Genomic DNA, 56,423 nt, shown 5'->3' on the forward strand with positions numbered 1-56,423 from the left:
TGAAGCTCTTCGTCTTCGGAACGGAAGGCGGTGGTCAGGCGCGGCTCGTCGCCCTGCTCGACAATCTCGGCAAGGGTGCATCGGGCGCGGCGGTGCAGAACCTCAATCTCGCCCTCGGCCTCGATGAGGCCGCCAGCCTGACCTAGCAGGGATGGCACCGGCTCCCGGCGCTTGGCCGGGAGCATTTCCCTTCGTGCGCGTTGAGCGTACCGTTCATGACCCCGGCCAAAACGGGGACGAACGATAAGGGAGCCAGAAATGCCTAATACGGTTCTTCTCCACCCCGCCATCGATCACGGGATCAAGCGCGGCGCCGCGGATTTCGCCGGTGGGACGCTTGTCTGCCACTGCATCGAGGACCCGGTCAAAGTCGAGATCAAGGGGCAGGTCGTGCACAACCATGCGTGCGGCTGCACCAAATGCTGGAAGCCGACCGGCGCGATCTTCTCGGTCGTGGCAGTCGCGCCGACCTCCAATGTCTCGGTCGTCGCCAACGGGCAGAAGCTCGCGATCGTCGATCCCGGCGCCACGATCCTGCGTCATGCCTGCACCGTCTGTGGCGTTCACATGCACGGACCCGTCGAGAAGGATCATGCCTTCAAGGGCCTGACCTTCGTGCATACGGAGCTCTCGCGGGAGGAGGGGTGGCAGGAGCCGCAATTCGCGGCCTTCGTGTCCTCGGTGATCGAGGGTGGCGTTCACCCGGACAGGATGGGCAGCATCCGCGACAGGATCCGCGAACTCGGTCTCGTGCCGTATGATTGTCTCTCGCCACCGCTGATGGACGCTCTCTCGACATTCGCCGCGAAGAAGTCCGGCGTTCTGCCGAGCTGACCGGACGGTTCCGCCGGCCGCCTGCCCTGCCCGCCTGGGCGGGCGGCACACATGGCCTCAGGCCGCCTTGCCCTCAAGCCGCCTGCCCCGCGGCCCAGCCCGACGACCACGCCCACTGGAAATTATAGCCGCCGAGCCAGCCGGTCACGTCGACCACCTCGCCGATGAAATAGAGGCCCGGTACCGCCTTGGCCTGCATCGTACGCGAGTCCAGCGCGTCGGTATCGACGCCACCCAGGGTCACCTCAGCGGTTCGGTAGCCCTCCGATCCCACGGGCTTGATCGACCAATGATTCACGGCGTCGGATAGTGCGCGCAACTGCCGGTCGGGGAGATCAGCGATCCGTTTCGCCGCCGTCGCCTCGTCGACGACGAGATGAACCACGCGCTTGGGCAGGAGGCCGGACAGGATGGTCCCCACCTGCTGCTTGCCGCGCTCGGTCCTTGCGCTCCGAAGTATCTCGAAGAGATCGATGCCGGGGAGCATGGAGATGACGATCTCCCTGCCCTCGCGCCAATAGGATGAAATCTGCAGGATGGCCGGGCCGCTCAGCCCTCTATGGGTGAAGAGCATCGATTCCGCGAAGCGGACCTTGCCGCACTGGACGACAGCGTCGACCGCGACCCCGGCCAGCGGCTCGATGCGCTGCAGCGCGGCGGGATCGAATGTGAGGGGCACCAGCGCCGGACGCGTCTCGACGACCGACAGACCGAACTGGCCGGCGATCTCGTAACCGAGCCCGGTGGCGCCCATCTTGGGGATCGACTTGCCGCCCGTCGCGACGACGAGGGAATGGCAGCTGACGGCAGCCGTCGACAGTTGCACCGCGAAGCCGTCGCCTGACCGCGCGACAGACTGGACCTGTGTCTCCAGCGTCAGCTCGACCCCGCCGGCGTGCATCTCGGCCACCAGCATGTCGATGATCTGCCGCGCCGAGCCGTCACAGAAGAGCTGGCCGAGCGTCTTCTCGTGATAGGCGATGCCGTGCCTCTCCACGAGAGTGATAAAGTTCTTCTGGCCGTAGCGGCTCAACGCCGAGATCGCGAAGCGCGGATTGTTGGAAATGAAATTGGCCGGCGTCGTGCCGAGATTGGTGAAATTGCAACGCCCGCCGCCGGAGATCCGGATCTTCTCGCCCGGCGCCTTGGCATGATCCACGACCAGAACGGAGCGGCCGCGCTTGCCGGCCTCGATGGCGCACATCATGCCGGCCGCGCCCGCGCCGAGGATCACGACATCATAGGCGCGCGACGGCATTGTTTTCACGCCGATGCGCCGAAGACGGCGGCGATGCCGGCTGCGTCGAGGATGCGATAGCCCCCGGGCGGCAGATCGTCTGGCAGATCGAGGCCGCCGACCCGGTCGCGGTGGAGTGCGACGACGTGATTGCCGAGCGCGGCAAACATCCGCCGAACCTGATGGTACCGGCCCTCATGCAGGATGACGGTCGCGTGCGTCGGCGAAACGGTCGTCATCTCGACGGGAAGCAGCGGCTTTTCCTCGCCTTCGAGCATCAGCGTTCCCGAAGCGAGAACCTCGGCTTCGTTGCCCGCGAGCGGCCGCGCGAGCGTCGCCTGATAGCGCTTGGGCACATGGCTCTTCGGCGAAATGATCCGATGCAGCAGGGCGCCATCATCGGTCATGAGCAGCAGCCCGGAGGTATCCTTGTCGAGCCGGCCCACCGTCGAGATCGCCGGATCGCGCCGGCGCCAGCGCTCGGGCAACAGCGAATAGACGAGCGCACCCGTCTCCTTGTGCGAGCAGGTGACGCCGACGGGCTTGTTGAGCATCAGCACCATGCCCGGCGCGGGGTCGAGCGGCTCGCCATTCACAGTCATGCGGAGGGCGAGATCGGCCTTCACATAGATGCGCTGGTCAGGGTCTGTCTCGGCCTCGCCGTCGAGCACGACGCGGCCCGACTGGATCAGGCCCTGAACCTCGCGGCGCGAGCCGTAGCCCAGATTGGCAAGGAGGCGATCGAGACGCGCCGTTGGCGGAGCCTTGTTCATGGCCTGCTCACTTCCTGGCCTCATAGACCTTGTAGCCGCCCTCATCGACGACCAATGCGACATGCTTGAAGAGCGTGCGCAGGCCTTCCTCATAGGGCAGGTGGCGGTTAGCCGTCAGCCAGAGCGTGCCGCCCTTGGCGAGGCTTTCCGATGCGCGACGGATGAACGCCTGTCCGAGCGTCCGATCCTCGGCGCCACCATCGTGAAATGGCGGGTTCATGACAATGAAATCGAGGCCGGAAGGCAGCGTATCGGCCTTGCGGACATCGGCCCAGGCGAAGCGCGCGCGGCTATCGTCGACATTGCGGCGCGCGACATCGATGGCGCGGCGGTCGATATCTACCAGCGTCAGTTCGCTCACTGCCGGCGACGCGAGCACCGTATGGGCGAGATAGCCGATGCCGGCGCCGAGATCCGCGCCCCGGCCTGACAATGCCGGCAGCACGCGTGTCAGCAAGGCGCTGCCCGGATCGATCCGGTTCCACGAAAAGACGCCCGGCTGCGACCAGAGGCCGAGTTCGGCGACGAGCCGTGGCGCGCCATCGGCGATCGCATCGGCGAGCCGAACCGGATCAGCGGGCCGCTCGGTCCAGCAGATCCGGAAATGACGCTTCGGCGCTTCCTGAACCGCGCAGCCGAACGCTTCGAGTTCCTTGACCAGCCGAGAGCCGCCCTTGTCGCGTGGCGCCAATACGGTGAAGGCGCCGCCTGCGCGCAAGGCCAGCAGGGCACGCGCCATTTCATGGCGCCGTTCGATCGTGCCCGGCGGCGCCAGCATGACGATCGAATCGAGGCGACCGTCATATTCATCCAGCCGTGCGGCGCCCGGCATCAGCGGCGAAAACTGGATCGCGCCGCGCGCGACATCCACGATCTCGACCGGTGGCGTTCCATAGACGCCGTCTGCACCCGTCTTCGTCATCAACTCTCTTGCTCTCAGGACGAGGCTGTTCCTATAGCGGCGGGCGCGATGGCGAAAGGGTGGGATCGCGTTCTAAGCTCGCGACCCGAGGAGAATCACGACGCGATGCGCCCCGAGATCCTGAATTCACTGTTCCGGCCGGTCACGAGCCTTTCAGGCGTCGGTCCGAAGATCGGCGAGGCCATGGGGCGACTTCTCGGCAGCGGTGAGCCGGGCGAGCCGCCGCGCGTCGTCGATCTCCTGCTGCATCTGCCCGTTGGATTGATCGACCGCCGCAATCAGCCGGGCATCGCTCTGTCACCGGAAGGAGCGATCGTGACGCTCGAGGTGCGGATCGATCGGCACCAGCCGGCACCGGCCGGAAACCGCAAGGTGCCCTATCGCGTCTTAGCGCATGACGAGACCGGCGAAATCGCCCTCGTCTTCTTCCACGCCGACCGCGCTTTTCTCGAACGCGCCATGCCGGTGGGTGAAACGCGTTTCGTCAGCGGCCGCGTCGAATGGTTCAGCGGCCGGCCGCAAATGGTCCATCCCGACCACGTCGTCGATCGCGAGGCCTTCGAAAAACTCCCCATGGTCGAGCCGGTCTACCCGATGACGGCCGGCCTGGCGCGGAAGACGCTCGCACGCGCCGTTCGCGGCGCGCTGGACGACCTCCCCGACCTGCCCGAATGGCTGGACGGCCCGCTCGCGGCCCAGAGACGATGGCCCCGTTTCAAGGCGGCGCTCGAAACGGTTCATGCGCCAGCCACGCCAGCCGATCTCGAGCCGACGGGCCCAGCGATCGCCCGGCTCGCCTATGACGAATTCCTCGCCAACCAGCTGGCGCTGATGTTGACCCGCGCCAATCTGCGCCGGGCGACCGGCAAGGTGCGGACGGGCCATGGGCGCATGCGGGAGGCCATCTTGGCCGCCCTACCCTTCAGCCTGACCGCCAGCCAGCAGGCGGCGATCAAGGATATCGAGCACGATCTCGGCTCGAACGAGCGCATGCTGCGGCTGCTGCAGGGCGATGTCGGCTCGGGCAAGACGCTGGTGGGGCTGATGGCCGCGGCAATTGTGATCGAATCGGGTGCGCAGGCCGCGCTGATGGCGCCGACGGAGCTTCTGGCCCGCCAGCACGCCAAGACGCTGCAGCCATTGGCCGATGCCGCCGGCATCCGCATGGCTATCCTGACGGGCCGGGAGAAGGGCCGCGAGCGAAGCGCGATCCTGGAAGGCCTCGACGCAGGATCGATCGACCTCGTCGTCGGCACGCATGCCGTCTTCCAGGAGGGCGTAGCGTTCCGCGATCTGGCGCTTGCGATCGTGGACGAGCAGCATCGCTTCGGCGTGCATCAGCGCCTCGCGCTGGCGGGCAAGGGGGTCGCCACCGACATTCTCGTCATGACGGCCACCCCGATCCCGCGCACGCTGGTGCTGACGGCCTTCGGCGACATGGACGTCTCGCGCCTCACCGAAAAGCCGGCGGGTCGACGGCCGATCGAGACGCGGGCCATCCCGCTCGAACGGCTCGATGAGGTGATCGCGCGCATCGGCAGCGCGGTTGCCGAGGGCGCCAAGGCCTATTGGGTTTGTCCGCTCGTGGAAGAATCCGAAGAAGTCGACGCGGCAGCCGCCGAGGACCGTTTCGTAGCGCTCCAGAAGGCGCTCGGGCCTATTGTCGGCCTCGTGCACGGCCGCATGAAGGCGGCGGAAAAAGACGACGCCATGCGGCGCTTCCAGGGCGGCGAGACGCGCATCCTCGTCGCGACGACCGTGATCGAGGTTGGGGTCGACGTTCCCGATGCGACGATCATGGTCATCGAGCATGCCGAGCGCTTTGGCCTCGCCCAGCTTCACCAGCTTCGTGGCCGTGTCGGTCGCGGCTCGAAGGCCTCGACCTGCCTGCTGCTCTATCGGGGACCGCTCGGCGCCATCGCACATGACCGCCTCGCCATCATGCGCGATACGGAAGACGGCTTCCGCATCGCAGAGGAAGATCTGAGGCTGCGCGGCGAAGGCGAACTGCTCGGCACCCGGCAATCCGGCGCTCCCGGCTTCAAGGTCGCCCGATTCGAGCATCACGCCGCGTTGCTCGAGGTCGCGCGCGACGATGCGCGGCTGATCGTGGAAAAAGACCCTGCGCTCCGGACCGAGCGCGGCGAGGCGCTTCGGCTGTTGCTCTATCTGTTCGGCCGCGACGAGGCGATTCGTCTGCTGCGGGCCGGCTAGCGACGATTCACCCCTCGCCTCGCGCCGGCCGAGCCGCTAACAGATGCGCTCCGGTGCCTCCCCGAGCGAAGCCATGCCCCTTGCCGAGCCGATCGACCGAATCGCCGTTCGCCTCCGTACGCTCATCCGCTCGCGCGAGCCTTCATTGCTCGTCGTGGCCGCGTTCATCGGTGCCATATCCGGGACCGTCGTCACGCTGGTGAGTTGGGCGGCGCAGGCGCTGCATGTGCTCCTCTTCGCGATCCAGCCCGATGTGCGGTTGAGCGCGGCCTCGGTCATCGAGCCGGCCTGGCGCTGCGCCGCGCCGGTGCTCGGCGGCGTGGTCCTAGGGCTGGTGCTGCTGGCCTTTGCCCGCCGTTCTCGGCCGATCGTCGATCCGATCGAGGCCAACGCGCTGCATGGTGGCCGCATGTCGTTGCCGGACAGCCTGCGCGTCGGACTCGAAAACGTCATCTCGAACGGCTTCGGAGCCTCGGTCGGTCTCGAGGCCGGCTACACCCAGGTCGCGAGCGGCATCGCGTCTGCGATCGGCGAGCGGCTTCGCCTGCGCCGCGCGGACCTCAGGCTGGCCGTTGGCTGCGGCTCGGCGGCCGCGATCGCCGCCGCCTTCGCAGCACCGCTGACCGGCGCCTTCTACGGCTTCGAGCTGATCATTGGCGTCTATTCGGTGGCGACGGTCGCGCCCGTCATGATCGCGGCCATCACCGGCTTCCTCGTGGCGCAGGCGCTGGGAGCCGCCGCCTATCCGATCGAGATCGCCAAGACGGCCGAATTCCTGCCTTCGGATTATCCGCCCTATTTGCTCATCGGCCTGCTGCTCGGCTTCGCGGCGATCGGCATCATGCGTCTCGTGACTCTGGTCGAATTGGCGTTTCAGAAGAGCCGGCTTCCGCGCTATGTCCGCCCCACCATTGGCGGCGTCGCGGTCGGGCTCATGGCGCTGATCACGCCACAGGTGCTGGCGGCCGGCCACGGCGCGCTGCATCTGAGCCTCAACGAGACACTGCCGGCCCGCATGCTCGTCATGCTGCTGGTCCTCAAGATCGCCGCCACGTCGATCTCGATCGGCTCCGGCTTTCGCGGCGGCATGTTCTTCGCCTCGCTCTTCCTGGGCGTGCTCTTCGGCAAGCTGATCGGACTGACCATCGCCATCGCATTGCCCGACTGGTCGATCGACCCGCAGGCGGCGGCGATCGTCGGCATGAGCGCGCTCAGCGTGGGCATTGTCGGCGGCCCCCTGACGATGACCTTCCTCGCCCTGGAATCGACCGGGAACCTCGGACTGACCGGTGTCGTACTCGCCGCGTCGATCCTGTCCGCGCTGACCGTGCGCCAGTTCTTCGGCTACTCATTCTCGACCTGGCGGCTGCATCTGCGTGGGGAAACCATCCGGGGCGCGCAGGACATAGGCTGGCAGCGCGACCTGACCGTTGGGCGCATGATGCGGACCGACGTGCGCTCAATCCTGACCACCATGCCCGTCGACGCGTTCCGCAACCTCTTTCCGCTCGGTTCGACGCAGCGCGTCATCGCGACGGATACGTCGGGGCGCTACGCCGGCATCGTCCTGGTCGCCGATGTCCATGCGAAGGCACAGGCCGACGACGGTGACGGCACGATCGCCCCGTTCTGCCAGCACAGCGACCGCGTATTGCTGGCGCAGATGAGCGCGCGCGAGGCGGCAGCCGCCTTTGACGAGGCCGAGAGCGAAGAACTCGCCGTTGTCGACGACGATGACCACCGTCATGTCATCGGCCTCCTCACGGAGACGCATCTGCTGCGCCGCTACGCCGAAGAAGTCGACAAGGCGCGCCGCAACCTGGCAGGCGAAAACTAGGGCGCGTTGCCCAGGGGCTTGGGTTCGTCGACGGGTGCGATGCGCGCGGGTGGCTTCGGATATTCCGGGGCGACCAGACCGGCCGATATAACCATCTTGGCGGCCTCCTCGACGCTCATGTCGAGCTCGACCAATTCGCTGCGCCGCACGAACATCATGAAGCCGGCCGTCGGTGCCGGCGTGGGCGGCAGGAACACCGTCACCCATTCCTCGCCAGTCTGATCCAGTCGATGCCGGATCTCGCCCTTGGTCTCGGTCGCGATGAACACGATCGACCAGACGCCCTTGCGCGGGAACTCGATCAGGGCGGCCTTGTGGAACGACTTGCCCTTGCTGGAAAGCACAGTCTCGAACAATTGCTTCAGCGCGCTGTAGAGATTTCGAACCAATGGCGTCCGCGCGACCAGCCCCTCGCCGAGCCCGACAAGCGTACGCCCGACGAAATTGGCGGTGAGAAAACCGAGCAGCGTCAGCGCCAGGACGGCGACCACGACGCCGAAACCCGGGACAGAGAATGGAAGATAGCTGTCCGGGCTGTATTCGCGCGGAATGACCGGCTTGACCCAGCTATCGATCCACTTGATCAGCGACCAGGTCAGGTAGATCGTGATCGAGATCGGCGCCGCGATCACGAGCCCCGTCAAGAAGTAGTTCCTGAGGCGCTTCGCGATCTTGCCGATTGGCGAATCCACCATCGGTGGAAGCTGAGGTTCGTCAAGGCTCATAATGCGTCCCTTCGCCCGATTCACCCAGTCTACCAAGCCATTATGACGGCTTGGGGAAAGATGGCCAGACGCCTTTGGGACGAAACCTCGATCGCGACCTATTCGACCGTCACGGACTTTGCGAGATTGCGCGGCTGGTCGACATCCGTGCCCATGAAAACCGCCGTGTGATAGGCGAGAAGCTGCACGGGAATGGCGTAAACGAGCGGCGTCACGATCGCAGGCATTTCGGGAAGTATGATCGTCGCCAGCGTATCGATCGCTGCAGCCTCCTGCCCCTTGCGGTCCGTGATCAGGATGATCCGCCCGCCGCGGGCCGCCACTTCCTGCATGTTGGATACGGTCTTCTCGAACACCCTGTCATAGGGCGCAATCACGACCACGGGCATGTCCTCGTCGATCAGCGCGATCGGCCCGTGCTTCAACTCCCCCGCCGCATAGCCTTCGGCATGGATATAGGAGATCTCCTTGAGCTTCAGCGCGCCTTCGAGCGCGATCGGATAGCTGGTGCCGCGGCCGAGATAGAGGCAGTGCTTGACCTTGGCGAGCTCACGGGCGAGCGCCTCGATCTGCTCGTCGAGCTTCAGCACCTGATGCATGAGGCGCGGCACCTCGCTCAGCGCCCGCACGAGCTTGCCCTCGTCCTCCGCGCTCAGGACACCGCGCGCCTTGCCCGCCGCGACGGCGGTGGCGGCCAGAACGGAGAGCTGGGCCGTGAAGGCCTTTGTCGAGGCGACGCCGATCTCGGCACCGGCGAGTGTCGGCAGACGGATGTCCGCCTCACGCGCGATCGTCGATTCCTGAACATTGACGACAGCGGCGATCTTCTGCCCCTCGCCCTTGGCATAGCGCAGCGATGCGAGCGTGTCGGCGGTCTCGCCAGATTGCGAAATGACGATGGAGAGGCCGTTTCGGGAGAGCGGCTGTTCGCGGTACCGGAATTCGGATGCGATATCGATGTCGACGGGCAGGCGCGCCAACCGCTCGAACCAGTATTTGGCGACGAAGCCGGCATAATAGGCGGTGCCGCAGGCCGTGATCGAGAGCCGATCGATGGCGGCGAAATCGATGCCCGACGGGACCTTCGCGATCCCGTTGGCGAGGTCCAGATAATGCGCCAGCGTGTGACCGACGACTTCGGGCTGCTCATGGATTTCCTTGACCATGAAATGCCGATGATTGCCCTTGTCCACGACATAGGTGGCGCCCTGCGTGCGGGTCACGACGCGGCCGACCTCTTGTCCGGCCGCGTCGTAGATGGTGGCGCCGGCGCGCGTCAGGACCACCCAGTCGCCATCATCGAGATAGGTCACTTCGTCAGTGAACGGTCCGAGCGCGATCGCGTCGGAGCCGAGAAACATCTCGTTCGATCCCCAGCCGATCGCCAGCGGGCTGCCACGACGCGCTCCGATCAGGAGATCGTCCTCGCCCTCGAACAGGAAGGCGAGCGCGAACGCGCCCTCGAGCGCACCGAGCGATGCCTGCACCGCGTCCCTGGGGCTCATGCCTTCATCGAGCCGTGCCGTCACCAGATGGGCGACGACCTCCGTATCGGTATCCGAAACGAAGACGCGACCAGCGGCCTCAAGGTCGCGGCGAAGCTCACGGAAATTCTCGATGATGCCGTTATGGACGACGGCGAGCCGGTCGGTCGCATGCGGATGCGCATTGCGCTCGGTCGGCGCGCCATGGGTCGCCCAGCGCGTATGGCCGATGCCGCTTCGCCCCATGCGACCAACCGTGGCGAGTTTCGCCTCGAGATTGCGCAATTTGCCTTCGGCGCGCAGGCGCTCGACATGGCCGTCTTCCAGCGTCGCGATACCGGCCGAGTCATAGCCGCGATATTCGAGCCGCTTCAGCGCATCGACCAGGAGCGGCGCCACGGGCGTCTGGCCCAGAATGCCGATGATTCCACACATGACGCCTCTCCTCCGACCGGCGGCGAAAAGGGCCAGTCATTTTCACGACACCGTCGCGATCGTCTTAGCTTTCGACCGGAAGTGCTGGAAATCAAATCGCGTTTCGGATTTTCACAGATCGGCTAGACGCGGGTGCGTTTGGTCAGCGCCTTCATCGCCCGAAACCGCGCCGCCCAGCCGGGCTTTTCGACCTGGCGGCCGCGACCGATCGCCAGCGCGTCGGGCGCCACATCCTCGGTAATGACGCTCCCCGACCCCACATAGGCGCCGTCGCCTATCGTGACCGGCGCCACGAGCGCACTGTTGGAGCCGATGAACGCGCCCTCGCCGATAACCGTCAGCGCCTTGTCGAAGCCGTCATAATTGCAGGTGATCGTGCCGGCGCCGATATTGGCCTCCGCGCCCACCTTCGCGTCGCCGATATAGGTCAGGTGGCTGACCTTGGCGCCGGCACCGATCTCGGCGTTCTTCACCTCGACGAAATTGCCGACCTTCGCCTGTGGTCCGAGCGCGGCACCGGGACGGAGCCGGGCGAACGGCCCCACGGTGGCGCCACGCTCGATCCGCGCGCCCTCGACATGCGAGAAGGCATGGATGATCGCGCCTTCCTCGATCCGGACGCCGGGCCCGAATACGACGTTCTGTTCAATCGTCACATCGCGCTCGATCAGCGTGTCGTGCGAGAGATAGACGGTGTGGGGCGCCAGCATGGTCACGCCGGAGAGCATCGCCGCCTGGCGGGCGCGCGTCTGCCAGATGGCTTCGACGGCGGCGAGTTCGGCCCGCGTGTTCACACCCAGGACTTCGTCGGCTTCGGCCTCGATCGCGACGACGGGCAGCGCCTGTGCGTTGGCGATCTCGACCGCATCGGTCAGATAATATTCGCCCTTGGCGTTGTGGTTGCCGATGGCGTCGAGCAAGGGAAGGACGCTTTCGCCCCTGAAGGCCATCAGCCCCGCATTGCAGAAACCGATCTGCCGTTCGGCTTCCGACGCATCCCGCTCCTCGCGGATCGCGACGAGCCGGCCGTCCTGCTCGATCAGCCGGCCATAGCCCGTCGGCACGGCCGGACGAAAGCCGAGCACGACGACGGCCGCACCCTTGGCGAGCTCGGCGCGCATCCGCTCCAGTGTTTCAGGCGTCACCAGAGGCGTGTCGCCATAAAGAACGAGGACATCGTCGGCCTGCTCCGCCAAGGCGCTGCGGGCGGCCAGAACCGCATGCGCCGTGCCCAGGCGCTCGCGCTGCTCGAAGATATCGGCGCCGGGCGCGCTCTTCCTGGCAAAGCCGCCAACGGCCTCGGCACCGCTGCCGGTCACCAGGGCAAAGCGGCCGATGCCCGCCCGTGTCGCAGCCGCCAGAACATGACCCAGCATCGGCAATCCGCCGACGGGGTGCATGACCTTGGGTCGCTGCGAGCGCATGCGCGTGCCCTCGCCTGCAGCCAGGATCACGGCGAGTGAAGAACGGTCCGACATGGTGCCTCCATCAATGCGGGCGGCGCCAGCATTGCGCGATCGCGCCCCGGCCGGTCAAGACGGCATTGGAGGCGAACGGTCAGCCGATCGTCTGCAGCCCAGGGAAAGCCTCGAGCAGCCAGAAGGAAATCCGCGTCATCTGGCCGGTCAGGAACATGAAACCGGCGAATACGAGAAAGACCCCCATTGCCTTTTCGACCAGCGGCATGTGCCGGCGGAAGCGCTTCAGCATCAGCACGAAGCCCTCGGCGAAGCCGGCGGCGATCATGAAGGGAATGCCGAGGCCGAGCGAATAGATCGCGAGCAGGCCCGCGCCGCGTCCGACGGTGTCTGTCGAGCCGGCGACGGCGAGAATCGCCGCCAGGACCGGGCCGATGCACGGGGTCCAGCCGAAGGCGAAGGCGAGGCCGAGGACATAGGCGCCCACAATGCCAGCCGGCTGCCGCTCGACGCGGAGCCGCGCCTCGCGCTGCATGAAGCCGATCCGGAACACGCCGAGGAAGTGCAGGCCCATCACGATGATGACGAGGCCGGCGAAGATCGAAAGCACATCCTGATGGCGCGCGACGAGGCGGCCGAGGACAGATGCCGTTGCGCCGAGCAGGACGAACACCGTGGAGAAGCCGAGCACGAAGGCGAGCGAGGACTGCAGCACGATCCGCCGAATGCGGCGATCCGACTGATCCCCGACGACCTCGTCGAGGCTGAGCCCGGTCACATAGCAAAGGTAGGGCGGAACCAGAGGCAGGACACAGGGCGATACGAAAGAGAGCAATCCGGCGAGGAGCGCGCCCCACAGCGTGACGTCAGACGGCATGATTCCTCGATGCTCGATGGGCCCGGCCCGGAACGGCTAAGCCTCCGGCGTGACCCGTTCTATAGGAAAAGCGTGGACACAGACTAGTCACGGAAATGCGACCGGGAACCGCACGACACCCGTGCGATCGATCACGACGCGACGACAAAGTGCGGCTGCCGCAGGTGGCGGCGCGCAACGCCTCTTGGCGACGCCCATCGCTTCCGATAGATGGCTGCAATGCGCCGCGAAATGGCGCCAGCGGAGGATGGACGGCATGATCGTGAGTTGCGGTGAGGCCCTGATCGACTTCCTGCCCGTCAAGGACGTCGATGGACGCGACTCCTACCATCCCAAGGTCGGCGGCTCGCCCTACAACGTCGCCATGACCATCGGCCGCCTCGACATTGCGGCCGGCTTTCTCGGTGGCATCTCGACCGACTTCTTCGGCGAGGCGCTGGCGGAAGAACTGGTGCGCAGCAAGGTCAGCCTGAAATATGCGGGCCGCAGCAACCGCCCGTCGACGCTCGCCTTCGTCAGCCTCGTGCATGACGAGCCGCAATATGCCTTTTTCGACGAGAATTCGGCCGGCCGGCTGCATGACCCGGCCGCGCATGCACCCATCGGCGACGAGGTCGAGGCGCTGCATTTCGGCTCGATCTCCCTCATTCCCGAGCCGAGCGTCAGCCGTCTTGCGGCCGTCATGGATCAGAATCGCGGCAAGCGGGTGATCTGCTACGATCCCAATGTCCGCCCCACCCTGATCACGGACCGCGAAGTGTTCTGCAAACAGGTCGAGCGCTTTGCCCATGGCGCCGATATCGTGAAGATCTCCGGCGCCGATCTCGACTGGCTGCATCCGGGCGAGGCGCCTGAAACGATCGCGGCCGGCTGGCTGGCCGGCGGCACCGGCCTGGTCGTCGTGACCCGCGGCGGCGCGGGTGTGACCGCCTATACGCGAACCGGCTCGGTGTTCAGCCCCGTCGTTCCCGTCAAGATCGCCGACACGGTCGGCGCCGGTGACAGCTTCACCGGCGGATTTCTCTCGCGTCTCTCGGAGAAGGGCCTGCTCAGGATCGACACGATTCGCGGAATCGATCACGCCGCGCTCAAGGACGCGCTCGATTTCGCCAACCGTGTCGCCGCCATCACCTGCTCCCGCCCGGGCGCCGACCCGCCCTGGCGGAAGGAATTGGCGTGAGCTGGCGAACGATCACCAGGACAGGTTGAACCCGACGCGACCGCCGACCGTGCCCTGCTGGGCGCCGACGGCGACGCTGCCGTTGAAGGTCAGGTTCGAGTTGACGCGCATGGCGCCGCCGAGGCCGAACGCTCCGCTGCTTTCGAACTGGGCGAAATTGCCGGCCAGCGCGAAATTATGCCCCTGCTCGATGTAGGGCATCGGCAAGGCTCCCATCACGGCCGAGCCTTCATTAGCCTTGTCGATCGCATCGAAGACCTGGTCGATACGCGCGTTGAGGACAGCATTGCTGACGGCGAGAGCATTGACCTGCTGCGACAGGTTGTCGGTCGTGGTCGAGACGGTGTTGACCTGGCCCTGCAAGGCTGCATTCGCCGTGTTCAGATCATCTACGCTCGCGGCGAGCGGAGTCTTGCTGTAGACAACTCCGTCCTCTGTATTCCGCGCCGTATCGCCGGTAGCAGTCTTAACGCAAGTATCGGTGCCGGGAATATACTCCCAGCCCGCACCGAAACTGCTGCAGACCTTGACATACTCCACGGCCGCATGGCCGTGACCAGGCACAAATGCCCCAATCGCCGCAGCAGCAGCCGCACCAATTGCCCAAAATTTCATGATTCTTCGCCCCGAAATAAAACGGCAGCCCGTCACCCCGATGAACTGCCGGTTAACTGAATATTAAGTCTTCTGCCGCGCCGCAATCCGGTCTCTGCCGCGACAATGAATGTCTTGCCTGTGTTGCCGGAATGTCATGTCCGACCACCGCGCCGCACGCCGAACGCCTATTCGCGGCGGAGCGCTTCGATCGGGTCGAGGCTGGCGGCCCGGCGCGCCGGGAAATAGCCGAAGACCATGCCGATCATGGCCGAGAAGCCGAAGGCGAGCGCGATGATCGGCAGGCTGGTGACGAAGGGTACGTTGAGATAGGAGACGGCGCTGTAGGCGAGCCCCAGTCCGAGCAGCACGCCGACAATGCCGCCGAAGACGGAGAGCACGACGGCCTCGACCAGGAACTGGAGCAGCACCTGGCTTTCGAGTGCGCCGATGGCGAGGCGGATGCCGATCTCGCGGGTGCGCTCTGTGACGGACACCAGCATGATGTTCATGATCCCGATGCCGCCCACGAGGAGGCTCACCGCTGCCACGGCGCCGAGCAGCCCGGTCAGCAGCGTAGTGGTGGTGGTCATGGCCTGAAGCATCTGCGTCATGTCGTTGACGGAGAAATCGTCTTCCTTGCCGTTCGCGATGTTGCGCCGCTCGCGCATGAGCCGCTGGACATTGGCCTGGATCTTCGATGTCGAGACGCCATTCTGGGCGGACAGCACGATTGTCCCGATATCGGTATTGCCGGCGATGCGCCGCTGGAAGGTCCGAAGCGGCATCAGCACGATGTCGTCCTGGTCGGTCCCCATGCCGGATTGTCCCTTCTTTTCCAGGACACCGATGATGGAACACGAAATCTTGCCGACGCGCAGCGACTGGCCGATCGCGTCGGTGGAGCCGAAGAGCTTGGAGCGGACCGTCTCGCCGATGATGCACGCCGCACGGCCGCGCTCCTCCGATTCGAGGAAGCTGCGGCCTGATGCCAGTCCCCAATCCAGCGCCGTCAGATAGTCGCCTGTCGTGCCGACGACGCTCGACGACCGGCTTTCTCCGCCGAAGATCACGGTTTCCGATGCTTGCGATATCGGCGCGATGGCCCGCAACCCCGCGATCTGGGTTTCGATCGCGGCCACATCGCGCGCGTTGAAGGATTTCGCAGTCGTGCTGGCACGGCCTGGACCGAACTGGCCCGGACGCATGAACAGCATGTTGCTGCCGAGTTTCGATATCTCCGACGTTACCTTTGCCGTTGTTCCGTTGCCGATCGTTACCATCGCGATGACGGCGGCGACCCCGATGACAATGCCGAGCACGGTCAGGAACGAGCGCAGCGGATTGCGGCGGATCGCCTTCAGCGCGAGCTTGAGGGTTTCCTGCAGCATCAGGCGACCTCCGTCCTGGCGACGTCGGATTCGACCTTGCCGTCGACGAAGCGGATGACCCGGCTCGCATAGGCCGCGATGTCGGGCTCGTGCGTCACCATGATCACCGTGATGCGCTGGTCACGATTGAGCGCCGTCACGAGATCCATGATCTCCTGGCTCGCCTTGGTGTCGAGATTGCCGGTCGGCTCGTCGGCGAGCAGCACGGCCGGGTCGGTGACGATCGCCCGGGCGATCGCGACGCGCTGCTGCTGGCCGCCGGAGAGTTCGCTCGGCGTGTGGCTGGCGCGGCCTTCCAGCCCGACGCGGGCGAGCGCCTTCAGCGCCCGGTCGCGCCGCTCGCCCGCCGCCATGCCACGATAGACGAGCGGCAGCTCGACATTCTCGACCGCCGAGGTCCGCGGCAGGAGATTGAAGCCCTGGAAGACGAAGCCGATCATGTGCCGGCGCAGCAATGTGTGCTGGGCGCGGCTCAAATGGCTGGTCGGGATGCCCTGGAACAGATATTCGCCCGAACTCGGCGTATCGAGGCAGCCTATGATGTTCATCGCCGTCGACTTGCCCGACCCGGACGGCCCCATGATCGCGACGAATTCCGATTCCGCGATCGAGAGGTCCACGCCGGCGAGCGCATGGACCAGCGCCTCACCCATGCCATAGACCTTGGTCACGGCGCGAAATTCGATCAAGGGCTGCGGCGCGGTCACGCGGAATGCCTCAGCTGGACCGGGCGGTGGCGTCGACGATGAGCTCATCGCCCTCGGCGAGATCGCCCGAGACCAGCGCCGTGTGCTGCCCGTCCGTAGAGCCGATTTCGACCGAGATCGGAGTCGGCACCTTGTTGCGCATCACCCAGACCGTGCGGGCGCGGCCCTTGGGCTCGGGCGTGGTGCCGGCACCCGAATTCGGAGGTCGGAACAGGCTGAACAGACCAGTGGATGCCTTGGCCTCCACAGGCGGAGAATAGCGTAACGCGGCATTGGGGATCAGTAGCGCAGACTTGACCTGCTCGACGGTGATATCGGCCGTGGCGGTCATGCCGGGGCGCAGCAGCAGCTTCGCATTGTCGACCGAGAGCAGCGCCTTGTAGGTGACGACATTGTCCGTCGTCTCGGACACGAAACGGATATCCTTGATGGCCGCGGGAAATGTCTGTTCCGGATAGGCGTCGACGGTGAAGCTCGCCTTCTGCCCGATCGCGACCTGACCGACATCCGCCTCGTCGACATCGACCTGCAACTCCATCTGGCGCAGGTCGCCGGCGATCTTGAACAGGACCGGCGCGGAGAGCGAGGCGGCCACCGTCGAGCCGGGATCGACATCACGCGTCAGCACGATGCCGTCGATCGGAGAGAGGATCTTGGCCTTGGACAGATTGGTCTCGGCGAGCTGAAGGTCCGCCTGCGCCGCGAGCACATCCGCATTGGCCGCCTGCTCGGCCGCGACGGCGCTGTCATAGGCCGCCTGCGCATCGAGCAGTTCCTGCGAGGAGGACACGTTGCGGCCGACGAGAACCTTCTTGCTCTCGACCGTGCTGTTGGCGGCGGCGATCGCCGCATGGGCCTTGGCGACGTTGGCCTGCGCCGAGGCGAGCTTGGCGCGGGCGCTCTGAACCGTCACTTCCAGCGAGTCGGTGACGAGTTCGGCCAGCACATCACCGGTCTTGACGGCGCTGTTATAGTCGACATTGACTGTCTTGACCCGACCCGAGAGCTCGCTCGAGACGTCAACCTGCTCGATCGGCTGCACCGATCCGGTCGCGGTAACGGTCACCGTCAGGTCGCCGCGCGTCACCTTCTCGGTCGTGTAGTTATAGCCACCGCTCGTGCTGGAGGCGTAGAACCACCATCCTACCAATCCGGCCAGCACGACGGCCGCCAGCGCGATCCACAGCGCCTTGCCACCACGCCGCGAGCGCTTGGTGGTCGCCACATCGCCCAGTATCGCCTGGAGCTTTTGCGCCGTCTGGGACGCGCCGCCATTTGGCATCTCGTCCGTCACGCGACTCATCCATGGTCCTCGTCTGTAGCCCCATCGTGCATTTTCGCTCTTTTACCAGTGTGGGTGCGTGACATGCATCAATAGCAATGACGCTATCCGCTCTTGGCTCCCCATATTCGCCCGGGCGGAACTCTGCCGTTCACGCAAGCATGATCAGATCACGGGTAACCGACGCCATCGCTGGTCCGTATAGATCGATATGTCCCGATACAGGTTGAACCGATGACCGAACGCGCCGCTCGCCCCACCCGTCTCTATCCCTGGCAGGATCGCCGTGGCGAGTTCTCCGCGCTGAAGACGATCGTCTTCGTCGGCGTGTTCCTGCCCGGCCTCTGGCTGCTCGCGCGGCTCGCCCTCGGCACGCTCGGCCCTCGTCCGATGATCGAGATCAACCATCAGGCCGGCCTCTGGGCGATCCGCTTCCTGCTCGCGACGCTGGCGGTCACGCCGCTGCGCTATGTCTGGCGCTGGCCGGAACTCGTCTTCGTGCGGCGCACGCTCGGCCTCGCGGTGTTCTTCTATGCCGTGATCCACCTGGTCGCCTATGCCGGTGATCTGGCCTGGGACATCCCGAAGGTCGCCTCGGAGATCATTGCGCGCATCTATCTCGCGATCGGTTTCATCGCGCTGATCATGCTGGTCCCGCTCGCCATCACCTCGACGAACGGCATGATGAAGCGGATGGGCGGCATCCAGTGGCGGGCCCTGCATGTGCTGATCTATCCGATCATGGCGCTCGCCGCCGTCCATTTCTTCCTGCAGTCGAAGCTCGGCGTGACGGAACCGATCGTCGTGGCCGCCTCGGCCATCTGGCTGGGGCTCTGGCGCCTGATCGCGGCGCGGCTGGGTGAAAACCGCATCGCCTCGTTGGCGGGAGCGACGACGCTCGCCGTCGCCGTCGTGATCGGAACGGCGTTTGGCGAAGCGCTCTACTATCACTGGAAAGTCGGTGTCGCGATCGGCCGGGTCCTGCCGAGCAATTTCATGCTCAAGGCGGGCACGCGTCCCGCCTGGATCATGCTCGGCATCGCCGTGCTGGTCATTGCCGTCGCAGCCTGTCGCGCCTATCTGGCCGCCAAGGCGCCGAAGCGCCCCCGCGCATCAGGCCGGCGCGTCGGCAACGAAGCCTGACGCGGCAGGCCCGCAGCCACAGGGAAAGGCGGCGTAGCGCTCGACGCGATAGGACTGCATGGAGAGGCCGCGGCAGAAATCCATCACTGCCTCTTCCAGCTTGCCGACCCGCTCGATATCGGCCGCATTGACCTCGAGGAGCGTATCGCGTGCCGCTTCGGCCTGCACGGACAGCGCGGCGAGATCGGCCTTCACATGCCTTCCGTCGCGGACGATGAAATCGCCATCGACCATGACGTGGCGGACCGCCGTCGCGTCCTCGGCGAAGACGAGCTGGTTGGCCGGATCATTGATCGGCATCCAGTTCGGATGATCGAGCGCGAGAAAGACGATATCGGCGCGTTTTCCCACTTCGATCGCGCCCACATGATGGAAACCGGCCATCTGCGCGCCGCCCCGCGTCGCCGCATCGACGATCTCGGGCGCCGTCAGCCAGAGACGGTGATCGGGCTGGCGCACATAGGAGACCTGCGCTGCCGCCCGCATCGCCTCATACATGTTCTGATTGTCAGAGGAGGTGGCGCCATCCGTGCCGATCGCGACATTGACGCCCAGTTGCAGCATGCGGCGCGAATCCGCGATGCCGGAACCGAGCCGCATATTGCTGCCGGCATTATGCGAGATCGAGGCGCCCTTGTCGGCGAGGCGGCGCATGTCGTCATCGTCCAGCCAGATGCCGTGGGCGACGGAGAAATGCGGGCCGAGCAGGCCGAGATCGTCGACATGGGCGAGCATCGTCTTGCCGTAGCGCTCCAGTGCCGCGACCGACTGCATCTTCGATTCGCCGATATGGCTCTGCATCACCGTGTCGTATTCGCGCACGAGCCGGTCCGAACCCTGCATCAGCTCATCGGTGCAGTGGAGCGGAATGGTCGGGGCGATACCGAGCTTCACATGATCCCGGTCATGCGGCCATTTCTGCAGCGCCTCGGCCATCAGCGCCAGAATGCGTTCGGTCGAGGGACCGCCATCCGTCCCTACGAGCGGCTGCAGATGGGCCGGCAGGCTTTCGATCAGCCCGGGGAAGCCGCGATAGAAGCTGATATCGGCCAGCATCGGCGCCATGACGGCGCGAATGCCGGCATCGCGATAGGCTTGGCCCATGACCTCGAGTTCCTCGATCGAGGCGACCGGCAGGCCGAAGGTGAGATCATAAGCGACCGTGCAGCCCTTCATCGCCATCTCGACCGCGCCGAGATAGGTGTTGAGGTACTTCATCTCCAGCGTCTGGTTGGCGAAGCGGGCCGGCGTCGCGATCAGCAGCAGTTCGAGATTGAACCGGTCGCGAAAGCCGCGCGTCAGCGCGCCGCTGCCATGGGTGTGGCCGTTGACGAGCCCCGGATGGAGCAGATGGCGGCTCGCATCGACGAGTTGGGCCTCCGGCGGCGCCGCGAGACCGGGCGCGCCGATCTCCAGGATCGCGCCATCCTTGACCAGTATATCGCGGAACGGGGCGGAACGGTTCGCCGCGTCGAGCAGCCGGCCACCACGGATGATCAGATATTCGCTCATGAGGATCCTGTTGGTTCGATCGGGCGCCAGCTTGCAACAAGCGAGGCGCTTGCGCCATGCAGGATCGCCATCGTCCGGACCAAAACCGCTTGCGCTCCATTTAAGTCAGTATTACTGTCCTAAATAGGTTCGGTCCGCTGCTCGGAGATGGCACTTGGACGAAGAACGGTCGCTCGCCCATTCTCTCTCTGACGATGCCCTCGCCTTCCTGATCGGAACGCTGTTCATCGCGCTCGGCCTCGCCGTGCTGAAGGCCGCCGGTCTCGGCATCGGCGGCACGGCCGGCATCGCCTTCCTGACCAATGTCGCGACCGGCCTCGATTTCGGCACGGTGTTCTTCCTGATCAACGTGCCGTTCTTCATCTTCGCCTATCTCGCCTTCGGCCCGGTCTATCTGCTGCGCTCCGTGATCGCGACGGCCATGCTGTCGGCCGAGAGCAGCCTCCTGCCCTCGCTGATATCGTTCGGCCATGTGGCGCCGATCTTCGCCGCGATCATGGGCGGGCTGCTTTGCGGCATGGGCATGCTGTCGCTGATCCGCCATCAGGCCGGCGTCGGCGGCTTTGCTACCGCCGCCGTCTATCTGCAGGATCGTCTCGGCTGGCGGGCCGGCAAGCTGCTGATGATCGCAGACCTCTGCGTCCTCGCCGCCGCATTCCTGCTGATCGATCCACATCAGGTGGTGCTGTCGATCCTGGCGGTCGTCTGCCTCAACATCGTGCTGGCGCTCTACCACAAGCCCGGCCGCTATGCCGGCTTTGCCCGCTTTGCGCGGGCGCGCGCCGCGGCCGCCGCCAGCCGCACGTCGCGCATGGGTATCCCTCAGAAGCCGTAATCGTGGACGAGGCCGTTCGGGTCCTCGACGGTGCCCTCGCCGACATAATCGGGCCCGATCGGGACCTTGCCGTGACCGCCGGGAATATCGAGCACATAGGTCGGCTGCGCCAGGCCCGACAGGCGGCCGCGCAAGGCCCGCATCAGCGCCCGCCCCTCCTCGATCGTCGTGCGGAAATGGCTGGTGCCCGGCGCGAGGTCGCCATGGTGCAGATAATAGGGCTTCACGCGCGCCTCGACGAAGCCACGCATCAGCGCCGCCATCGTCTCGACATCGTCATTGACGCCCTTGAGCAGCACGGTTTGGCTGACGAGCGGAATGCCGGCATCGGCGAGCCGGCCCAGCGCCGCCCGCGCCTCGCCCGACAGCTCGCGCGGATGATTGGCATGGATCGCCACATAGCAGGTCTTGCCCGTCTGGCGCAGAGCCGAGACGAGCTCGGCCGTGATCCGCGCGGGATCGACGACCGGAACGCGCGTGTGAAAACGCAGGATCTTCACATGCTCGATATCGCGGAAACGCGCCAATAGTTCGTTCAGCCGACGCGGCGCGATCACCAGCGGATCTCCGCCCGTGAACACGATCTCCCAGATCGCCGGACGCGCCCGGATGTAGTCGAGCGCCGCGGCCAGCTCCTGCTCGCCCAGCAGCGTCGGCCCGCCCGGCCCGACCGTCTCGCGGCGGAAGCAGAAACGGCAATAGACCGCGCAGACATGGACCAGCTTCAGCAGCACGCGGTCGGGATAGCGATGGACGAGGCCCTTGACCGGGCTGTGGACGTCGTCGCCGATCGGGTCGGGCAGCTCTTCCGGCAAGGTGCGCAGTTCGGCTGCGCTCGGAATGAACTGCGCCGCAATCGGATCGTTCGGATCGTCCGGGTCGATCAGGCCGGCGATCGCGGGCGTGACCGCGACGGCATAGCGCTCAGTAACCGCCTGGAGGGTGGCTAGGTCGCGCTCCGGCACCAGCCCGGCCGCGACGAGCGCTTCCGGGCTGCGGAGCGTGAGGCTCTTTTCGAGCGGTATGACGGGAGAGCGCGACATGGCCGCACTCTTTCGGTCATTCCGTCGCCGGTGTCCAGACCACCATGTCGAGCCGCGGCGCGCCGGTCGCCAGCATCACGAGGCGGTCGAAGCCGAGCGCGATGCCCGAGGCTTCCGGCATGATCGCGAGCGCGGCGATGAAGTCCTCGTCGATCGGATAACGCTCGCCATAGACGCGCTCCTTCTCGTCCATTTCTGCGATGAAGCGGCGTCGTTGCTCCTGCGGGTCGGTCAGTTCGCCGAAGCCATTGGCGAGTTCCACGCCGCAGACATAAAGCTCGAACCGCTCGGTGACGCGCGGATCCTCGGGCTTCGGACGGGCCAAGGCGGCCTCGACGACGGGATATTCGCAGAGAATGGTGGCGCGGCCGATGCCTAGATGCGGCTCGACCTTCTCGACGATGATGCGACTGAAAATATCGCTCCAGCTATCGTCGAAGGCGACACGGATTGCCGCGGCCTCCGCCTGGGTGGCGAGGCCGTCGCGGTCGACCGAGCCGTCCGGCGCGATGGTTGCGAGCAGATCGATGCCCGCATGGTGCGCGAAGGCTTCCGCAACGCTCACCCGGCGCGGCACGGCGAACGGGTCGGCCTCGAGCCCGCGATGGCGGAACAGGTTCGTATTGGCGGCGGTTGCGGCGAGGGCGACCAGTTCGGCGCAATCCTCCATCAGCCGGTGATAGGGCTCGCCGGCGCGATACCATTCCAGCATGGTGAATTCGCAGGCATGGCGCGGCCCGAGCTCGCGATTGCGGAACACCGGCCCGAGCGAATAGATGCGCTCTTCCCCCGCCGCGAGCAGCTTCTTGGCCGAGAATTCCGGCGAGGTATGAAGATAGAGCGTCTCGTGCCGGCCATCCGGAAAGACGCGCTCGGTGGCGAAGGCGTGAAGATGCGCCTCATTGCCGGGCGAGCGTTGCAGCACGCCGCATTCGACCTCGACAAAGTCCGCCTCCCCGAACCACGCGCCGATCGCGGCCTTGATACGATTGCGCGTCATCAGGAGCGGACGCCGGTCGGCATGGACATGGGGCGTCCACCAGGGATTGGCGCGGGGCGTCGTCGTCATGTCCATCACTCTCCGGAATCGGTGCCGCTTCTGGCATGCCGATTGCGCGTTATAGCCCTGTTCGGACCGTCTTCCACGAGATTGGACTGGCGCGGCGCCGCGGAATCGCTATGGTGCGCGCCATTCTCGCGCCGGTCATTTCGGTGTGGACGCCAATCGAGGGTTATTTCGTGAAGGTTATCGCCAGCCAGATCCGCAAGGGCAATATCGTCGAAGTCGACGGCAAGCTCCATACGGTGCTCACCGCTGAGAGCTTCCATCCCGGCAAGGGTACGCCGACGACTCAGATCGACATGCGCCGCCTTTCTGACGGTGTGAAGGTTTCGAACCGCTACAAGACGACCGAGCAGGTCGAGCGCGCTTTCGTCGAGGATCGCGACTTCTCGTTCCTGTTCCATGATGGTGAAGGCTTCACCTTCATGAACACCGAGAATTACGAGCAGCTGATCGTCTCGCCCGACGTGGTGGGCGACGCCGCGCCGTATCTCCAGGAAGGGATGGTCGTCCGCCTCGCCATCTTCGAGGAGCAGGCTGTCGGCATCGTGCTGCCGCAGCGCGTCACGCTCGAAGTCGTCGAGACCGAGCCGACCACCAAGGGCCAGACGGCCTCGTCCTCCTACAAGCCCGCCATCCTGTCGAACGGCGTGCGCGCGATGGTTCCCCCCCATATCGGACCGGGCACCCGCATCGTCGTGCTGACCGAAGACGGCTCCTATGTCGAGCGCGCCAAGGACTGAAGTCCATCTGACGAATCGGGCCGGCTAAGGTCGGTGCCGACACGGCATTCAAGCGACGGTCCGGCCATCCGGGCCGTCGTTTTTGTTTGGGCCGGGCATGCGGACGGCAATCGCGCCTCCCTTCGCCCGGCTGACGGCAGGAGGACGACGATCGTGAGCGACTTGTTCACCCTGCTCGGCTGATTGGGTATAGTTACGCGCGGCTAGGGGGCTGGCCGCGTGATTCATCGTCATCATTTTTGGGATTCCGGCCCCGGTTGGCAGGAGATGGGGTTCGTGCGCCAGCTTTCGACGGCTAGGCTTGCCATGCTGCTTTGCGTGCTGGGTGCGCTTTTCCTGCTCGCCATCGCAGCCGATGTCATTCCGGACAAATACAGGGTCTTCGACACGATCGCCGCCATCCTCGCCCTGGCGACGCTTGGTCTCGCATTGGTATCGATGGGCCGTTGCCAACGCCCGGGCGGCTGCCCGCACGCTCCTCGATCGAGGCCCGATGGCCCCGACCCCGCCCGCGTCGACGCGCTGACGGGCCTGCAGAACCGCGCCGCCTTCCTCGAGGCGCTCGATGCGGCGCTCGACCGGCACTACACCGACGGACGGCACATCGGCGTCTTCATCGTCGACATCGACCGTTTCAAGCAGATCAATGCCGTCCATGGCCATGTTACGGCCGATTCGGTGCTGGTCGAAGTCGCGCGGCGGCTGAAGTCGCTCGATACCGACCAGCTCACGGTCGCTCGGCTCGGCACGGACGAATTCGTCCTGCTCGTCAGCAACGATATGATCGGCACCACCGTCGAGCGGCTGGCCGATCGCATCATCGACGCCCTGCAGACGCCGATCGGCACCCAGCACGGCTCGCTGCGCGTCAGTGCCACGATCGGCATCGCGACATCCGAATATCAGCATCTGAGCGGCGACGGATTGCTGCGCGCCGCCGATATCGCTCTCGGCGCCGCCAAGCGCGAGGCGCGCGGGAATTACCGCCAGTTCGAAGCGAACATGGCCGAGGCGCTCCGCATGCGCTCGACGCTGGAGCGGGACCTGCGCCGCGCTCTGACGGCTGGCGAGATCGTGCCCTATTACCAGCCGCTGATCGCCCTCGACACGGGCCGGCTTTCTGGTTTCGAGGTGCTGGCGCGCTGGAACCATCCACGCTACGGCCTGATGGCGCCGGCGGCCTTCATTCCGCTCGCCGAGGAGATCGGTCGCATCGGCGATCTGTTCCGGCAATTGCTGGCGGCGGCCTGCGCCGATGCGCGCCAATGGCCATCCGAGATGGGCATTTCCATGAATGTCTCGCCGACCCAGTTCGCCGATCCGGAACTGGCGTCGCAGATCCTGATGACCCTGCACGACACGGGAATTGCGCCGAAGCGGCTGGAACTCGAAATCACGGAAAGCGCGCTGGTCGACAAAGTCTCGTCCGCCCATCTGACGCTGACGACACTGCGCGAAGTCGGTGTCACCGTGGCGCTCGACGATTTCGGCACCGGCTATTCCAACCTTCGCCATCTGAGCGATCTTCCCGTCGATCGGGTCAAGATCGACAGGCTGTTCGTCGAACGGGCCCGCCAGGACATCGAGAACTGGAAGATCGTGCGCGCGATCGTCCAGTTCGCGCATGCGCTGAACCTGGAGACGACGGCGGAGGGGATCGAGATCGCGGAAGCGGCCGATATCTTGCGCGACGTCGGCTGCGATGTCGGCCAGGGTTACTTCTTCGGCCGACCGCAATCGGCCGCCGTCACCTCGGCGTGGCTGACGGAACTGGTCCGCAATCCCATAGGCGTCCTGCCCCGGCTCGCGCTCTAGTTCAACCGCTTCCACCTAACCATGTCTTCGGCGTCGTCGCTGGCCATCCTTGACGCTTGGGGACCGCCGTGATGAAGCTCGAATCCGGCCATTGTCGCGGATCTGTCCGTCGAACGGGCCAGAACCGCGCGCAGCCAACGGTGAGCGGTCGAGATCATGGGGGAGCATTCCGTGCGAAATCGAATTGCAGTCATGAGTCTCTGCGTCATCGGCCTGTTCCTGGCTGCCGGCCGTCCGGCCTCGGCAGACGTTGCCGTGCCGCCATTCTACCAGGCTGTGGGCGCGCTCAAGCCGGACGGTGTTCTGGGCACGGTGCTCAAGAGCGAACCCGTCGAGACCAGCATCCCCGGCGCCAAGGCCTGGCGGATCGCTTATGTCTCGTCGGATGTCGCAGGCGCCAAGACGATCTCGACCGGGCTGGTCGTCGCCCCGACCGGCGCGGCGCCCGAGGGAGGCCGCCCGGTGGTCGCCTGGGCCCATGGCACGACCGGCACGGCGCAGAATTGCGGTCCCTCCCAGGTGTTCGATCCGGCGCGGGAGCTGAACCAGTATTTCCTCGTCGGCGGCAATTCCTGGACCGATTACGGCCTGCCCAGCGTCGCGGAGTTCATCGCGAAGGGATATGTCGTCGTCGGAACCGACTATCAGGGCCTCGGGGGCGGCGGAAAGCACCAATATGCGGTTGCTTCGACCAATGGCCGCGACGTGATCAATTCGATCCGCGCGGTTGCTTCGATGCAGCAGACGGGTGCCGGTAAGAAGGCCGCGATCTATGGCTGGTCGCAGGGCGGCGGCGCGACGCTGGCCGCCGCAAGCCTCGGCGACTATATCGCCGCCAAGGGAACGGCAGCCGACGGCATCGACATCGTCGGCCTGGTCGCCCTGGCGCCGGACGATGTCGCCGCGGCGGCAACCTCCGTCCCGACCGACGAGGCGACGGCAGAGGCGTTGATGGGCGGTCTCGCGACGACCTTCTCCGACAACATCTTCAACTTTTCCCACTTCGTCATGCTGATGTGGGGCAGCCAGGCGGCCTTCCCCGGCCTTGAGCTGACCGACCTCTTCACCGATGAAGGCGCCAAGCTGATCGATGCGGTCGTCTCGCAGAAATGCATGCACGCGACGTCGGATACGCTGAGCTTCAATATCGGCAGCGACTACAAGACGCTGCTGCGCGCCAAGCCGGCCAATGCGCTCGCCTGGTCGCAATCCCTGCTCAAGGGCAGCGTCGACCCGGTCAAGCCGGTGGCGCCGGTCATCATTTATTGGGGCACGGCCGACACCGTGGTGCCGCCGGTGATGGGCGAGCTCTATCGCAAGCAGATGTGTGGCCTCGGCGGCAACGTCACGCGCGTGCAGCTCGACGGCGCGCAGACGCACTTCTCGACGCCGGGTGCCTCGGCGTCGCTCTATGTGCCGTGGATCGAGGATCGCATGGCGGGCAAGCCGATCGCAGACGGTTGCAAGACCGGCGGCTGAAGCGAGATCATATAGAGCGTCGCGCGCCTCTCAGACGAGGCGCGCCTGCTCCACCGCTGCCGCGATGAACGACGCGAACAGCGGATGCGGCTCGAGCGGCCGCGATTTCAGCTCGGGATGGTACTGCACGCCGATGAACCAGGGATGGTCGAGAAACTCGACCGTCTCCGGCAGGACGCCATCCGGCGACATGCCGGCGAAATGCATGCCGCAGGCCTCGAGCCGATCCTTGTAGTCGATATTAACTTCATAGCGGTGGCGATGGCGCTCGGAAATGTCCGTGGAGCCATAGATCTTGGCGATCCGCGAGCCGGGCTCCAGCTTCGCCGCATAGGCGCCGAGGCGCATCGTGCCGCCGAGATCGCCGGCCGAATGGCGCTTTTCGAGCATGTTACCCTTCAGCCATTCGGTCATCAGGCCGACGACCGGCTCGTCGGTCGGGCCGAATTCGGTCGAGCTCGCATGCTCGATGCCGGCAAGGCTGCGCGAAGCTTCGATCACGGCCATCTGCATGCCGAAGCAGATGCCGAAATAGGGCACCTTGCGACGACGCGCGAAGCCCGCTGCCATGATCTTGCCTTCCGACCCGCGCTCGCCGAAACCGCCGGGCACCAGAATGCCGTTGACGCGCTCCAGATAGGGCGCCGGATCTTCCTTCTCGAAGATCTCGCTCTCGATCCAGTCGATATTGACCTTCACGGTGTTGGCGATGCCGCCATGCTGCAGCGCCTCGATCAGCGACTTATACGCGTCCTTGAGGCCGGTATATTTGCCGACGACGGCGATCGTGACCTCGCCCTCCGGATTGCGGATCTTGCTGGTCAGCGCCTTCCACTTGTCGAGATTCGGCGCCGGCGAGCCGGTGATGCCGAACGCGGCCAGAACCTCGGTATCGAGCCCCTCGGCGTGATAGGCGGTCGGCACATCATAGATATGCGCAACGTCGAGCGCCTGGATCACGGCCGATTCGCGGACATTGCAGAAGAGCGAGAGCTTGCGCCGCTCCTCCTTGGGGATCGGGCGATCGCTGCGGCAGAGCAGGATATCGGGCTGGATGCCGATCGAGCGCAATTCCTTGACGGAATGCTGCGTCGGCTTGGTCTTCAGTTCGCCTGCGCTCGGAATATAGGGCAGCAGCGTCAGGTGGATATAGACGACGTGATCGCGCGGGAGGTCGTTACCGATCTGGCGGATCGCTTCCAGGAACGGCATCGCCTCGATATCGCCGACGGTGCCACCGATCTCGCAGAGCACGAAATCGACATCGTCATTGCCCGAGAGGACGAAGGACTTGATCGCGTCGGTGACGTGCGGGATGACCTGCACCGTGCCGCCGAGATAGTCACCGCGGCGCTCCTTGGTGATGATCTCCTGGTAGATCTTGCCGGTCGTGACCGAGTCGGCCTTCGAGGCTGGGCGACCCGTAAAGCGCTCGTAATGGCCGAGGTCGAGATCGGTCTCGGCGCCGTCATCGGTGACGAAAACCTCGCCATGCTGATACGGGCTCATCGTGCCCGGATCGACATTGAGATAGGGATCGAGTTTCCTCAGGCGGACCTTGTAACCTCGTGACTGGAGCATTGCTCCAAGGGCTGCCGAAGCAATGCCCTTGCCGAGGGAGGAAACCACGCCGCCGGTGATGAATACGTACCGCGCCATGGGCTTTGACCTTAGCCTCCGATCCAACGATTCGCTTCGACAAAAGCAAGCCGTCGTCGGAGTTCGACAGACTTGCGCACATTACTATTCAAATGGGCTCAAATAAAACGTCGCCGCACGAGATCGCACGGCGACGTTCAATCTGAACCGATGAGCGCGCTTACTGCGTGCTCGGAACCACAGGCGCCGCAGGAGCAGCGGGTGCCGGGGCAGGCGTCGCCGGAGCGGCGGGCGTTGCCGGTGTCGTGGCCGCCGGAGCCGGCGCGGTGCCCGTTGCCGGCACACCATTCGTCGGCACGGCCGTGCCGCTGGCAGGCGCCGCGGCCCCGTCTGCCGGCGCCGTGGTCTTGCGACCGGGAAGCTGGTCGAGAATGCCCTGGCCCGAATTTGCCGGCACCGAGGTCGACTGGCCCTGAATCCGATCGAGGATCGAAGCCGGACGGTCACCGAAGCGCGTCAGCAATGTCAGCGCGATCGACGTCACGAAGAACGCCGCCGCCAGAATCGCCGTCGTTCTGGTGAGAATATTGGCCGAGCCACGCGCGGTCATGAAACCGCCGCCCCCGCCGATGCCGAGCGCACCGCCCTCCGAGCGCTGCAACAAAACAACGGCAACGAGCGCGACGACCACCATGAGGTGGATCACGATGATAACTGTCTGCATCGATGACTCTGATCAGGAACCTGAATTTGGCGCCTTGTACACGATCGATCCGATCGTTTCCAGTGCCGCAAGGTCCTCATATGGGAATGCCGGACGCGCACGCAACGGTGGCGCCCGGCCGGGACGTCAGGCGTAGGCGGCGGCGATGGCCAGAAAGTCGTCGGCCTTGAGGCTCGCGCCACCGACGAGAGCGCCGTTCACATCGCCAATCTTCAGGATTTCGGCCGCATTGCTCGGCTTGACCGAGCCACCATAGAGGATGCGGACGCCCTCCCCCTCTGCGCCAAAACGCGCAGCGAGACGCTTGCGGATATGGGCGTGGACCTCGGCAATATCGTCATTCGACGGCGTAAGACCGGTGCCGATGGCCCAGACGGGCTCATAGGCGATGACGAGATTGGCGGCGGTCGAGCCCTCCGGCACCGAGCCCGCGAGCTGATGATCGATCACATCGAGCGTCGTGCCGCCGCGCCGCTCTGATTCTGTCTCGCCGATGCAGAGAATCGCGACGAGGCCGGCCCGCCAGGCGGCTTCAGCCTTGGCGCGGACCTGGGCGTCGGTCTCCGCATGATCGGTGCGCCGCTCGGAATGGCCGACAATGACATGGGTCGCGCCCGTGTCGGCGATCATCTCGGCCGAAAGGTCGCCTGTATGGGCACCGCTCGCCTTGGCATGGCAATCCTGCGCGCCGATCGCGAGTTTCGAACCGAGCGCCACGACCGCGAAGGTCGACAGCAGCGTCGCGGGCGGGCAGATGGCGAGCTCGACCTTGCCTTTGAGGTCCGTGCCATAGCCGGACATGATCTTGCCGAGCTCCGCGGCGGAGGCCTTGAGGCCGTTCATTTTCCAATTGCCGGCGACGAGCGGCTTCAGGCTGGGCATGAGGGAGGTTCCGATTCAGATGTACATGACGAGGTCGCTATAGCCCGCCAGATGTCGATCGTGTGTCAAGAGATGCACCTGCTCCGAAATCGCCTGCGCGACAATGAGACGATCGAACGGGTCCCCATGGAGAAGCGGCAAAGTCTCGACGGACAATGCGTGTTGCGCGGCGACAGGCAGTATCGCGACGTTGATGGCTGCGCATTCCTCGAGAAAGGTCTGCGTCGAGGCGGCAGGAGCGCTCGCCCGCCCCAGCCGTCGCTTGATCGCCACCTCCCACAGGCTGACGACCGAAACGATGACGTCATTCGATTCGTCCTCGATGATCGCCTTTGCCGCCGGCGGCAGGAGATGTGGCGAGAGGATCATCCAGATCAGGATATGCGTATCGACGATCAGCCTCACTCGGCGTCTCCGTTGAACATCCGGGCGATGAGTTCGTCGTCGGCGTTGAACTGTTCGAGCGTCATATCCGGATACTTGCCCGCAAGCGCGCCGAGGCGCCGCTTGCCCCGGGTAGGCTGAGCCTCGATCGGCACCAGCCGCGCGACCGGCTTGCCGTTGCGCGCGATGATCACTTCCTTCTCGCTGCCGTTCTCGATCGCCTCCACAAGGCGCGACAGGTGGGTCTTGGCTTCGAGCATATTGACCTTGGTCACGGCAGCTCTCCTTAGTCTGGTCTGACTAGACTAAGCTCAACATGACATGTTTTCAATGTTTGCCGCTTTGCCTTGCTCCGCGCGGGGCACCTTTCTATGATCGCGCGCTCGAAGCGGGGCCGGTACGATCCCGCGCGTTAGAGGACCCCTATGCTCAATACGATGCGCAAATATGCCTCCGGCTGGGTGGCACAGATTTTCATAGTCCTGCTCATCGTGAGTTTTGGCGTGTGGGGTGTCGCCGGCGCGCTGACCGGCATTGGCGGCAATTACGTCGCCCAGGTCGGCAGCACCGAGATATCGGCCGTCAGCTTCGACCGGGCCTATCGCCGCGAACTGCAGAACCTGAGCCGCCAGCTCGGACAGCAGGTCACGCCGGACCAGGCGCGTGCCTTCGGCCTGCCGAACCAGGTTCTCGGCCGGCTCGTGACCGAAGCCGCCCTGGATGATCAGGCCAACACGCTGTCGCTCGGCGTCTCGCAGGATACGCTGGTGCGCGAGATCGCGCATGACCCGGCCTTCAACGGCCCCTCTGGCACGTTCGACCGCGCCTATTTCGTCGAGCTGCTGCGCTCGAACGGACTGAACGAGGACGATTACGTGCTCGAGCGGCAGGCCGTCGAGAAGCGCAAGCAGATCGCCGACAGCATTTCCGGCGGCGCGACCGTGCCGGTGGCGCTGTCGCAGGCGCTGCACACCTATCAGACGCAGGCCCGCACCATCCGCTACATCGTCATGCCGACGACGCTCGTCACCGATGTCGCGGCGCCGAACCAGGACGAGTTGACGGCCTATTACAACGACAACAAGGCCAACTGGCGCGCGCCTGAACTGCGCACGATCTCGATCCTCAAGATGACGCCGGCCGATGTCTCCCGCCCGGAGGACATCACCGACGCCGACGCGCAGAAATATTACGACGCCAACGCCGCCCAGTTCACGACGCCCGAAACGCGCCACGTGTTCCAGTTCGTCTTCACCGATGCGAGCACCGCGAAGGCGACGGCCGACCAGATCAAGGGCGGCGAGACCTTCGAGGCCGCCCTCACTGCGGCCGGCAAGCAGATTTCCGATGCTGATCTCGGCGTCGTGACGAAGGACAAGCTGATCGACCCGGCCGTGGCCGACGCGGCCTTCGCGCTCGCGCCGAACGCGACCAGCGACGTGATCGCGGGTAGCTTCGGTCCGGTCATCGTCCATGTGACCGATGTCTCGCCCGCCAGCGTCAAGCCGTTCGACAGCGTCAAGGACGAGATCAAGAAGACGCTCGCCCTGACGGCCGCGCGCAACGACATGGCCAACCTGCGCGATTCGATCGAGGATGCCCGCGCCGGTGGCGCGACGCTCGACGAGATCGCCAAGAACAACAAGCTGACCGTGCAGACGATCAGCGTCGACCAGTCCGGCAAGGATGCGTCGGGCAATGCCGTCGCCGACATTCCGGTGCAGGCGGCCCTGCTCAAGGCGGCGTTCGAGAGCGATGTCGGCATCGACAATGCCGCGTTGCAGACCGATGACGGCGGCACCGTCTGGTTCAACGTGACCGACATTTCGCCCGCCCATGACCGTCCACTGGACGAGGTCAAGGACAAGGTCGCGGCCGCCTGGACCAAGGCGACCATCGCCGACCGCCTGGCCGCCAAGGCCAAGGAGGCGAAGGAACGGCTTGCCAAGGGCGAGACGCTCGACGCCGTCGCCGCTTCGTTCAACCTGCCCGTCGTGACCGCGCAGAAGCTGACGCGCGGCACCAAGCCGCCGGCAGACCTCTCCGTCGACGCGCTCAAGGCGGCGTTTGCCGGCCCCGTCGGCACGGCGGCGGCCGTTCCGGGCCCCAATGATGGCGACCAGATCGTTCTCCAGGTTGAAGCGATCGACGATACGCCATATCTGGCGAATGACGCTTCGCGTGCGGCATTGACGCAGCAGCTCGCGGATGCGATGCAGAATGATCTTTTGCAGCAATATGTGACCGAGCTGCAGAACGAGCTTGGCGCCACGGTGAACCAGACCAAGCTGCAGCAGGTCATTGGCGCGTCCTAAGGGATCGATTGGAAACGATGTCGCTCCGCCATCCTCTCAACGGCTCTCTCGCGGCAACTTGCCTTCGGCAAGTGCGCGGCTGGCCGCTTGGCGTGGATTGGCGGGGGGCTTGGCGATGGCGTTGATCGCCCTTCCCGCTCAAACGGGAATGACGAAACTGCCTCACCGAGATTACCTCGTATTTCCAATCAGGCTCGCCGAGCCTGCCAATCAAATGGACTGACATCATGTTGATCGAGCCGTCGCCGGAGACGATTGCGCGCACCTATGACGATGGACGCGCCCAGGTCGTCTGGACGCGGATGGTCGCGGATCTGGAGACACCGGTCTCCGCCATGCTCAAGCTCTCCGCGGGCCGCATCAACAGCTTCCTGCTGGAATCGGTCGAGGGCGGCGCCGTGCGCGGCCGCTATTCGATGATCGGCATCGAGCCGGACCTGCTCTTCCGCGCCTTCGCCGATCGCGCCGAGATCAACCGCTCGCCATCGACGGACCGCGATCGTTTCGAGCCGATCGAGGGCAAGTCGCTCGATGCGCTGCGGACGCTGATCGCGCAATCGCATATCGAGCTGCCGGAGAGCCTGCCGCCGATGTCGGCCGGCATTTTCGGCTATCTCGGCTATGACATGGTCCGCCAGATGGAGGATCTGGGTCCGCCCAATCCGGCGGCACTCGATGTACCCGACGCCATCATGATGCGGCCGACGGTCATGGTCGTGTTCGACGCGATCAAGGACGAAATCACCATCGTGACACCGATCCGCCCCGAGCCGGGCGTGACGGCTAGCCAGGCGCATGCGCGCGCCGTCGAGCGGCTAACCGGCGTCGTCGACACGCTGGAAGGCCCGTTGCATCGCTCGGCCGATCCCACGGATGTCGATCTCGACGTGCCCGTCGTCTCGAACACGCCGCATGAGCGCTATCTGGAGATGGTGGCAAAGGCGAAGGAGTACATCGCGGCCGGCGACATCTTCCAGGTCGTGCTGTCGCAGCGCTTCGAGGCACCTTTCACGCTGCCGCCCTTCGCGCTCTATCGCGCGCTCCGACGAACCAACCCCTCGCCTTTCCTCTATTTCCTCGATTTCGGCGACTTTGCCGTGGCCGGATCGAGCCCGGAAATTCTGGTCCGTGTTCGGGACGGCGAAGTGACGATCCGCCCGATCGCCGGCACGCGCCGTCGCGGCGCAACGCCGGAGCAGGACAAGGCGCTCGCCGCCGAGCTGCTGGCCGATCCGAAGGAACTGGCCGAGCACCTGATGCTGCTGGACCTCGGCCGCAATGATGTCGGCCGCGTCTCGGAGATCGGGACGGTCAAGGTCACGGATAAGTTCTTCCTCGAATATTACAGCCAGGTCATGCACATCGTCTCGAATGTGATCGGCCGGCTCTCCTCCGAATACGACATGCTGGACGCGCTGGCCGCCGGCTTCCCGGCCGGCACGGTTTCCGGCGCGCCGAAGGTTCGGGCGATGGAGATTATCGACGAGCTCGAAGTCGAGAAGCGCGGCATCTATGCCGGCTGCGTCGGCTATTTCTCGGCCGATGGCGCCATGGACACCTGCATCGTGCTCAGGACCTCGATCGTGAAGGACGGCAAGATGTATGCGCAGGCCGGTGCCGGCGTGGTCGCCGACTCGGTGCCCGAAAGCGAGCATCAGGAATGCATCGCCAAGGCCCGCGCGCTCTTCCGTGCGGCCGAGGAAGCTGTAAAGTTCGCGTCCCAGGCCGGGCGCGGTCAATAATCGAACGGAGGAAGCATAAGAAAATGGCCTTTCTCGTCATCGATAATTACGACAGCTTCACCTACAACCTCGTCCACTATCTGGGTGAACTCGGCGCGAAGCTGATCGTCCGCCGCAACGACAAGATCACCGTCGACGAAGTCATGGCGCTCGATCCGGAGGGCATCGTGCTTTCGCCGGGCCCCTGCACGCCGAACGAGGCGGGCATCTGCCTCGACCTGATCGAACGCGCCGGTTCCACCATTCCGATCTTCGGCGTCTGCCTCGGCCATCAGGCGATCGGCCAGGCCATGGGCGGCGACGTGATCCGCGCCCCCTCGCAGATGCACGGCAAGATCTCGACCATCACCCATACCGGCAAGAGCGTCTTCCGCGGCATCAACGGGCCGTTCCAAGCGACGCGCTATCATTCGCTGACGGTGAAGCGCGAAACCATGCCCGAGGTGCTGGAGATCACGGCCGAATCCGAGGACGGCGTCGTCATGGGCGCGATGCACAAGTCGCTGCCGATGCATGGCGTGCAGTTCCACCCGGAGAGCATAGCCTCCGAGCATGGCCATCTCATGCTGAAGAACTTCCTCGATCTCGCCTCGGAGTGGAATGCGCGCCATCGCGCAGCCCGCTCGGTCGCTTGAGCGAGGGCAGCATGAGCGATTTTAAGTCTCATATCGCCAAGGTTGCTGCGGGCAAGGCGCTGAGCCGGCCCGAGGCCGAAGACGCCTTTGACGTGATCATGTCCGGCGAAGCGACACCGGCGCAGATCGGCGGCTTCCTGATGGCGCTTCGCGTGCGCGGCGAAACCGTGGACGAGATCACTGGCGCGGTCGCGACCATGCGCGCCAAGATGACGACCGTGGAGGCGCCGGAAGGTGCCATCGACGTCGTCGGCACCGGCGGCGACGGCTCGCACACCTACAATATCTCCACCGCTTCGGCCTTTGTCGTGGCCGGCGCGGGTGTGCCCGTCGCCAAGCATGGCAATCGAGCGCTCTCCTCCAGATCGGGCGCCGCCGACGTGCTGATGGCGCTCGGCGTCAATGTCGACATTCCGCCGGCCACGATCTCGCGCGCTATCCGGGAGGCCGGTATCGGCTTCATGTTCGCGCCGGCGCATCATTCCGCGATGAAGCATGTCGGCCCCGCGCGTGTGGAACTCGGGACGCGGACGATCTTCAACCTGCTCGGCCCGCTCTCCAATCCCGCCGGCGTCAAGCGCCAGCTGGTCGGCGTCTATGCGGCCGAATGGGTCGAACCCCTCGCCCATGTGCTGGCAGCGCTCGGCTCGGAATCGGCCTGGATCGTGCACGGCGCCGGCGGCGTCGACGAGATCACCACCGCCGGACCGACGAAGGTGGCGGCGCTCACCGAAGGCAAGATCGAGACCTTCACGATCGAGCCCGGCGAAGTCGGCCTGCCCGTCTCGCCCATCGAGGCGATCAAGGGCGGCGATGCGGTCTATAATGCGGCGGCGCTCCGCGGTGTGCTCAATGGCGCGCGCGGCGCCTATCGCGATACCGTCCTCCTCAACGCGGCGGCGACCCTCATCGTAGCCGGCCGCGCCTCCTCGCTGGCGCAGGGCGTCGCCATGGCGGCGCTCTCGATCGATGAAGGGCGTGCGCATGAACGGCTCGACCGTCTCGTCGCCGTCACCAACGGATAGGCTCATGACCGATATTCTGGCGCAGATCGAGACGACCAAGCGCGGCGAAATCGCGCTCGCGATGGAGCGCGTTCGCCCGACCGAGATCGTCGCCCGCGCCCGCGATGCGGCGCCGGCACGCGGCTTTGCCGCCGCGCTTCGCCGCAGGATCGCCGCCGGCGAACCGGCCCTGATCGCCGAGATCAAGAAGGCCAGTCCGTCCAAGGGCCTGATCCGCCCCGATTTCGATCCGCCAGCGCTGGCGAGCGCCTATGAGCAGGGCGGCGCCGCCTGCCTCTCGGTGCTGACGGATGCGCCCTATTTCCAGGGCGCGCCGGAATATCTCGTCGCCGCGCGCGAGGCGGTGACCCTGCCGGCGCTGCGCAAGGACTTCCTGTTCGAGGACTATCAGGTCTATGAGGCGCGCGCTTGGGGCGCCGATTGCATCCTGATCATCATGGCCGCCGTTTCGGACGATGTCGCCCGCTCGCTGGAAGACGTTGCTTTGAATCTCGGCATGGATGTGCTGGTTGAGGTGCATGACGAGGCCGAACTCGAGCGCGCGCTGAAGCTTTCCTCGCCGCTGATCGGCATCAATAACCGCAATCTGCGCACCTTCGAGACGACGCTGGAGACCTCGGAGCGGCTGGCGCCGATGGTGCCGGATGACCGCATCATCATCGGCGAGAGCGGCATCTTCACGCCCGCCGACATTGCCCGGCTCGCGGCGATCCGCATCAACACCTATCTCGTCGGCGAGAGCCTGATGCGGCAGAGCGATGTCGTGGCGGCGACGGCCCACCTTCTCGGCCGCGCCACGGCCTGATGCCGTGACCTATGCGATCCGCCCGGCCCGCGCGGACGATCTCGAGCGGCTGCGGACGATCGAATATCGCGCGGCGGCGCTGTTCCGTCTGGTGGGGCTCGACGATATCGCCGATGGCGAGCCGAGCGATCCGCACTTCCTCCGCGCTGTGCTTCGACATGGCCGGATCGCAGTAGCCGTCGACGCGGCCGACCAGCCCGTCGGGCTCGCGCTAGCGGGCATTCTCGACGACGCGCTCCATCTCTACGAGCTGTCCGTCGATCCACATCACGGCCGGCGCGGGCTCGGTCGCCAATTGGTGACGAGCATCGAGGCTCATGCGATCGAATGCGGCCTCCCGGCACTGACGCTCTCGACCTTTCGCCATGTGCCCTGGAACGGCCCGTTCTATGCCCGGCTCGGCTTTGCCGAAGTCGCCCGGGCGGACTGGACGCCCGCCTTTCATCTGCTGCACGCCCGCGAGCGGGATATGAGCCTTCCGGTCGAACAGCGCATGTTCATGCGAAAGGCGCTGGGCTGAGACATCGTCCCGGCCCAGCGCCTTCAACTGGCTCAGGCTGGCTGGGCGATCGGCTCCGGCCGGCGGTCGAGCGCACCGCTGCGCCAGGTCAGCAGCAGCGCGGCGGCCACGAGGACTGCGCCGACAGCCGGCGTCGCTCCAAGGCCGAGCGGCGAGGCCACGACCAATCCGCCAACCCACGCGCCGAGCGCAATACCGAGGTTGAAGGCCGCGATGTTGAGCGCCGAGGCGACGTCGACCGCATTCGGCCGATGAACCTTGGCGAGCTGGACGACATAGAGCTGCAGGCCGGGCACATTGGCGAAGGAGAGAAAGCCGAGAGCGGCCAGCGTCACGACTGCCAGCACCGGCGATGTCGCGGTGAAGGTGAAGAGCAGCAGCACCGCAGCCTGAAGGGCAAAGAGCACGGTCAGGGCCTTCACCGGATTGTGGTCCGCCACGCGGCCACCGACGATGTTGCCGATCGCGATCGCGATGCCGTAGAGGACTAGGATGAGGCTGACGCTCTCCGACGAGAAGCCGGTGATCTGCTCGATGATCGAGGCGAGATAGGTGAAGGCGACGAAGGTTCCGCCATAGCCGAGCGCGGTCATGGCGTAGACCAGAAGCAGGCGGCCGCTGCCGAGAACGCGCACCTGCTGGAGCAGGCTGACGGCCGGCGCCCTGGCGAGGTTGGAGGGCAGCAGCAGGGCGATACCAGCAAAGGCGACGAGGCCGAGCCCCGAGACAGCCCAGAAGGTGGCGCGCCAACCGAAGGTCTGGCCGATCAACGTACCGAGCGGAACGCCGGTGACGATGGCGACCGTCAGCCCCATGAACATCATCGCGATCGCGGAGGCACGGCGGTTTTCCGGCACCAGATCGGCGGCGATGGTCGAGCCGACGGAGAAGAAGACGCCATGGGCGAAGGCCGAGATGACGCGCGCGACCAGCAGCATTTCGTAGTTGGGCGCGAGCGCCGCGGCGGCGTTGCCGATGATGAAGAGCGTCATCAGCCCGAGCAGCAGGGGCTTGCGGCCGAGCCCACCGGTCAGGGCGGTCAATATGGGCGCGCCGAATGTGACGCCGAGCGCATAGACGCTGACGATCAGCCCGGCGAGCGGGAGCGTTATGCCGAGATCGTTGGCGACGGTCGGCAGCAATCCGACGATGACGAATTCCGTCGTGCCGATCGCATAGGCTGCGATCGTCAGGGCAAAGAGGGCGAGAGGCATGATGGCACCGGGGCCGCCCGACCGCGACACGCGCGGTCCGGGCGTTCTCTTTCGATGGGTTGATGTTGGAGCGGAATATCGGCGAGGGCACCCTGCGCGATAATCCCGGCGTCCGGACGAACGCTTGTGAGTTGAATTCATCAATTGTGCACGGAAAGGCTCGTCGAGCTCTCCGGCATCCTCGATTCCGGGCTTCGCCCGCGCGCTGAATTGATTGGTATCGGCCGAGGCGAAAGCGTAGTGTTCGTTGGCTTCGGGCCAGAGCCCGACGACGGGGAACCCCAGTTCCCTGCCTGCCTGAGACGCGGATGCTCCATCCCTTACATGCAATGACAATCAAGACCGGGGCGGCTTGAACCTTTTGCCGGCACGGACGTTTGCGTCCGCGCTACGGCGATCCTCAAACATGGCGATGGGCACGCCTGGCCCGTTGCCGCTGGAGATACGGTTGTTCAAATCCTGGCTCAATCTCACCATGCTCACCGTTGAATCCCAACAGGTGATCTGGCTCAGAACGATGAAGATGGCCCTCGGTGGCCAAGGTGCTGAAAAAGAAGCCATGCTGATGGTGACGGAAAAGGTGGAGGCCGCCATCCATTCCGGCAATCGCCTGCTCGCAGGTCATTCGTCCGACGCGATCGTCAAGAGCTACCGCAGCAAGGTCAGGGCGAACATCCGCCGCCTCTCCAAGGACTGATATCGCCGGGCAGGACCGCGCCAAGGCGCCGGCTGCCCGCTCGGCCCCGAATAGAAAACCCGCCCATCCTGAGACATACTCGCCAGCAGTGAGTCCCGCACCGGGACGCGCGCAAGTTGATGTGCGCGCCGTTGCGGGAACATGGAGAATGGCGAGCGGCGCCGCGAAGGCCTGGCAACGCCATCCAGCGAGGGGAAGCGATGTCGGGTTCGGCGGAACAGAAGCTCTCGCTGCCGGCGCTGAGCGCCATGGTGGTCGGTTCCATGGTCGGGGCCGGCATATTCTCCCTGCCGCAGACATTCGGCCACGCCACGGGCGGGCTCGGAGCCCTGGTCGCGTGGACGATCGCCGGCTTCGGCACGCTGATGCTGGCCCTGGTTTTCCAGACCCTATCGATGCGCAAACCGGATCTCGATTCCGGCATCTATGCCTATGCGAAGGCCGGCTTCGGCAATTATCCCGGCTTCGCATCGGCGCTCGGCTACTGGACCGTGGGATGCCTCGGCAATGTCTCCTATTTCGTGCTGATCAAGTCGACGCTCGGCGCGATCTTCCCGATCTTCGGCGACGGCAACACGGTTCCGGCCGTCGCGGTCTCCTCCGTCATCCTGTGGACCGTGCATTTCATGATCCTGCGCGGCGTCCGGCAGGCCGCCTCGCTCAACACGATCGTGACCGTGGCGAAGATCATCCCGATCCTGATCTTCCTCGTTTTCGTCGCTGTCGGCTTCAAGGCCGATATCTTCGCCGCCAATTTCTGGGGCGGCGAGACGGCCTCGTTCGGCAGCATCTTCGCGCAGGTGCGCGGCACCATGCTCGTGACCGTCTTCGTCTTCGTCGGTATCGAGGGCGCCAGCGTCTATTCGCGCTATGCCCGCGACCGCCGCGATGTCGGCCTCGCCACCGTGCTCGGCTTTCTCGGCGTGCTCTGCCTGCTCGTGCTGGTGACGATGCTCTCTTATGGCGTGCTGCTGCGGCCGGAGCTCGCCAATCTGCGCAACCCGTCCATGGCTGGCGTGCTGCAGGCGGTGGTCGGGCGCTGGGGCGCCGTCTTCGTCAGCGTCGGCCTGATCATTTCGGTGCTCGGCGCCTACCTCTCCTGGTCACTGCTCGCAGCCGAGGTGCTATTCTCGGCTGCGCGGATGAAGAGCATGCCCTCCTTCCTGGCGCGCGAGAACGACAATCATGTACCGGCGGCGGCGCTGTGGCTCACCAACAGCCTCGTCCAGATATTCCTGATCCTGACGCTCTTTGCCGAGCAGGCTTTCCTGCTGGCATTGAAGCTCACCAGTTCGATGATCCTGATCCCCTATCTGCTGGTCGGCGCCTACGCGGTGAAGCTCGCATGGACGGGCGAGACCTATGCGGGCGAGGCCAAGGCGCGCTCGGTCGACCTCACCCGCGCGATCATCGCCGCTATCTATGCCGCGGGGCTCATCTATGCCGGCGGCCTCAAATATCTGCTGCTCTCTGCGATCATCTACGCGCCCGGCACGACGCTGTTCTTCATCGCGCGTCGCGAACAGGGGCAGCCGGTTTTCACCGCCGTCGAGCGCGGGCTTTTCGCGCTCGCGCTGATCGGCGCGCTCGCCGCGATCTACGGCCTCGCGATTGGCGCGATCACGATCTGAGGCGGGATGAGCGGATGGCGGGCCTCAGACCCCATAGCCAAACGGCATGACGGAAGGCATAGTCCCGCCCATGTCCGAACCGATCCAAACCGCCCCGTCCGCCCCCGACCAGGCCGTGCCGACACGGCCCGTCCGGCAGGGTGACCACGTTTTCCTCGTCGATGGCTCGTCCTACATCTTCCGCGCCTACCACGCCTTGCCGCCGCTGACGCGCAAGTCCGACGGGCTGCCCGTCGGCGCGGTTGCGGGTTTCTGCAACATGCTGTGGAAGCTGCTCAAGGAAGCCAATGAGGTCGGCGTCAAGCCGACCCATCTCGCCGTGGTGCTGGACCATTCGGCGGCGACCTTCCGCAACCAGATCTATGATCTGTACAAGGCGCAGCGTCCCGAGCCGCCGGAGGATCTGCGGCCGCAATTCGGCATGATCCGCAAGGCCGTGCACGCCTTCAACGTCGCCTGCATCGAGCAGAAGGGCTTCGAAGCGGACGACCTGATCGCGACCTATGCGCGCCTCGCGGTCGAGGCAGGCGCCGACGTCACCATCGTCGCCTCCGACAAGGATCTGATGCAGCTGATCGGGCCGGGCGTGCTCATGCTCGATACGATGAAGGGCAAGACGATCGGCCGCGAAGAGGTGTTCGAGAAGTTCGGCGTCACGCCGGACAAGGTCGTCGACATCCAGGCGCTCGCCGGCGATTCCGTCGACAATGTTCCCGGCGTGCCGGGCATCGGTATCAAGACGGCCGCGCAGCTGATCGACGAATATGGCGATCTCGAAACGCTGCTGGCGCGCGCCGGCGAAATCAAGCAGCCGAAGCGGCGCGAAGCGCTGATAAACTTCGCCGAGCAGGCGCGCATTTCCATGCGCCTCGTGACGCTCGACCGCAATGTGCCGCTCAATGAACCGATTGATCGCCTCGGCGTGCGCTCCATCGATGGCGTGCGGCTGATCCGCTTCCTGAAGGCGCTCGAATTCTCGACGCTGACCGGCCGCGTCGCGGCGGCGACCGGCGTCGAATCCTCGGCCGTCGCGCCCGATCCCGAGATCGCCTCGGCGGCAACAGCGGGGGCAGCCGCACCGGCGCTGGATTTCGGACCGGCGGCCGCTTCCGGCGAAGTGGGCGCCCCGCCCTCATCCGATGCGGCCCAGTCGCCGCGTGAACCCGATCCTGCGGGATTGGCGCCATCGCAGCTCGTCCATGCCCGGCTGAACGAGGCGCGCGCTCATCCGATCGACCGCGCCCGCTACGAGACCGTGGTCTCCGCCGATCGCCTGCGCGACTGGATGGAGCGCGCGGCCGAGATCGGCGTCGTCGCCGTCGATACGGAGACGACCTCGCTCGACCCGATGCAGGCCGATCTGGTCGGGGTCTCGCTCGCGCTCGCGCCTGATGAAGCCTGCTACATCCCGCTCGCCCATCGCGGCGCGGGTGACGGGCTCTTCACCGAGGGGCTGCTGCCGGGTCAGATTCCGATCAACGAGGCACTGGCGATCCTGAAGCCGGTCCTCGAAGATCCGGCGATCCTGAAGATCGCGCAGAACCTCAAATATGACTGGCTGATCCTGGCGCGCTACGGCATCGAGGTCGCGCCGTTCGACGACACCATGCTGATTTCCTACGTGCTCGATGCCGGGCGCGGCACGCATGGCATGGATCCGCTCTCGGAGAAATGGCTCGGCCACACGCCGATCAAGTTCGACGACGTCACCGGCAAGGGCAAGGCGCGCATCACCTTCGACCGCGTGGCGATCGACAAGGCCACCGCCTATGCGGCGGAGGATGCCGACGTCACGCTCCGCCTGTGGCGCGCGCTGAAACCAAGGCTGGCGGCCGAAGGCATGACGACGGTCTATGAGACGCTGGAGCGGCCCATGGTGCCGGTCCTGGCGTCGATGGAGCGCCGGGGCATCTCGATCGACCGTTCGATCCTCTCCCGCCTTTCGGGCGAATTTGCACAGAGCGCCGCAGCGCTCGAGGCCGAGATCCAGGAACTGGCAGGCCAGCCCTTCAACGTGGGCTCGCCCAAGCAGTTGGGCGACATTCTCTTCGGTGTGCTCGGCATGCCTGGCGCGACGAAGACCGCGACCGGCGCCTGGGCCACGGGCGCGAGCATCCTCGAGGATCTGGCCGAGCAGGGTTATGAGCTGCCGCAGAAGATTCTCGACTGGCGCCAGCTCACCAAGCTGCGCTCGACCTACACCGATGCGCTTCCCTCCTACCAGCATCCCGAGACCAAACGGGTCCACACCTCCTATGCGCTTGCGGCCACCACGACGGGCCGCCTCTCCTCGTCCGAGCCGAACCTGCAAAACATTCCCGTTCGCACCGAGGCCGGCCGCAAGATCCGCAAGGCCTTTATCGCCGATCCCGGCTACAAGCTCGTCTCGGCCGACTATTCGCAGATCGAACTTCGGCTGCTGGCCGAGATCGCCAATATCCCCGCTTTGCGCAACGCCTTCCGCGAAGGCCTCGACATTCACGCCCTCACCGCCTCGGAAATGTTCGGCGTGCCGGTCGAGGGCATGCCGTCCGAAGTCAGGCGACGCGCCAAGGCGATCAATTTCGGCATCATCTACGGTATTTCGGCCTTCGGCCTCGCCAACCAGCTCGGCATCGGCCGCGAAGAGGCGGGCGCCTACATCAAGCGCTATTTCGAGCGTTTCCCCGGCATTCGCGACTATATGGAAGAGACGAAGCGGATCTGCCGCGACAAGGGCTATGTGACGACCCTGTTCGGCCGCCGCTGCCATTATCCGGAGATCACCTCGAAGAACGCCTCGATCCGCTCCTTCAACGAGCGCGCGGCGATCAATGCGCGGTTGCAGGGCACCGCCGCCGACATCATCCGTCGCGCCATGATCCGCGTTGCCTCGAAGCTCGACGAGGCGAAACTCTCGGCCCGCATGCTGCTGCAGGTCCATGACGAACTGATCTTCGAAGTGCCGGACGAGGAGGTCGACGCCACGCTCAAGCTCGTGGCCGAGGTCATGGAGCGGGCGCCGGAGCCGGCGGTCCAGCTTGCCGTCCCGCTCCGCGTCGATGCGCGCGCGGCCGACAATTGGGACGAGGCGCATTGAGCGCCTCGTTCGCCCGGCCGGGATAGGCCGGCCTCACATCCCCCAGCGCAGCGCCGCGGTATGGACGGGCGCGTCCCAGAACCGTGCGACCTCGTCGTCGAGCATGGATACAGTGATCGAGCAGCCGGCCATTTCGAGCGACGTCACGTAGGAACCGACGAGCGCGCGGCCAACGCGAATACCATGTTTTTCAATGGCCTGGCGGGCGGCGTTGAACATCAGATAGAGCTCCATCGACGGCGTGCCGCCGAAGCCGTTGACGAGCAGGATGGCATCGCCCGTGCCCGGCAGTTCGCTCGCGATCGCGGCCACCATCTCGTCGGCGATCTGGCTCGCCGGCTCCAGCTTGACGCGCCGACGGCCAGGCTCGCCATGGATGCCGACGCCCATTTCCATCTCGTCCTCGGCGAGCGTGAAGGTCGGCGTGCCGGCGGCTGGAACGATGCAGCTCGTGAGCGCGACGCCCATGGACCGCGTCTGCGCATTGACCCGGTCGCCCAGCACCTTCAGTTCGGCGAGCGGCATGCCCGCCTCGGCGGCCGCACCCACGATCTTCTCCACGATCATCGTGCCGGCGACGCCGCGGCGGCCCGTCGACCAGGTCGAACGTTCGACCGCGACATCGTCATCGGTGATGACGGTCATGATTTCGCTGCCGGCCATCTCGGCCGCCATTTCGAAGTTCATGACGTCGCCTTCATAGTTCTTGACGATGAAGAGCGCGCCGCCGCCCGTGTCGACTTCGGCGACGGCGGCGATCATCTGGTCGGGCGTCGGCGAAGTGAAGACCTGCCCGGGGCAGGCGGCATCCAGCATGCCGAAGCCGACAAAGCCTGCGTGAAGCGGCTCATGCCCCGAGCCGCCGCCCGAGACGATCGCCGGCTTGCCGGGCTTCAGCAGCGTGCGGCGGACGAATTTCCGTTCCTCGCCGAGCCTGACGATATCGGCATGGGCGCTCGCGAAGCCGTCGAGGCTCTCGGCGAGCACCGTCTCGGGCGCGTTGATCAGCTTCTTCATGGTTCCTCCCTAAACGCAATGACGGGCGAGGCCTCCCTGCCCTACCCGTCGACCAGCTTCGCCAGGCGCTGCACGAATTCTCCCACCAGCCGGTCGAGATCCTGGTTCTTCTCCGGGTCGCCCAGATCCGGCAGGTAGATGACATGCGGCCGGACGCGGCGGACTTCCTTCAGCGACGGCACGCGGCGCGGATGGGCGCGCGCATAGCCATCGAGGAACAGCCGCCGCTCGTCGGGCGAGAAATGGCAGATCTCGAAGATCGTCTCGATATGCTGCGCCGGAACCGGCGTGGCATAGGCGGGGTTGGTGATGTGGCTGACGAAGGAGCGGTTCTTGCCAAGCGCCTGCGCGAGACGCCCGCGCGTGCCGGAGGGCCGATTGTCCAGCACGCGCTGCAGCACCGCCTTGTAGGCGGCGACCGCTTCGGCGGCCGTGCTCGTCTCTTCGCCGGATTGCTTCAAGCGGGAACTCCCGCATGGATTTCGCTCAGCGCCAGCTTGACCCGACCGACCAGCGGCGGCGCCACGGAGACGGCGCGCAGCCCTGCCACGATCAGGCTCGGCAGGTGGCGCGGATCGCCGCCCATGTCGCCGCAGAGGCTGACGTCGATGCCGAGTTCCCGGCCCGTCTGGACCGTGTTGCGGATCAGCTCGATCACAGCCGGATGTCCCGGATCGTTCAGTCCAGCGACGGCCGCGATGTCGCGCGCGCTGGCGGTTGTATATTGGGTCAAATCATTGGAGCCGATCGAGAAGAAGGCCGCGGCGCTGAAGCGCTCGGGCACGATCGCGACGGCGGGCACCTCGACCATGATGCCGAGCGGCGGCCGGCTCGCGGCAATCCCCTCGCGCGCCAGCTCCACGACAGCCTCGTCAAGCAGCGCCGCCGCCTCGTCGATTTCTTCGGGAATGGTGATCATCGGCAGCATGATCTTGAGATTGCCGTGCTGTGCGGCTCGCGCCAAGGCCCGCAACTGAACCTTGAAGATCTCGGGCTTGGCGAGCGACAGGCGAATGCCGCGCGTGCCGAGGAAGGGGTTCGATTCCCCGTCTATGGTGAGCCCGGGCACAGGCTTGTCGCCGCCGGCGTCGACGGTGCGGATCGTCACCGGCTTCTCGCCCGCCCATTCGAGGATGCGGCGATAGGCGGTGTATTGCGCCATCTCGTCGGGCAGGCCCGACGCGCTCGAGAACAGGAACTCTGTCCGCACCAGGCCGATCCCGTCGCAGATCGCCGGATCGATGCGGTCGAGCTCGGCCGGCTCGGCGACGTTGATCAGCACGGCGATCCGCACGCCATCGGCCGTCATGGCGGGATGGGTGAGCATGGCGGCCTCGCGCACGGCCTGGCCGGCCGCGTCGGCGCGCGCCGCGACATAGGCCGCGAGGTCGTCAGCGGTCGGGTCGAGGACGAGGCGCCCGCGCGCGCCATCGACGATCGCCTCGGTGAAACCGTTTTCGGGAATCGCGCCGAGGCCGACGGCCATCGGAACGCCACGCGACCGCGCCAGCATGGCGACATGGCTGGAGGGACTGCCTTCGCTCAGCGCGATAGCGCCGCCCTGCGTCCAGTCGATCGCGAGAAAGCGGCTCGGCGTCAGATCGCGGCCGATGATGACGGCGCCGGGCGGAACGGTGGCACCGGTCCCGGTCGCGAGCAGATGCCCCAGCACACGGTCGCGCAGATCTTCGAGATCGGCGGCGCGCGCGCTGAAATAGGCGTCGTCGCTCGACCGATAATCCTCGATCTGCTCGCCCAGCGTCTCCGACCAGGCCGCGCCCGCCTCGACCCCGGCGGCGATCGCGCCCAGCGCCGGCGCGCGCAGCGCTTCGTCCTCCAGCATCGCGACCTGAAACTCAAGAATGGCGGCGCCCTCTTCATCCGCCGCACCGATCAGCAGCAAGAGGTCCTCCGTCGCGGCCTGAATGGCGGCCTCCAGCGCACCGCGCTCTTCGGCGGGCGTGCCGGCGTGGCGATGCAGGCCGGCCAAATCCACGATCCGGTGGATCGGGCCACGTGCAATCCCCGGCGCCGCGGCACGGCCGAAGCGTTCAACCATTGCCGACATGGGCTCCGACCTCGTCGAAATCGCGCTCGACCAGCCCGACCAGGGCCGCCACCGCCGCATCCGCATCAGCTCCTCGGGCGCGGAAATGCAGCGTCGTGCCTTGTGGCGCCTTGGCGGCCATGACCTTGACGATGCTCTTGGCGTCGATCCACGGTCCGTCCCCACCGAGGCCGAGCTCAATCGCCGACTGGAAGGTCTTGGCGAGCTTGGTCAGCTTCACCGAAGGGCGCGCATGCAGCCCGACCTCATGGGTGAGCAGGACACTGGCGGTTGTTTCGCTGTCGGCCATCACATTTCCTTCCACGCCTCAGGCGGGCGATAGTTCTTCCGCCATCCGTCTCACGGCATCGAGCGAAGCGCCGCCCGAGGCCTCCGTCGCGGCGATCACCGCGCCTTCGACGATCGGCGCGTTGCAGACGACGATCCTGCCCTGCCGCTCGGCCGGCTGCATCTCGATCGCCATTTCCGAATTGGTCTCCGCCCCGCCGAGATCGACGAGGATCGCGACGCCGGCCTCCGACCACGCCCGGTCGATCGCAGCCAGGATCGCTTCGACGCTGGTGCCGAGCCCGCCGCCGGGATCGCCGCCACAGAAGGCGAGCGGCACCTCCTCGCCCACCATCTGGCGCACCATCTCGGCCGTGCCTTTGGCGACGTCGGGCGAATGCGACACGATCACGATGCCGACATTGCCGTTCGCTGGATTCACTGGAGCGTTCATAGTGCCTTTTCCGCCGTCTGCGAGATGGCTGCGACGAGCAATGCACTCGACCGCGCGCCGGGGTCCATGTGGCCGATCGACCGGTCGCCGAGGAAAGACGCCCGGCCGCGGATCGCCTTCATCGGGATCGTCGCCTCGGCCGCGGCTGAGGCGACCGCGGCGGGGTCGCCGCCATGGGTCAGCGCGTCTGCGACGGGGGCGAGGACGTCGAGCATCGTCTTCTGGCCGATCTCGGATTTGCCGCGCGCCTTGACCGCCTCGATCGCGACGCCGAGCGCGCGGCCGAGATCGGCACGGGTCGGGTCAGCCGGCAGTTCCTTGCCCAAAGTCATGGCGAGCGTGCCGTAGAGCGGACCCGACGCGCCGCCAACCTTCATGACCAACGTCATGCCGATGGCCTTCAACGCATCCGGCAAAGGCTTCGCCGCCAGACTGTCGAGATCGGCCAGCACGGCCTCAAGGCCGCGCTTCATGTTGAGCCCGTGATCACCGTCGCCGATCGCCTGGTCGAGCGCCGTCAGTTCGTCGGCATGGTCGATCACGCTACGCGCCGCCGTTTCGATCAAGGCCCGCCGCCTGGCTTCGTCGAGCATCAATTCCCTCCCCCGATGCGATTCCCCGCCTGATCGAAGTAGAGCGGATCGACCAGCGACAAGGCAACTTGGTCGCCTGCGACAAGATCCGTCTGCGGATCGACAAGCGTCGTCAGCTTGCGATCCCCGACGCTGACGTGAAGATGGTTCTGGTCGCCGAGATGCTCGATCCATTCGACCTTGCCGATCGCATGGCCGTTCGACGCCTTCTCGATCCTGAGATGCTCCGTCCGCGCGCCGATCGTCCGGGTGCCGGCGGGCGCACTGCCAGCCGGGATCAAGCCTTCGGGCACCAGATTGATCGCCGGCTGGCCGAGGCGCGCGGCGACGTAGAGATTGGCGGGATTGCGATAGATCTCGCGCGGGCTGCCGATCTGCACCAGACGCCCGGCATTCAGGATGCCGATCCGGCTCGCCAGCGTCATCGCCTCGATCTGGTCGTGCGTGACATAGAGGATGGTCGCGCCGAGATCCTGCTGGATGCGCTTCAGTTCCAGCCGGAGATCGGAGCGGAGTTTGGCATCGAGCGAGGAGAGCGGTTCGTCCATGAGGTAGATCGACGGCCGTCGCACCAGCGCCCGGCCAATCGCGACGCGCTGCATCTCGCCGCCCGAAAGCTGGGTCGCCCGGTTCTGCAGCTTGTGGGCGATCCTGAGCATGGTCGCAATATCGGTGACGCGGCGCTTGATCTCGGGTTCGGCAACGCGCCGCGCCGGCGAGCGCAGCGGAAAGGCGAGGTTGTCGTAGACCGAGAGATGCGGATAGAGCGAATATTGCTGAAAGACGAAGGTTACGTCCCGCCCGGCCGGCTCGACCGTCGTCACGTCATGGCCGCCGATGAAGATGCGGCCCTGGTCGGCACGTTCGAGGCCGGCGACAAGCCGCAGGGTCGTCGTCTTGCCGGCTCCGGTCGGCCCGAGCAGGACGATCAACTCGCCATCGGCGATGGTGAGGTTCAGATCATCGATGGCGGTCGTGGTGCCGAACCGCTTGGTGACGCCATCGAGCACGACATCAGCCATGGGCGGCCCCCTCACGCAGCGCGGAGCGCACGGCCCGGCCGGAGGCCCGGTCGAAAAGCGACAGGCGCTCGGAACGGAAGGCGAGCCCTACCGTCTCGCCGGGATGCACGATGCGGTCCGAAGGCAGCCGCGCCTTGATCGAGCCATGCGCGGTTTCCACGGCCACGATCTGCGTCGTGCCGAGATATTCCGAGCCGAAGACGGCGCCGCGCAGCTTCGACCGATCGTCGAAGACGATGTGCTCCGGGCGGATGCCGAGCGCGAACTGGGCCGGCGCGTGATCCTCCCGAATTTCCGGCACGGGCACCTCGGCGCCATTGACGCGCACCAGGCGGTCGCCGGCTGCGAGCCCGCCATGGAAGGTGAGGAAATTCATTGGCGGCGAGCCGAGGAAATCGGCGACGAACATGGTGGCGGGACGGTCATAGATTTCCTGCGGCTTGCCGAACTGCTCGATCACGCCATGGTTCATGACGGCGATCTTGTCGGCCATCGACATGGCCTCGAGCTGGTCGTGGGTGACATAGACAGTCGTCGCGTGGATGCGGTTATGAAGCTCGCGCAATTCCCGCACCATCAGGTCGCGAAACTCGGTATCGAGCGTGCCGAGCGGCTCGTCCATCAGGAACGCCTTCGGCCGCCGCACGATGGCGCGGCCGAGCGCGACGCGCTGGCGGTCGCCGCCCGCAAGGCCGGAGACGGGCCGATCGAGCAGATGATCAATGCGCAGCAGCTTCGCCGCCTCCTCGACGCGCTGGCGAACCTCGCCCCGCGGCATGCCCTGGCAGACCAGCGGGAAGCCGATATTCCTGCGCACATTCATATGCGGATAGAGCGCGAACATCTGGAAGACGAAGGCGATATCGCGCGCCGCTGCGCGATTGAACGTGACGTCCTCGCCACCGAGCAGGATCTGCCCCGCCGTCGGCAGTTCGAGCCCTGCGATCATGCGCAGCGTCGTCGTCTTGCCGCAGCCCGACGGTCCCAGCATGACGAAGAACTCGCCATCCTCGATCGTGAAGGTCGACCCCTTCACCGCCGTGAAGGAACCGAAGGATTTCTGGACGTTCTCGACCCGGATCTCGGCCATGGCTTACTCCGGAAAATGGCTGACGATCGCGAACAGGATCGTGCCCGCGAGGATCGTAATGAAGGAATAGGCGTAAGCGGTCGCCGAATAGGGCTGCATCAGCATGACGACGCCGAGCCCGATCAGGATGGTCGCGATATTTTCCCAGGGCCCGCGGCGCAGGCGCAGGATCTTTGTGACCAGCGATGGTCGCGGCGGGACGTGAATGTCGCTCATTTCCGCACCGCGCCGAAGGTGATGCCGCGCAGGAGGTGTTTCCTGAGCAGGATGGTGAAGACGAAGATCGGGATGACGAACAGCGTGGTCGCGGCCGCGACGGCCGGCCAGTCCTGCCCGCCCTCCCCGATGATGAACGGGATGAAGGGCGGCATGGTCTGCGCCGTGCCGGAGGTCAGCAGCACCGCGAAGGCATATTCGTTCCAGGCGAAGATCAGGCAGAAGATTGCCGTCGCCGCGATGCCGGTCGCGGCCTGCGGCAGCACCGCCTTGCGGAAAGCCTGCAGGCGGGTATAGCCGTCGATCATCGCGGCTTCCTCATATTCGCGCGGGATCTCGTCGATGAAACCCTTGAGCAGCCAGACGGCGAGCGACACGTTGACGGCCGTATAGAGCAGGATCATGCCGAGCTTGGTGTCGGAGAGGCCGAGCTCGCGATACATGAGATAGATCGGGATCGCGACGGCGATCGGCGGCATCATGCGCGTCGAGAGGATAAAGAACAGCAGGTCGTCCTTGAGCGGCACCTTGAAGCGCGAGAAGCCATAGGCCGCGAGCGTTCCGAGGAACACCGCCAGGAAGGTCGAGCCGAAGGCGATGATGATCGAATTGACGAAGCGCGGAATGACGTTGGACGGGCCGGCGATGACCATGTTCCGGGAGCGCACCAGCTTGTCGTACCAGGTCGTCGGCGGCGGCAGCGTCGCGATCACCTCCGGCGTCTGCCGCGTCCGCGTCGTGAAGAGGTTCACATAGCCTTCGAGCGAGGGCGTGAAGATCACCTTGGGCGGATAGGAGATCGAATCCGGCGGTGTCTTGAAGCTCGTCGCGATGATCCACAGCAGCGGGATCATGGTGATGATTGCATAGACGATCACCAGAGCGCCGGCGATGCGGCGCGAGGCGGTCGAGGGCGCGACGACGGAATGGGCTTGGGTCAATCCGGGCATGACATCCTCACCGCTGCTTCACGCGGTTCAGGGCCTTCACATAGATGTTCGCGAGGCCGAAGACGGTGACGAAAAGGATGATGGCGAGCGCCGAGGAATAGCCGGTGCGCCAGCTTTCGAAAGCCTGCCGCTTCAGCGTGATCGAGACCACCTCGGTGGTCGAGCCGGGTCCGCCGCCGGTCAGGAGGTTCACCATGTCGAACATCTTGAAGTTCTCAATGCCGCGGAAGAGCACGGCGAGCATGATGAAGGGCAGCGCCATCGGCAGCGTGATCGACCAGAACTGGCGCCAGGGCGAGGCGCGGTCGACCTCGGCCGCCTCGTAGATATAGTCGGGGATCGAGCGCAGCCCGGCGAGACAGATCAGCATGACATAAGGCGTCCACATCCAGGCATCGACGATGACGATCGCCCAGGGCGAGAGCCGCACGCTGCCCAGCATCTGGAACGAGGACGGATCGATGCCGGTCACGAAGGAGATGGCGTAATTGAACAGCCCGCTCTGCGGCTGGTAGAGGAACGTCCAGAAATTCCCCACCACCGCCGGCGACAGCATCATCGGGATCAGGATGACGGTCGTCCAAAGCGCGTGGCCGCGAAACTTCTTGTCGATCAGCCAGGCGAGGCCGAAGCCGAGCACGGTCTCGATGATGATCGTCCAGATGACGAAATGCGCCGTGGTCTGCATCGCGGCCCAGACATCCGCATCGCCGAGAATGCGATGGTACCAGTCGAGCCCGACATATTTGACTTCGGCATTCGGCCGGTTGGCGCGGTAGTTCGTGAAGGACAGATAGATCGTCCAGATCAACGGAAAGATGTTGATCGCGAGCAGGAGAAGGATGGTCGGCCCGATGAAGAGCCAGGCGATGGCCTTGTCGGAGAGGCCGCGCACCGTCTTGCCGATGCCGGACGGCATGGCTTCGGCGACCCGATCGGCAAAGGCTGTCTGGGCGGGAAGTTCGGTCATGGACCTACGATCCGGGCGTGTCATGGTGAGGGCGGTCAGGGTCGCCGTTCCGGGTTTGAGCGAACCCGGAACGGCCGCTTTCTGTGCCGGGACGGCTACATCTTGCCGTCGTCCTGGAAGACCTGCGTCCAGTCGGCGACGAGCTTGTCGAGCGCTTCCTTGGCCGTGCCCTGGTCGGCGACGACATAGTCATGGACGCGCTTCTGTTCCGCCTGGAGCAGTTGCGCATAGGACGGCTCGGCCCAGAAATCCTTGACCATGGCCATGGATTCCAGGAACTGCGCCGCGAACGGTGCGCTCTCCGGGAAGCTCGGATCGTTCAGGACCGACTTGGCGCAGGAATAGCCGCCGAGCGTCCACCACTTCTTCTGCACGTCGGGCTTGGCGAACCACTTGATGTACTGGAGCGCCTCGTCCTGCTTGTCGGAATAGGCGACCACCGAGATGCCCTGCCCGCCGAGCTGGGTGAAATGGCCCGCCGGTCCCGCCGGATTGACGAAGAAGCCGATCTTGTCGCCGCCGACATTCGGGTCCTTGTAGAGGCCGGGGAAGAAGGCGAAGAAGTTCATCTGGAGCGCCACCTGCCCCGATTTGAACGCGTCCAGGCCCTCGCTCATATAGCTGTTCGAGGCGCCGGGCGGCGTGCAGCACTTGTAGAGCTCTTTGTAGAATTCGAGGCCGGCGATCGCGCCGGGCGAATTCACGAAACCTTCCATCTCATACGGCTTTTTCGGGTTCTGATATTCGAAGCCGTAATCATAGAGGACGTTCGAGACGCCCATGGTGATGCCCTCGGAGCCGCGCTCCGTATAGATCGAGGCGCCATAGACCGTCTTGCCGTCGATCTCTCGGCCCTGGAAGAACGTCGCGATGTCCTTCAACTCGTCATAGGTCTTCGGGACAGCGAGATCGCGGCCGTATTTCTCCTTGAACGCCGCCTGGATCTCGGGCTTGGCGAACCAGTCCTTGCGATAGGTCCAGCCGACGGCGTCGCCCATGGCCGGCAGCGCCCAGTAGTTCGGCGTGTTCTTCGGCCATTCCGAATAGCCGACCACCGTCGCCGGCATGAAGTCATCCATCGAGATGCCTTCCTTGGCGAAGAAGTCGTTCAGCTTGACGTAATGGCCGTTCTCGGCCGAGCCGCCGATCCACTGGCTGTCGCCGATGATCAGGTCGCAGAGCTTGCCATGCGAGTTGAGCTCGTTCAGGAAGCGGTCGGCATAGTTCGTCCACGGGACGAATTCGAATTTCATGTCGATGCCGGATTGCTTGGTGAAATCCTTCGACAATTCGACGAGCGCATTGGCGGGATCCCAGGCGGCCCAGCAGAGCGTCAGCTGCTTGTCGGCCGCCCTGGCGCCATCGATCGATGCGCCGGTCATCAAGACGGCCGCGCCGATCGCGGCAGCCACGGCGATTAGCTTCCTCATCAGTCCCTCCCTGAAAAGCCCATGCGTCCGCGATCGCGCAAAAGACCGGCGCGTCCGCTTGGATCGCTTCCTCGCGCGACCCTGGGCAGGTGATTTGAAGACGTTCCCTCATGCGCCGGTTCATTCCGGCGGCTGTTTAGTTATTTTGTTTAGTAGAGCGCAGTTTCATAAACTGTGCAATGGCTGTTTTCAGCCATTATGTGTGCATTGCAACATAAATAAACTAAACCATGTTTAGTAATCCGCCGTGTCGATCAATACCGCCGCCAACGCGCGCGGCAGGTCGGATTCGGTCGTGTGTGCCGAGATGCGATGCAGCGACCGCCTCGTTATCGTGCAGTGCAACATAGGCGATTGATATCCGGGGCGAGCTGTGGCACGGCGGGTGTCAGGCTCTCCGCCCATCCGCCATTCGCCGGCCTAACGCCCGGCCCCTTCGCCCCTTCCCGAAGGAAGAGACATCATGCGCCAATCGATCCGTACCCATTCCATGAACACCGCCCCCAGACCGGCCGGCGCCTTCGGGCAGAGGAACTGAGACGATGAAGGTTTACCTCGCCGGGCCGGAAGTGTTCTTCGAGAACCGCGACGCCATCATGTCGGCCAAGACCGAATTGACGCGCCGCTATGGCTTCACGCCGACGGTCTGGACGGGGGAGAAATACGATCCCTCCTCGAGCCCGTTCGACATTGGCCTGCAGATCAGCGCCTTCAACGAGAATGTCATGCGCGAGAGCGATCTGATCATCGCCAATCTGACGCCCTATCGCGGCATCAGCGCTGATGTCGGCACGGCCTATGAACTCGGCTTCATGGTCGCGAGCGGCAAGCCGGCCTTCGGCTATTCGAATGATGGCCGCCTCTTCGCCGAGCGCGTCACCGCCGATTACTACAAGGGCGCGGTCGCGCGGGACCTGCGCGGGTTCATCCGCGGCGCCGACGGGCTGCTCGTGGAAAACAACGACATGGGCGACAATCTGATGCTGGATGGCGGCATCCGCCACATGGGCGGCGTCTTCATCCGCCGCTCCGTCGCGCCGGAACGGATGTTCGATGATCTCGGCGCCTTCGAGGAATGCCTCGCCGCCGCCCGCGCCCGCCTTCTCGGAGCCTCAGCAGCATGACGACATCTGCCCCCACAGCATCGGATATGGTCGAAGATCTCGCCGCAGGCCGTGTTTCCGCCGTCGATCTCTTCGAGGACGCCGTTGCGCGCATCGAGGCCGAGGATGGCGCCATCAATGCCGTGGTCGTCAGGGATTTCGACCGTGCCCGTGATGCGGCCAAGGCGGCCGATGCCGCGCTCGCGCGCGGAGAGCGGCGGCCTTTCCTCGGCGTGCCGGTCACGATCAAGGAATCGTTCGACATCGCCGGCCTGCCGACGAGCTGGGGGCTTTCCTATTATCGCAATGCGATCGCCACGGCCGATTCCGCCGCTGTCGCGCGCCTGCGGGCGGCGGGCGCCGTCATCCTCGGCAAGAGCAATGTTTCCGAGGCGCTGTCGGGCTGGGATGGCGACAATCCGGTCTATGGCCGCACGAGCAACCCGCT

53 protein-coding genes (2 of these 53 only partly in view) are annotated in these 56,423 nt (G+C 65.4%); 21 read left to right on the top strand and 32 right to left on the bottom strand.

What is annotated here, in order from left to right:
* On the top strand, positions 1–146 hold the end of the coding sequence (gene argC / locus QO014_RS05530; RefSeq protein ID WP_266347617.1) for an N-acetyl-gamma-glutamyl-phosphate reductase. The gene continues 805 nt to the left of window position 1, outside the view; 146 of the gene's 951 nt are visible here — the last part of the coding sequence; its start codon lies beyond the left edge, outside the window; its stop codon occupies positions 144–146.
* Positions 147–258: 112 nt separating this feature from the next.
* On the top strand, positions 259–834 hold the full coding sequence (gene gfa / locus QO014_RS05535) for an S-(hydroxymethyl)glutathione synthase (RefSeq protein WP_266347618.1): 576 nt from the start codon (positions 259–261) through the stop codon (positions 832–834).
* A gap of 73 nt (positions 835–907) precedes the next feature.
* On the opposite strand, the gene QO014_RS05540 is transcribed toward gfa, so the two are convergent.
* From QO014_RS05540 to QO014_RS05550, 3 genes are read right to left on the bottom strand one after another with little or no spacing between them, the layout of a single operon-like run.
* Entirely contained in the window at positions 908–2,092 is a 1,185-nt protein-coding gene (locus QO014_RS05540; RefSeq protein ID WP_266347800.1) for a BaiN/RdsA family NAD(P)/FAD-dependent oxidoreductase, read from the bottom strand.
* Positions 2,093–2,097: 5 nt separating this feature from the next.
* Complete coding sequence (locus tag QO014_RS05545) at positions 2,098–2,844, bottom strand: pseudouridine synthase (protein WP_266347619.1); 747 nt, start codon at positions 2,842–2,844, stop codon at positions 2,098–2,100.
* A gap of 7 nt (positions 2,845–2,851) precedes the next feature.
* Positions 2,852–3,766 (bottom strand): class I SAM-dependent methyltransferase, encoded by a 915-nt coding sequence (locus tag QO014_RS05550; protein WP_266347620.1) that lies wholly within the window; start codon positions 3,764–3,766, stop codon positions 2,852–2,854.
* A gap of 105 nt (positions 3,767–3,871) precedes the next feature.
* Between QO014_RS05550 and recG the strand changes: the two genes are divergently transcribed.
* Both recG and QO014_RS05560 read left to right on the top strand, forming a co-directional pair.
* Positions 3,872–5,980, top strand: coding sequence for an ATP-dependent DNA helicase RecG (gene recG / locus QO014_RS05555; RefSeq protein WP_266347621.1), 2,109 nt, complete (start codon positions 3,872–3,874; stop codon positions 5,978–5,980).
* 73 nt (positions 5,981–6,053) lie between these two features.
* The gene (locus tag QO014_RS05560) at positions 6,054–7,817 is read left to right on the top strand and encodes a chloride channel protein (RefSeq protein WP_266347622.1); all 1,764 of its coding nucleotides are present in this window, start codon (positions 6,054–6,056) and stop codon (positions 7,815–7,817) included.
* On the opposite strand, the gene QO014_RS05565 is transcribed toward QO014_RS05560, so the two are convergent.
* From QO014_RS05565 to QO014_RS05580, 4 genes are all read right to left on the bottom strand, one after another.
* Complete coding sequence (locus QO014_RS05565; RefSeq protein WP_370877097.1) at positions 7,814–8,542, bottom strand: DUF502 domain-containing protein; 729 nt, start codon at positions 8,540–8,542, stop codon at positions 7,814–7,816. The two genes, QO014_RS05560 and QO014_RS05565, sit on opposite strands and share 4 nt — an antisense overlap.
* Positions 8,543–8,640: 98 nt before the next feature.
* Positions 8,641–10,461 carry a glutamine--fructose-6-phosphate transaminase (isomerizing) gene (gene glmS / locus QO014_RS05570; protein ID WP_266347623.1) on the bottom strand — a complete coding sequence of 607 codons (1,821 nt, stop codon included), beginning with the start codon at positions 10,459–10,461 and terminating at the stop codon, positions 8,641–8,643.
* 122 nt (positions 10,462–10,583) lie between these two features.
* Positions 10,584–11,939, bottom strand: a complete 1,356-nt coding sequence (gene glmU / locus QO014_RS05575; protein WP_266347624.1) for a bifunctional UDP-N-acetylglucosamine diphosphorylase/glucosamine-1-phosphate N-acetyltransferase GlmU — start codon at positions 11,937–11,939, stop codon at positions 10,584–10,586.
* 79 nt (positions 11,940–12,018) lie between these two features.
* Positions 12,019–12,756, bottom strand: a complete 738-nt coding sequence (locus tag QO014_RS05580; RefSeq protein WP_266347625.1) for a cytochrome c biogenesis CcdA family protein — start codon at positions 12,754–12,756, stop codon at positions 12,019–12,021.
* A gap of 256 nt (positions 12,757–13,012) precedes the next feature.
* Here QO014_RS05580 and QO014_RS05585 point away from each other — a divergent pair, with 256 nt between their 5' ends.
* On the top strand, positions 13,013–13,936 hold the full coding sequence (locus QO014_RS05585) for a carbohydrate kinase family protein (protein WP_266347626.1): 924 nt from the start codon (positions 13,013–13,015) through the stop codon (positions 13,934–13,936).
* 12 nt (positions 13,937–13,948) lie between these two features.
* On the opposite strand, the gene QO014_RS05590 is transcribed toward QO014_RS05585, so the two are convergent.
* The 4 genes from QO014_RS05590 to QO014_RS05605 all read right to left on the bottom strand — a co-directional run bounded on the left by QO014_RS05590 (position 13,949) and on the right by QO014_RS05605 (position 17,931).
* A complete protein-coding gene (locus QO014_RS05590; RefSeq protein WP_266347627.1) occupies positions 13,949–14,551 on the bottom strand; it encodes a YadA C-terminal domain-containing protein in 603 nt (200 codons plus the stop codon).
* A 167-nt stretch (positions 14,552–14,718) separates the two neighbouring features.
* Entirely contained in the window at positions 14,719–15,921 is a 1,203-nt protein-coding gene (locus tag QO014_RS05595; RefSeq protein ID WP_266347628.1) for an ABC transporter permease, read from the bottom strand.
* On the bottom strand, positions 15,921–16,574 hold the full coding sequence (locus tag QO014_RS05600) for an ABC transporter ATP-binding protein (protein WP_266347802.1): 654 nt from the start codon (positions 16,572–16,574) through the stop codon (positions 15,921–15,923). Before QO014_RS05600 ends, QO014_RS05595 begins: the two co-directional genes overlap by 1 nt.
* A 64-nt stretch (positions 16,575–16,638) precedes the next feature.
* Positions 16,639–17,931 (bottom strand): efflux RND transporter periplasmic adaptor subunit, encoded by a 1,293-nt coding sequence (locus QO014_RS05605; RefSeq protein ID WP_266347629.1) that lies wholly within the window; start codon positions 17,929–17,931, stop codon positions 16,639–16,641.
* A 213-nt stretch (positions 17,932–18,144) separates the two neighbouring features.
* On the opposite strand from QO014_RS05605, the gene msrQ reads away from it, so the two are divergent.
* Entirely contained in the window at positions 18,145–19,053 is a 909-nt protein-coding gene (msrQ, locus tag QO014_RS05610) for a protein-methionine-sulfoxide reductase heme-binding subunit MsrQ (protein ID WP_266347630.1), read from the top strand.
* On the opposite strand, the gene QO014_RS05615 is transcribed toward msrQ, so the two are convergent.
* Entirely contained in the window at positions 19,024–20,565 is a 1,542-nt protein-coding gene (locus QO014_RS05615; RefSeq protein WP_266347631.1) for an amidohydrolase family protein, read from the bottom strand. The genes msrQ and QO014_RS05615 overlap by 30 nt on opposite strands.
* 154 nt (positions 20,566–20,719) lie before the next feature.
* Here QO014_RS05615 and QO014_RS05620 point away from each other — a divergent pair, with 154 nt between their 5' ends.
* Entirely contained in the window at positions 20,720–21,400 is a 681-nt protein-coding gene (locus QO014_RS05620) for a YitT family protein (RefSeq protein WP_266347632.1), read from the top strand.
* Here the strand turns inward: QO014_RS05620 and QO014_RS05625 are convergent.
* Positions 21,388–22,443: a lysine-2,3-aminomutase-like protein gene (locus QO014_RS05625; protein WP_266347633.1), complete on the bottom strand. Its 1,056-nt coding sequence runs from the start codon at positions 22,441–22,443 to the stop codon at positions 21,388–21,390. The genes QO014_RS05620 and QO014_RS05625 overlap by 13 nt on opposite strands.
* A 16-nt stretch (positions 22,444–22,459) precedes the next feature.
* Entirely contained in the window at positions 22,460–23,512 is a 1,053-nt protein-coding gene (gene epmA, locus QO014_RS05630; RefSeq protein ID WP_266347634.1) for an EF-P lysine aminoacylase EpmA, read from the bottom strand.
* Between the two features lie 110 nt (positions 23,513–23,622).
* Here epmA and efp point away from each other — a divergent pair, with 110 nt between their 5' ends.
* From efp to QO014_RS05645, 3 genes are all read left to right on the top strand, one after another.
* Entirely contained in the window at positions 23,623–24,249 is a 627-nt protein-coding gene (gene efp / locus QO014_RS05635; protein WP_266347635.1) for an elongation factor P, read from the top strand.
* Positions 24,250–24,525: 276 nt separating this feature from the next.
* A complete protein-coding gene (locus tag QO014_RS05640; RefSeq protein WP_266347636.1) occupies positions 24,526–26,064 on the top strand; it encodes a putative bifunctional diguanylate cyclase/phosphodiesterase in 1,539 nt (512 codons plus the stop codon).
* Positions 26,065–26,256: 192 nt separating this feature from the next.
* A complete protein-coding gene (locus QO014_RS05645; protein ID WP_266347637.1) occupies positions 26,257–27,543 on the top strand; it encodes an alpha/beta fold hydrolase in 1,287 nt (428 codons plus the stop codon).
* 30 nt (positions 27,544–27,573) lie between these two features.
* Here the strand turns inward: QO014_RS05645 and pyrG are convergent, their stop codons facing one another.
* The 5 genes from pyrG to QO014_RS05670 all read right to left on the bottom strand — a co-directional run bounded on the left by pyrG (position 27,574) and on the right by QO014_RS05670 (position 31,392).
* Complete coding sequence (gene pyrG / locus QO014_RS05650; RefSeq protein WP_266347638.1) at positions 27,574–29,202, bottom strand: CTP synthase; 1,629 nt, start codon at positions 29,200–29,202, stop codon at positions 27,574–27,576.
* A gap of 160 nt (positions 29,203–29,362) precedes the next feature.
* Positions 29,363–29,866, bottom strand: coding sequence for a preprotein translocase subunit SecG (gene secG / locus QO014_RS05655; protein WP_266347639.1), 504 nt, complete (start codon positions 29,864–29,866; stop codon positions 29,363–29,365).
* 126 nt (positions 29,867–29,992) lie between these two features.
* Positions 29,993–30,748 (bottom strand): triose-phosphate isomerase, encoded by a 756-nt coding sequence (gene tpiA, locus QO014_RS05660; RefSeq protein WP_266347640.1) that lies wholly within the window; start codon positions 30,746–30,748, stop codon positions 29,993–29,995.
* 15 nt (positions 30,749–30,763) lie between these two features.
* On the bottom strand, positions 30,764–31,153 hold the full coding sequence (locus QO014_RS05665) for a type II toxin-antitoxin system VapC family toxin (protein WP_266347641.1): 390 nt from the start codon (positions 31,151–31,153) through the stop codon (positions 30,764–30,766).
* Positions 31,150–31,392, bottom strand: coding sequence for a type II toxin-antitoxin system Phd/YefM family antitoxin (locus tag QO014_RS05670; protein ID WP_266347642.1), 243 nt, complete (start codon positions 31,390–31,392; stop codon positions 31,150–31,152). Before QO014_RS05670 ends, QO014_RS05665 begins: the two co-directional genes overlap by 4 nt.
* Positions 31,393–31,557: 165 nt before the next feature.
* Between QO014_RS05670 and QO014_RS05675 the strand changes: the two genes are divergently transcribed.
* From QO014_RS05675 to QO014_RS05700, 6 genes are all read left to right on the top strand, one after another.
* A complete protein-coding gene (locus QO014_RS05675) occupies positions 31,558–33,447 on the top strand; it encodes a peptidylprolyl isomerase (protein WP_266347643.1) in 1,890 nt (629 codons plus the stop codon).
* A 227-nt stretch (positions 33,448–33,674) separates the two neighbouring features.
* Positions 33,675–35,189, top strand: coding sequence for an anthranilate synthase component I (trpE, locus tag QO014_RS05680; RefSeq protein WP_266347644.1), 1,515 nt, complete (start codon positions 33,675–33,677; stop codon positions 35,187–35,189).
* Between the two features lie 23 nt (positions 35,190–35,212).
* On the top strand, positions 35,213–35,824 hold the full coding sequence (locus QO014_RS05685) for an anthranilate synthase component II (protein ID WP_266347645.1): 612 nt from the start codon (positions 35,213–35,215) through the stop codon (positions 35,822–35,824).
* Between the two features lie 11 nt (positions 35,825–35,835).
* Entirely contained in the window at positions 35,836–36,849 is a 1,014-nt protein-coding gene (trpD, locus tag QO014_RS05690; RefSeq protein ID WP_266347646.1) for an anthranilate phosphoribosyltransferase, read from the top strand.
* 4 nt (positions 36,850–36,853) lie between these two features.
* Positions 36,854–37,654, top strand: a complete 801-nt coding sequence (gene trpC, locus QO014_RS05695) for an indole-3-glycerol phosphate synthase TrpC (protein ID WP_266347647.1) — start codon at positions 36,854–36,856, stop codon at positions 37,652–37,654.
* Positions 37,655–37,658: 4 nt separating this feature from the next.
* Positions 37,659–38,174 carry a GNAT family N-acetyltransferase gene (locus QO014_RS05700; protein ID WP_266347648.1) on the top strand — a complete coding sequence of 172 codons (516 nt, stop codon included), beginning with the start codon at positions 37,659–37,661 and terminating at the stop codon, positions 38,172–38,174.
* A gap of 32 nt (positions 38,175–38,206) precedes the next feature.
* On the opposite strand, the gene QO014_RS05705 is transcribed toward QO014_RS05700, so the two are convergent.
* Positions 38,207–39,388: an MFS transporter gene (locus tag QO014_RS05705; RefSeq protein ID WP_266347649.1), complete on the bottom strand. Its 1,182-nt coding sequence runs from the start codon at positions 39,386–39,388 to the stop codon at positions 38,207–38,209.
* Between the two features lie 406 nt (positions 39,389–39,794).
* Here QO014_RS05705 and QO014_RS05710 point away from each other — a divergent pair, with 406 nt between their 5' ends.
* From QO014_RS05710 to polA, 3 genes are all read left to right on the top strand, one after another.
* On the top strand, positions 39,795–40,085 hold the full coding sequence (locus QO014_RS05710; RefSeq protein WP_266347650.1) for a hypothetical protein: 291 nt from the start codon (positions 39,795–39,797) through the stop codon (positions 40,083–40,085).
* 200 nt (positions 40,086–40,285) lie between these two features.
* Entirely contained in the window at positions 40,286–41,716 is a 1,431-nt protein-coding gene (gene arcD / locus QO014_RS05715) for an arginine-ornithine antiporter (protein ID WP_266347651.1), read from the top strand.
* Positions 41,717–41,786: 70 nt separating this feature from the next.
* Positions 41,787–44,795, top strand: coding sequence for a DNA polymerase I (gene polA, locus QO014_RS05720; protein ID WP_266347652.1), 3,009 nt, complete (start codon positions 41,787–41,789; stop codon positions 44,793–44,795).
* Positions 44,796–44,828: 33 nt separating this feature from the next.
* On the opposite strand, the gene dhaK is transcribed toward polA, so the two are convergent.
* From dhaK to QO014_RS05780, 12 genes are all read right to left on the bottom strand, one after another.
* Positions 44,829–45,812 carry a dihydroxyacetone kinase subunit DhaK gene (gene dhaK, locus QO014_RS05725; protein ID WP_266347653.1) on the bottom strand — a complete coding sequence of 328 codons (984 nt, stop codon included), beginning with the start codon at positions 45,810–45,812 and terminating at the stop codon, positions 44,829–44,831.
* 41 nt (positions 45,813–45,853) lie between these two features.
* Positions 45,854–46,273, bottom strand: a complete 420-nt coding sequence (locus QO014_RS05730; protein WP_266347654.1) for a hypothetical protein — start codon at positions 46,271–46,273, stop codon at positions 45,854–45,856.
* Positions 46,270–47,880 carry a phosphoenolpyruvate--protein phosphotransferase gene (ptsP, locus tag QO014_RS05735; protein WP_266347655.1) on the bottom strand — a complete coding sequence of 537 codons (1,611 nt, stop codon included), beginning with the start codon at positions 47,878–47,880 and terminating at the stop codon, positions 46,270–46,272. Before ptsP ends, QO014_RS05730 begins: the two co-directional genes overlap by 4 nt.
* Positions 47,864–48,169 (bottom strand): HPr family phosphocarrier protein, encoded by a 306-nt coding sequence (locus QO014_RS05740; RefSeq protein WP_266347656.1) that lies wholly within the window; start codon positions 48,167–48,169, stop codon positions 47,864–47,866. Before QO014_RS05740 ends, ptsP begins: the two co-directional genes overlap by 17 nt.
* An 18-nt stretch (positions 48,170–48,187) precedes the next feature.
* The gene (gene dhaM, locus QO014_RS05745) at positions 48,188–48,601 is read right to left on the bottom strand and encodes a dihydroxyacetone kinase phosphoryl donor subunit DhaM (protein ID WP_266347657.1); all 414 of its coding nucleotides are present in this window, start codon (positions 48,599–48,601) and stop codon (positions 48,188–48,190) included.
* Positions 48,598–49,194 carry a dihydroxyacetone kinase subunit DhaL gene (gene dhaL / locus QO014_RS05750; RefSeq protein WP_266347658.1) on the bottom strand — a complete coding sequence of 199 codons (597 nt, stop codon included), beginning with the start codon at positions 49,192–49,194 and terminating at the stop codon, positions 48,598–48,600. The genes dhaM and dhaL overlap by 4 nt, the downstream gene beginning before the upstream one ends.
* On the bottom strand, positions 49,194–50,216 hold the full coding sequence (locus QO014_RS05755) for an ABC transporter ATP-binding protein (RefSeq protein ID WP_266347659.1): 1,023 nt from the start codon (positions 50,214–50,216) through the stop codon (positions 49,194–49,196). Before QO014_RS05755 ends, dhaL begins: the two co-directional genes overlap by 1 nt.
* Positions 50,209–51,306: an ABC transporter ATP-binding protein gene (locus QO014_RS05760; RefSeq protein ID WP_266347660.1), complete on the bottom strand. Its 1,098-nt coding sequence runs from the start codon at positions 51,304–51,306 to the stop codon at positions 50,209–50,211. Before QO014_RS05760 ends, QO014_RS05755 begins: the two co-directional genes overlap by 8 nt.
* 3 nt (positions 51,307–51,309) lie before the next feature.
* Positions 51,310–51,522, bottom strand: coding sequence for a hypothetical protein (locus QO014_RS05765; RefSeq protein WP_266347661.1), 213 nt, complete (start codon positions 51,520–51,522; stop codon positions 51,310–51,312).
* The gene (locus QO014_RS05770) at positions 51,519–52,472 is read right to left on the bottom strand and encodes a carbohydrate ABC transporter permease (protein ID WP_266347662.1); all 954 of its coding nucleotides are present in this window, start codon (positions 52,470–52,472) and stop codon (positions 51,519–51,521) included. Before QO014_RS05770 ends, QO014_RS05765 begins: the two co-directional genes overlap by 4 nt.
* Positions 52,473–52,479: 7 nt before the next feature.
* Positions 52,480–53,391 (bottom strand): carbohydrate ABC transporter permease, encoded by a 912-nt coding sequence (locus QO014_RS05775; protein WP_266347803.1) that lies wholly within the window; start codon positions 53,389–53,391, stop codon positions 52,480–52,482.
* A gap of 146 nt (positions 53,392–53,537) precedes the next feature.
* Complete coding sequence (locus QO014_RS05780) at positions 53,538–54,824, bottom strand: ABC transporter substrate-binding protein (RefSeq protein WP_370877108.1); 1,287 nt, start codon at positions 54,822–54,824, stop codon at positions 53,538–53,540.
* Between the two features lie 590 nt (positions 54,825–55,414).
* Here QO014_RS05780 and QO014_RS05785 point away from each other — a divergent pair.
* Positions 55,415–55,996 carry a nucleoside 2-deoxyribosyltransferase gene (locus QO014_RS05785; RefSeq protein WP_266347664.1) on the top strand — a complete coding sequence of 194 codons (582 nt, stop codon included), beginning with the start codon at positions 55,415–55,417 and terminating at the stop codon, positions 55,994–55,996.
* Positions 55,993–56,423 carry the 5' end (the start) of an amidase gene (locus QO014_RS05790; RefSeq protein WP_266347665.1) on the top strand. Its footprint extends 982 nt past the window's final position, so the window shows 431 of its 1,413 coding nt (coding positions 1–431); the start codon lies at positions 55,993–55,995; the stop codon falls past the right edge of the window. The genes QO014_RS05785 and QO014_RS05790 overlap by 4 nt, the downstream gene beginning before the upstream one ends.

Source organism: Kaistia dalseonensis (assembly GCF_030814715.1).
In the GTDB taxonomy this organism is placed as follows: domain Bacteria; phylum Pseudomonadota; class Alphaproteobacteria; order Rhizobiales; family Kaistiaceae; genus Kaistia; species Kaistia dalseonensis.

What these genes read in the sequence shown, in the direction of transcription:
- QO014_RS05785 (WP_266347664.1), top strand. Translation starts at nt 55,415, where the DNA reads ATGAAGGTTTACCTCGCCGGGCCGGAAGTGTTCTTCGAGAACCGCGAC.
- QO014_RS05595 (WP_266347628.1), bottom strand. Translation starts at nt 15,921, where the DNA reads ATGCTGCAGGAAACCCTCAAGCTCGCGCTGAAGGCGATCCGCCGCAAT.
- QO014_RS05550 (WP_266347620.1), bottom strand. Translation starts at nt 3,766, where the DNA reads ATGACGAAGACGGGTGCAGACGGCGTCTATGGAACGCCACCGGTCGAG.
- epmA (WP_266347634.1), bottom strand. Translation starts at nt 23,512, where the DNA reads ATGACGACGACGCCCCGCGCCAATCCCTGGTGGACGCCCCATGTCCAT.
- ptsP (WP_266347655.1), bottom strand. Translation starts at nt 47,880, where the DNA reads ATGTCGGCAATGGTTGAACGCTTCGGCCGTGCCGCGGCGCCGGGGATT.
- QO014_RS05765 (WP_266347661.1), bottom strand. Translation starts at nt 51,522, where the DNA reads ATGAGCGACATTCACGTCCCGCCGCGACCATCGCTGGTCACAAAGATC.
- QO014_RS05540 (WP_266347800.1), bottom strand. Translation starts at nt 2,092, where the DNA reads ATGCCGTCGCGCGCCTATGATGTCGTGATCCTCGGCGCGGGCGCGGCC.
- QO014_RS05590 (WP_266347627.1), bottom strand. Translation starts at nt 14,551, where the DNA reads ATGAAATTTTGGGCAATTGGTGCGGCTGCTGCTGCGGCGATTGGGGCA.
- trpD (WP_266347646.1), top strand. Translation starts at nt 35,836, where the DNA reads ATGAGCGATTTTAAGTCTCATATCGCCAAGGTTGCTGCGGGCAAGGCG.
- QO014_RS05565 (WP_370877097.1), bottom strand. Translation starts at nt 8,542, where the DNA reads ATGAGCCTTGACGAACCTCAGCTTCCACCGATGGTGGATTCGCCAATC.
- msrQ (WP_266347630.1), top strand. Translation starts at nt 18,145, where the DNA reads ATGACCGAACGCGCCGCTCGCCCCACCCGTCTCTATCCCTGGCAGGAT.
- secG (WP_266347639.1), bottom strand. Translation starts at nt 29,866, where the DNA reads ATGCAGACAGTTATCATCGTGATCCACCTCATGGTGGTCGTCGCGCTC.
- QO014_RS05740 (WP_266347656.1), bottom strand. Translation starts at nt 48,169, where the DNA reads ATGGCCGACAGCGAAACAACCGCCAGTGTCCTGCTCACCCATGAGGTC.
- QO014_RS05755 (WP_266347659.1), bottom strand. Translation starts at nt 50,216, where the DNA reads ATGGCTGATGTCGTGCTCGATGGCGTCACCAAGCGGTTCGGCACCACG.
- gfa (WP_266347618.1), top strand. Translation starts at nt 259, where the DNA reads ATGCCTAATACGGTTCTTCTCCACCCCGCCATCGATCACGGGATCAAG.
- QO014_RS05585 (WP_266347626.1), top strand. Translation starts at nt 13,013, where the DNA reads ATGATCGTGAGTTGCGGTGAGGCCCTGATCGACTTCCTGCCCGTCAAG.
- trpE (WP_266347644.1), top strand. Translation starts at nt 33,675, where the DNA reads ATGTTGATCGAGCCGTCGCCGGAGACGATTGCGCGCACCTATGACGAT.
- polA (WP_266347652.1), top strand. Translation starts at nt 41,787, where the DNA reads ATGTCCGAACCGATCCAAACCGCCCCGTCCGCCCCCGACCAGGCCGTG.
- QO014_RS05670 (WP_266347642.1), bottom strand. Translation starts at nt 31,392, where the DNA reads ATGCTCGAAGCCAAGACCCACCTGTCGCGCCTTGTGGAGGCGATCGAG.
- QO014_RS05770 (WP_266347662.1), bottom strand. Translation starts at nt 52,472, where the DNA reads ATGCCCGGATTGACCCAAGCCCATTCCGTCGTCGCGCCCTCGACCGCC.
- QO014_RS05625 (WP_266347633.1), bottom strand. Translation starts at nt 22,443, where the DNA reads ATGTCGCGCTCTCCCGTCATACCGCTCGAAAAGAGCCTCACGCTCCGC.
- glmS (WP_266347623.1), bottom strand. Translation starts at nt 10,461, where the DNA reads ATGTGTGGAATCATCGGCATTCTGGGCCAGACGCCCGTGGCGCCGCTC.
- QO014_RS05760 (WP_266347660.1), bottom strand. Translation starts at nt 51,306, where the DNA reads ATGGCCGAGATCCGGGTCGAGAACGTCCAGAAATCCTTCGGTTCCTTC.
- arcD (WP_266347651.1), top strand. Translation starts at nt 40,286, where the DNA reads ATGTCGGGTTCGGCGGAACAGAAGCTCTCGCTGCCGGCGCTGAGCGCC.
- trpC (WP_266347647.1), top strand. Translation starts at nt 36,854, where the DNA reads ATGACCGATATTCTGGCGCAGATCGAGACGACCAAGCGCGGCGAAATC.
- QO014_RS05710 (WP_266347650.1), top strand. Translation starts at nt 39,795, where the DNA reads ATGGCGATGGGCACGCCTGGCCCGTTGCCGCTGGAGATACGGTTGTTC.
- dhaL (WP_266347658.1), bottom strand. Translation starts at nt 49,194, where the DNA reads ATGCTCGACGAAGCCAGGCGGCGGGCCTTGATCGAAACGGCGGCGCGT.
- QO014_RS05780 (WP_370877108.1), bottom strand. Translation starts at nt 54,824, where the DNA reads ATGACCGGCGCATCGATCGATGGCGCCAGGGCGGCCGACAAGCAGCTG.
- QO014_RS05545 (WP_266347619.1), bottom strand. Translation starts at nt 2,844, where the DNA reads ATGAACAAGGCTCCGCCAACGGCGCGTCTCGATCGCCTCCTTGCCAAT.
- QO014_RS05605 (WP_266347629.1), bottom strand. Translation starts at nt 17,931, where the DNA reads ATGAGTCGCGTGACGGACGAGATGCCAAATGGCGGCGCGTCCCAGACG.
- QO014_RS05615 (WP_266347631.1), bottom strand. Translation starts at nt 20,565, where the DNA reads ATGAGCGAATATCTGATCATCCGTGGTGGCCGGCTGCTCGACGCGGCG.
- recG (WP_266347621.1), top strand. Translation starts at nt 3,872, where the DNA reads ATGCGCCCCGAGATCCTGAATTCACTGTTCCGGCCGGTCACGAGCCTT.
- tpiA (WP_266347640.1), bottom strand. Translation starts at nt 30,748, where the DNA reads ATGCCCAGCCTGAAGCCGCTCGTCGCCGGCAATTGGAAAATGAACGGC.
- QO014_RS05560 (WP_266347622.1), top strand. Translation starts at nt 6,054, where the DNA reads ATGCCCCTTGCCGAGCCGATCGACCGAATCGCCGTTCGCCTCCGTACG.
- QO014_RS05775 (WP_266347803.1), bottom strand. Translation starts at nt 53,391, where the DNA reads ATGCCGTCCGGCATCGGCAAGACGGTGCGCGGCCTCTCCGACAAGGCC.
- glmU (WP_266347624.1), bottom strand. Translation starts at nt 11,939, where the DNA reads ATGTCGGACCGTTCTTCACTCGCCGTGATCCTGGCTGCAGGCGAGGGC.
- QO014_RS05645 (WP_266347637.1), top strand. Translation starts at nt 26,257, where the DNA reads ATGAGTCTCTGCGTCATCGGCCTGTTCCTGGCTGCCGGCCGTCCGGCC.
- QO014_RS05600 (WP_266347802.1), bottom strand. Translation starts at nt 16,574, where the DNA reads ATGGGTGAGGCGCTGGTCCATGCGCTCGCCGGCGTGGACCTCTCGATC.
- QO014_RS05705 (WP_266347649.1), bottom strand. Translation starts at nt 39,388, where the DNA reads ATGCCTCTCGCCCTCTTTGCCCTGACGATCGCAGCCTATGCGATCGGC.
- pyrG (WP_266347638.1), bottom strand. Translation starts at nt 29,202, where the DNA reads ATGGCGCGGTACGTATTCATCACCGGCGGCGTGGTTTCCTCCCTCGGC.
- dhaM (WP_266347657.1), bottom strand. Translation starts at nt 48,601, where the DNA reads ATGAACGCTCCAGTGAATCCAGCGAACGGCAATGTCGGCATCGTGATC.
- QO014_RS05580 (WP_266347625.1), bottom strand. Translation starts at nt 12,756, where the DNA reads ATGCCGTCTGACGTCACGCTGTGGGGCGCGCTCCTCGCCGGATTGCTC.
- dhaK (WP_266347653.1), bottom strand. Translation starts at nt 45,812, where the DNA reads ATGAAGAAGCTGATCAACGCGCCCGAGACGGTGCTCGCCGAGAGCCTC.
- QO014_RS05675 (WP_266347643.1), top strand. Translation starts at nt 31,558, where the DNA reads ATGCTCAATACGATGCGCAAATATGCCTCCGGCTGGGTGGCACAGATT.
- efp (WP_266347635.1), top strand. Translation starts at nt 23,623, where the DNA reads ATGGTGCGCGCCATTCTCGCGCCGGTCATTTCGGTGTGGACGCCAATC.
- QO014_RS05685 (WP_266347645.1), top strand. Translation starts at nt 35,213, where the DNA reads ATGGCCTTTCTCGTCATCGATAATTACGACAGCTTCACCTACAACCTC.